The 57671-nt window shown below is 65.6% G+C and carries 50 protein-coding genes (1 of these 50 cut by a window edge); 35 read left to right on the top strand and 15 right to left on the bottom strand.

Annotated elements, in window-relative coordinates:
* Positions 1-172 precede the first annotated feature (172 nt).
* The 15 genes from ACVINW_RS34240 to ACVINW_RS34170 all read left to right on the top strand — a co-directional run bounded on the left by ACVINW_RS34240 (position 173) and on the right by ACVINW_RS34170 (position 15815).
* A complete protein-coding gene (locus tag ACVINW_RS34240; protein ID WP_456755354.1) occupies positions 173-1240 on the top strand; it encodes an ABC transporter ATP-binding protein in 1068 nt (355 codons plus the stop codon).
* Between the two features lie 78 nt (positions 1241-1318).
* Positions 1319-2638, top strand: coding sequence for an ABC transporter substrate-binding protein (locus ACVINW_RS34235; protein ID WP_456755353.1), 1320 nt, complete (start codon positions 1319-1321; stop codon positions 2636-2638).
* Between the two features lie 108 nt (positions 2639-2746).
* The gene (locus ACVINW_RS34230; protein ID WP_456755352.1) at positions 2747-3706 is read left to right on the top strand and encodes a carbohydrate ABC transporter permease; all 960 of its coding nucleotides are present in this window, start codon (positions 2747-2749) and stop codon (positions 3704-3706) included.
* Between the two features lie 66 nt (positions 3707-3772).
* Complete coding sequence (locus ACVINW_RS34225; protein ID WP_456755351.1) at positions 3773-4696, top strand: carbohydrate ABC transporter permease; 924 nt, start codon at positions 3773-3775, stop codon at positions 4694-4696.
* Positions 4697-4762: 66 nt separating this feature from the next.
* Positions 4763-5749: a D-erythronate dehydrogenase gene (gene denD / locus ACVINW_RS34220; protein ID WP_456755350.1), complete on the top strand. Its 987-nt coding sequence runs from the start codon at positions 4763-4765 to the stop codon at positions 5747-5749.
* A gap of 25 nt (positions 5750-5774) precedes the next feature.
* Entirely contained in the window at positions 5775-6731 is a 957-nt protein-coding gene (locus ACVINW_RS34215) for a sugar kinase (protein ID WP_456755349.1), read from the top strand.
* Entirely contained in the window at positions 6728-7378 is a 651-nt protein-coding gene (gene eda / locus ACVINW_RS34210; RefSeq protein ID WP_456755348.1) for a bifunctional 4-hydroxy-2-oxoglutarate aldolase/2-dehydro-3-deoxy-phosphogluconate aldolase, read from the top strand. The genes ACVINW_RS34215 and eda overlap by 4 nt, the downstream gene beginning before the upstream one ends.
* A 44-nt stretch (positions 7379-7422) precedes the next feature.
* A complete protein-coding gene (locus ACVINW_RS34205; RefSeq protein WP_456755347.1) occupies positions 7423-8595 on the top strand; it encodes an acetyl-CoA acetyltransferase in 1173 nt (390 codons plus the stop codon).
* 13 nt (positions 8596-8608) lie between these two features.
* Positions 8609-10177 carry a class I adenylate-forming enzyme family protein gene (locus tag ACVINW_RS34200; protein WP_456755346.1) on the top strand — a complete coding sequence of 523 codons (1569 nt, stop codon included), beginning with the start codon at positions 8609-8611 and terminating at the stop codon, positions 10175-10177.
* A 144-nt stretch (positions 10178-10321) separates the two neighbouring features.
* Positions 10322-10525: a hypothetical protein gene (locus ACVINW_RS34195; RefSeq protein ID WP_050627002.1), complete on the top strand. Its 204-nt coding sequence runs from the start codon at positions 10322-10324 to the stop codon at positions 10523-10525.
* 271 nt (positions 10526-10796) lie between these two features.
* Positions 10797-11996, top strand: coding sequence for a CaiB/BaiF CoA transferase family protein (locus ACVINW_RS34190; RefSeq protein WP_456755345.1), 1200 nt, complete (start codon positions 10797-10799; stop codon positions 11994-11996).
* Between the two features lie 10 nt (positions 11997-12006).
* Complete coding sequence (locus ACVINW_RS34185; RefSeq protein WP_456755344.1) at positions 12007-13173, top strand: acyl-CoA dehydrogenase family protein; 1167 nt, start codon at positions 12007-12009, stop codon at positions 13171-13173.
* Between the two features lie 148 nt (positions 13174-13321).
* Positions 13322-14458, top strand: a complete 1137-nt coding sequence (locus ACVINW_RS34180; protein ID WP_456755343.1) for a thiolase family protein — start codon at positions 13322-13324, stop codon at positions 14456-14458.
* On the top strand, positions 14455-14814 hold the full coding sequence (locus tag ACVINW_RS34175) for a Zn-ribbon domain-containing OB-fold protein (RefSeq protein ID WP_456755342.1): 360 nt from the start codon (positions 14455-14457) through the stop codon (positions 14812-14814). The genes ACVINW_RS34180 and ACVINW_RS34175 overlap by 4 nt, the downstream gene beginning before the upstream one ends.
* 473 nt (positions 14815-15287) lie before the next feature.
* Positions 15288-15815: a carboxymuconolactone decarboxylase family protein gene (locus tag ACVINW_RS34170; RefSeq protein ID WP_456755341.1), complete on the top strand. Its 528-nt coding sequence runs from the start codon at positions 15288-15290 to the stop codon at positions 15813-15815.
* A 182-nt stretch (positions 15816-15997) separates the two neighbouring features.
* Here ACVINW_RS34170 and glsA read toward each other — a convergent pair whose 3' ends face one another.
* Together glsA and ACVINW_RS34160 are read right to left on the bottom strand one after the other, a co-directional pair.
* Positions 15998-17857 (bottom strand): glutaminase A, encoded by a 1860-nt coding sequence (gene glsA, locus ACVINW_RS34165; RefSeq protein WP_456755340.1) that lies wholly within the window; start codon positions 17855-17857, stop codon positions 15998-16000.
* 282 nt (positions 17858-18139) lie between these two features.
* The gene (locus ACVINW_RS34160) at positions 18140-18361 is read right to left on the bottom strand and encodes an acetyl-CoA carboxylase biotin carboxyl carrier protein subunit (RefSeq protein ID WP_456755339.1); all 222 of its coding nucleotides are present in this window, start codon (positions 18359-18361) and stop codon (positions 18140-18142) included.
* Positions 18362-18490: 129 nt separating this feature from the next.
* Between ACVINW_RS34160 and ACVINW_RS34155 the strand changes: the two genes are divergently transcribed.
* Positions 18491-19465, top strand: a complete 975-nt coding sequence (locus ACVINW_RS34155; RefSeq protein ID WP_456755338.1) for an IclR family transcriptional regulator — start codon at positions 18491-18493, stop codon at positions 19463-19465.
* Entirely contained in the window at positions 19395-20954 is a 1560-nt protein-coding gene (locus tag ACVINW_RS34150) for an acyl-CoA carboxylase subunit beta (RefSeq protein WP_456755337.1), read from the top strand. Before ACVINW_RS34155 ends, ACVINW_RS34150 begins: the two co-directional genes overlap by 71 nt.
* 119 nt (positions 20955-21073) lie before the next feature.
* Here the strand turns inward: ACVINW_RS34150 and ACVINW_RS34145 are convergent, their stop codons facing one another.
* Entirely contained in the window at positions 21074-22237 is a 1164-nt protein-coding gene (locus ACVINW_RS34145; protein ID WP_456755336.1) for a patatin-like phospholipase family protein, read from the bottom strand.
* Positions 22238-22521: 284 nt separating this feature from the next.
* Here ACVINW_RS34145 and ACVINW_RS34140 point away from each other — a divergent pair, with 284 nt between their 5' ends.
* Positions 22522-23307: an acetoacetate decarboxylase gene (locus ACVINW_RS34140; RefSeq protein WP_456755335.1), complete on the top strand. Its 786-nt coding sequence runs from the start codon at positions 22522-22524 to the stop codon at positions 23305-23307.
* 47 nt (positions 23308-23354) lie between these two features.
* Here ACVINW_RS34140 and ACVINW_RS34135 read toward each other — a convergent pair whose 3' ends face one another.
* Both ACVINW_RS34135 and ACVINW_RS34130 read right to left on the bottom strand, forming a co-directional pair.
* On the bottom strand, positions 23355-24659 hold the full coding sequence (locus ACVINW_RS34135; RefSeq protein WP_456755334.1) for an MFS transporter: 1305 nt from the start codon (positions 24657-24659) through the stop codon (positions 23355-23357).
* A gap of 240 nt (positions 24660-24899) precedes the next feature.
* On the bottom strand, positions 24900-26096 hold the full coding sequence (locus ACVINW_RS34130) for an acetyl-CoA C-acyltransferase (protein WP_456755333.1): 1197 nt from the start codon (positions 26094-26096) through the stop codon (positions 24900-24902).
* Between the two features lie 452 nt (positions 26097-26548).
* On the opposite strand from ACVINW_RS34130, the gene ACVINW_RS34125 reads away from it, so the two are divergent.
* The gene (locus ACVINW_RS34125) at positions 26549-27808 is read left to right on the top strand and encodes an MFS transporter (protein WP_456755332.1); all 1260 of its coding nucleotides are present in this window, start codon (positions 26549-26551) and stop codon (positions 27806-27808) included.
* A gap of 111 nt (positions 27809-27919) precedes the next feature.
* Here the strand turns inward: ACVINW_RS34125 and ACVINW_RS34120 are convergent, their stop codons facing one another.
* The gene (locus tag ACVINW_RS34120) at positions 27920-30199 is read right to left on the bottom strand and encodes an FdhF/YdeP family oxidoreductase (protein ID WP_456755331.1); all 2280 of its coding nucleotides are present in this window, start codon (positions 30197-30199) and stop codon (positions 27920-27922) included.
* Positions 30200-30407: 208 nt separating this feature from the next.
* On the opposite strand from ACVINW_RS34120, the gene ACVINW_RS34115 reads away from it, so the two are divergent.
* Positions 30408-30803 carry a DUF5071 domain-containing protein gene (locus ACVINW_RS34115; protein WP_456755330.1) on the top strand — a complete coding sequence of 132 codons (396 nt, stop codon included), beginning with the start codon at positions 30408-30410 and terminating at the stop codon, positions 30801-30803.
* Between the two features lie 47 nt (positions 30804-30850).
* On the opposite strand, the gene ACVINW_RS34110 is transcribed toward ACVINW_RS34115, so the two are convergent.
* Positions 30851-31621, bottom strand: coding sequence for an enoyl-CoA hydratase (locus ACVINW_RS34110; RefSeq protein ID WP_456755329.1), 771 nt, complete (start codon positions 31619-31621; stop codon positions 30851-30853).
* A gap of 133 nt (positions 31622-31754) precedes the next feature.
* Between ACVINW_RS34110 and ACVINW_RS34105 the strand changes: the two genes are divergently transcribed.
* Both ACVINW_RS34105 and ACVINW_RS34100 read left to right on the top strand, forming a co-directional pair.
* On the top strand, positions 31755-32306 hold the full coding sequence (locus ACVINW_RS34105; RefSeq protein WP_456755328.1) for a PaaI family thioesterase: 552 nt from the start codon (positions 31755-31757) through the stop codon (positions 32304-32306).
* 60 nt (positions 32307-32366) lie between these two features.
* Positions 32367-32981 (top strand): TetR/AcrR family transcriptional regulator, encoded by a 615-nt coding sequence (locus ACVINW_RS34100; protein WP_456755327.1) that lies wholly within the window; start codon positions 32367-32369, stop codon positions 32979-32981.
* A 383-nt stretch (positions 32982-33364) separates the two neighbouring features.
* On the opposite strand, the gene ACVINW_RS34095 is transcribed toward ACVINW_RS34100, so the two are convergent.
* Entirely contained in the window at positions 33365-34279 is a 915-nt protein-coding gene (locus ACVINW_RS34095; RefSeq protein ID WP_456755326.1) for a LysR family transcriptional regulator, read from the bottom strand.
* 120 nt (positions 34280-34399) lie between these two features.
* Between ACVINW_RS34095 and ACVINW_RS34090 the strand changes: the two genes are divergently transcribed.
* The 9 genes from ACVINW_RS34090 (at position 34400) to ACVINW_RS34050 (ending at position 44408) form a co-directional block, all read left to right on the top strand.
* Entirely contained in the window at positions 34400-35896 is a 1497-nt protein-coding gene (locus tag ACVINW_RS34090; protein ID WP_456755325.1) for a CoA-acylating methylmalonate-semialdehyde dehydrogenase, read from the top strand.
* A gap of 128 nt (positions 35897-36024) precedes the next feature.
* Entirely contained in the window at positions 36025-37170 is a 1146-nt protein-coding gene (locus ACVINW_RS34085) for an isobutyryl-CoA dehydrogenase (protein WP_456755324.1), read from the top strand.
* Positions 37167-38246: an enoyl-CoA hydratase/isomerase family protein gene (locus ACVINW_RS34080; RefSeq protein ID WP_456755323.1), complete on the top strand. Its 1080-nt coding sequence runs from the start codon at positions 37167-37169 to the stop codon at positions 38244-38246. The genes ACVINW_RS34085 and ACVINW_RS34080 overlap by 4 nt, the downstream gene beginning before the upstream one ends.
* A gap of 25 nt (positions 38247-38271) precedes the next feature.
* Positions 38272-39159 carry a 3-hydroxyisobutyrate dehydrogenase gene (gene mmsB / locus ACVINW_RS34075; protein ID WP_456755322.1) on the top strand — a complete coding sequence of 296 codons (888 nt, stop codon included), beginning with the start codon at positions 38272-38274 and terminating at the stop codon, positions 39157-39159.
* 144 nt (positions 39160-39303) lie between these two features.
* Positions 39304-41028: an AMP-binding protein gene (locus tag ACVINW_RS34070; protein ID WP_456755321.1), complete on the top strand. Its 1725-nt coding sequence runs from the start codon at positions 39304-39306 to the stop codon at positions 41026-41028.
* A gap of 12 nt (positions 41029-41040) precedes the next feature.
* Positions 41041-41520 carry a MaoC family dehydratase gene (locus ACVINW_RS34065; protein WP_050418862.1) on the top strand — a complete coding sequence of 160 codons (480 nt, stop codon included), beginning with the start codon at positions 41041-41043 and terminating at the stop codon, positions 41518-41520.
* 141 nt (positions 41521-41661) lie between these two features.
* The gene (locus ACVINW_RS34060) at positions 41662-41808 is read left to right on the top strand and encodes a hypothetical protein (protein WP_249136630.1); all 147 of its coding nucleotides are present in this window, start codon (positions 41662-41664) and stop codon (positions 41806-41808) included.
* Positions 41809-42075: 267 nt separating this feature from the next.
* Complete coding sequence (locus ACVINW_RS34055; protein WP_456755320.1) at positions 42076-42993, top strand: SDR family NAD(P)-dependent oxidoreductase; 918 nt, start codon at positions 42076-42078, stop codon at positions 42991-42993.
* Positions 42994-43163: 170 nt separating this feature from the next.
* Positions 43164-44408: an NAD(P)/FAD-dependent oxidoreductase gene (locus ACVINW_RS34050; RefSeq protein WP_456756562.1), complete on the top strand. Its 1245-nt coding sequence runs from the start codon at positions 43164-43166 to the stop codon at positions 44406-44408.
* A 76-nt stretch (positions 44409-44484) separates the two neighbouring features.
* Here ACVINW_RS34050 and ACVINW_RS34045 read toward each other — a convergent pair whose 3' ends face one another.
* A complete protein-coding gene (locus tag ACVINW_RS34045; protein WP_456755319.1) occupies positions 44485-45702 on the bottom strand; it encodes an MFS transporter in 1218 nt (405 codons plus the stop codon).
* 93 nt (positions 45703-45795) lie between these two features.
* On the opposite strand from ACVINW_RS34045, the gene ACVINW_RS34040 reads away from it, so the two are divergent.
* Entirely contained in the window at positions 45796-46698 is a 903-nt protein-coding gene (locus tag ACVINW_RS34040; RefSeq protein ID WP_456755318.1) for a LysR family transcriptional regulator, read from the top strand.
* Positions 46699-46863: 165 nt separating this feature from the next.
* Here ACVINW_RS34040 and ACVINW_RS34035 read toward each other — a convergent pair whose 3' ends face one another.
* From ACVINW_RS34035 to ACVINW_RS34025, 3 genes are all read right to left on the bottom strand, one after another.
* Positions 46864-47943 (bottom strand): D-TA family PLP-dependent enzyme, encoded by a 1080-nt coding sequence (locus ACVINW_RS34035; RefSeq protein ID WP_456755317.1) that lies wholly within the window; start codon positions 47941-47943, stop codon positions 46864-46866.
* Between the two features lie 122 nt (positions 47944-48065).
* The gene (locus ACVINW_RS34030; RefSeq protein ID WP_456755316.1) at positions 48066-49883 is read right to left on the bottom strand and encodes an ABC-F family ATP-binding cassette domain-containing protein; all 1818 of its coding nucleotides are present in this window, start codon (positions 49881-49883) and stop codon (positions 48066-48068) included.
* Between the two features lie 2 nt (positions 49884-49885).
* Positions 49886-50383: a YaiI/YqxD family protein gene (locus ACVINW_RS34025; protein WP_456755315.1), complete on the bottom strand. Its 498-nt coding sequence runs from the start codon at positions 50381-50383 to the stop codon at positions 49886-49888.
* A gap of 136 nt (positions 50384-50519) precedes the next feature.
* On the opposite strand from ACVINW_RS34025, the gene ACVINW_RS34020 reads away from it, so the two are divergent.
* Complete coding sequence (locus ACVINW_RS34020; protein ID WP_456755314.1) at positions 50520-51320, top strand: hypothetical protein; 801 nt, start codon at positions 50520-50522, stop codon at positions 51318-51320.
* Positions 51321-51485: 165 nt separating this feature from the next.
* Here ACVINW_RS34020 and ACVINW_RS34015 read toward each other — a convergent pair whose 3' ends face one another.
* Entirely contained in the window at positions 51486-53858 is a 2373-nt protein-coding gene (locus ACVINW_RS34015; protein WP_456755313.1) for a xanthine dehydrogenase family protein molybdopterin-binding subunit, read from the bottom strand.
* Between the two features lie 223 nt (positions 53859-54081).
* Between ACVINW_RS34015 and ACVINW_RS34010 the strand changes: the two genes are divergently transcribed.
* Together ACVINW_RS34010 and ACVINW_RS34005 are read left to right on the top strand one after the other, a co-directional pair.
* Positions 54082-55125: a Ppx/GppA phosphatase family protein gene (locus ACVINW_RS34010; RefSeq protein ID WP_456755312.1), complete on the top strand. Its 1044-nt coding sequence runs from the start codon at positions 54082-54084 to the stop codon at positions 55123-55125.
* Positions 55126-55346: 221 nt separating this feature from the next.
* Positions 55347-56030 (top strand): RlmE family RNA methyltransferase, encoded by a 684-nt coding sequence (locus ACVINW_RS34005; protein WP_456755311.1) that lies wholly within the window; start codon positions 55347-55349, stop codon positions 56028-56030.
* Between the two features lie 12 nt (positions 56031-56042).
* Here ACVINW_RS34005 and ACVINW_RS34000 read toward each other — a convergent pair whose 3' ends face one another.
* Positions 56043-56816: a COG4705 family protein gene (locus ACVINW_RS34000; protein WP_456755310.1), complete on the bottom strand. Its 774-nt coding sequence runs from the start codon at positions 56814-56816 to the stop codon at positions 56043-56045.
* A gap of 316 nt (positions 56817-57132) precedes the next feature.
* Positions 57133-57671, bottom strand: the 3' portion of a protein-coding gene (locus ACVINW_RS33995; protein ID WP_456755309.1) for an MFS transporter. It continues 949 nt past the right edge of the window; only the last 539 of its 1488 coding nucleotides appear in the window; its start codon lies off the right edge, out of view; its stop codon occupies positions 57133-57135.

The following is a 57671-nucleotide window of genomic DNA, read 5'->3' as shown; positions in this document are numbered from 1 at the left end:
ACCGATATTGACAGCGCTACCAAGCGGTTGCTAATCGAACGATTGCCAAAACCGGATAAACTGCGGACAATAACGCCAGTCCAGCAGAGCCGCGCACCCAGCGTGGCCGGCACAGAACAGAGCGGTGGCGGCACTCGTCGTACGCCGTCGGGAGCTTGAGGGAGGGAAGTGGATGTCGTCGGTCCAGATTCGCGACGTGCGGAAATCGTTCGGCAATTTCGAGGTCCTGCACGGCGTGTCGATCCCGATCGAGGACGGCGAATTCGTCGTCCTGGTCGGCCCCTCCGGCTGCGGCAAGTCGACCCTGCTGCGCATGCTGGCGGGTCTTGAGAACATCACCTCAGGCACGATCTCGATCGGTGACCGCGTCGTCAACAATGTCCAGCCCAAAGAGCGCGACATTGCGATGGTGTTCCAGAACTACGCGCTCTATCCGCACATGACGGTCGCCGACAATATGGGCTTCTCGCTCAAGCTGCGCGGCGCCAAGCCCGAGGAGATCGCGACCGGCGTCAAGCGCGCCGCGGAAATCCTGGCGCTGACGCCGCTACTGGAGCGCTATCCACGCCAGCTCTCCGGCGGCCAGCGCCAGCGCGTCGCGATGGGCCGCGCCATCGTCCGCGATCCCCAGGTGTTCCTGTTCGACGAGCCGCTGTCCAACCTCGACGCCAAGCTGCGTGTTGCGATGCGCACCGAGATCAAGGAGCTGCACCAGCGGCTCAAGACCACGACGGTCTACGTCACCCACGACCAGATCGAGGCCATGACCATGGCCGACAAGATCGTCGTGATGCATGACGGCATCGTCGAGCAGATGGGCTCGCCGCTCGAGCTCTACGACACCCCGGCGAACCAGTTCGTGGCCGGTTTCATCGGCTCGCCCGCGATGAACTTCCTCAAGGGTAATGTGAAGGTGAACGGCGCCGCCTATTTCGAGGGACCGAACGGCGTCAAGCTGCCGCTGAAATCGGCGCCGGCCAATTCCGACGGCAAGCCCGCGGTCTATGGCGTGCGGCCGGAGCATTTCACCATCGCCGATGACGGCGCCGAAGCCGAGATCGTGGTGGTCGAGCCGACCGGCTCGGAGACCCAGGTGTTCGCCAAGCTCGGCGGCGAGCAGGTCGTCGCGGTGTTCCGCGAGCGCCATCTGTTCAATCCCGGCGACAAGGTTCGGCTCAAGCCGGACCCGGCGCTGGTCCATTTGTTCGACGATTCGACGGGGAAGCGACTGAACGGCTGACGGACTGATTTGATCCGAATGGCCGACCAACAGGCCAGATCAAAAACAATAAAAACACAGTCATTGGGAGGAAGGACGATGCACGATTTTACGCGCCGCTCGCTACTTCAGGGCGGCACCGCGCTGGCCGCAACCGGGATGCTGACCGGGCCGGCGCTGCTTGACTTTGCCAAGGCCTGGGCACAGAGCGCGCCCTGGAAGGCGGAGCCCGGCGCCAAGCTCACCGTGATGCGCTGGAAGCGATTCGTGCCCGCGGAAGACGATGCGTTCAACGCCATGGTCGTGGCCTTCAAGGCGGCCACCGGCACCGAGATGAACGTGTTCAGCGAGTCCTTTGAGGACGTGCAGCCGAAGGCCTCGGTTGCCGCCAACACCGGCTCGGGTCTCGACCTCGCCTGGGGCCTGCACACGCTGCCGCAGCTGTTCCCGACCAAGGTCCTCAAGATGAACGACGTTGCCGATTATCTCGGCAACAAATACGGCGGCTGGACCGAAGCCGCGGCCAAGACCTGCAAGCAGGGCAATGACTGGCTCGGCATTCCCGTCGCGACCATCGGCGGCTATCTGACCTATCGCAAATCGGCGGTCGAGAAGGCCGGCTTCAAGCAGGTGCCGGCCGACTTCCCCGCCTATCTCGAACTGTGCAAGGCGCTGAAGGCGAACAATACGCCGGCCGGCTTCGCGCTCGGCCATGCCACTGGCGACGCCAACGCCTGGGTGCACAACATCCTGTGGGGCTTCAATGCCTGGACCGTCGACAAGGACGACAAGGTCATCATCAACTCGCCGGAGACGATGAAGGCACTGGAATACGCCAAGGCGTTGTCGGAGACCTTCATTCCCGGCGTCGCGTCCTGGAACGACTCCTCCAACAACAAGGCGTTCCTGTCCGGCGAACTGTACCTGACCTCGAACGGCATCTCGATCTACGTCGCGGCCAAGGACGATCCGAGCAAGAAGGAGCTCGCCGACGATATCGACCACGCGCTGTGGCCGGTCGGCCCGATCGGCAAGCCGACCGAATTGCAGCTTGCGGTTCCGATCCTCGCCTTCAACTTCTGCAAATATCCGAATGCGGCGAAGGCGTTCATCGCCTTCATGCTGGAGAAGGAGAACTTCGAGAAGTGGCTGTCGGGCGCGCGGGGCTATCTGACCCACACGCTCAACGCTTACGACTCGGCTCCGGTGTGGACCGCCGACCCGAAGAATGCGGTGTTCGGCCAGGCCTCCAAGCGCGCGCTGCCGGCGTCCGGCATCGGCACGCCTGGCGAGAAGGCCGCGACCGCGATCGCCGACTTCATCGTGGTCGACATGTTCGCGAACTACTGCACCGGCGCCAAGGACGGCAAGACCGCGATGGCCGAAGCCGAGCGGCAGCTGAAGCGCATCTATCGCTGATGTGATCGGTGCGGGCGGCAGAGGACCGCCGTCCGCACCATCATTGGAATGCATCATTGGAAGTTTGCGTGGTCATGCTCAATCCGTTGAGCAATCGGGACATCGCCCATGGCTGACATTGCGCTCGCGCCGCGACGTGCGAAGACCGAAATCCGCGAAGCGTCCGCCTGGGACCAGCTCCGCCACAACAAGAACTGGCTCGGCTTCTGGTTCATGCTGCCGGCGATGGCGTTCCTGATCTTCTTCCTGGCCTATCCGCTGGGCCTCGGGGTCTGGCTGTCCTTCACCGACACCCGCATCGGCCGGGTCGGTCATTTCATCGGCACCGAAAACTATGAGTGGCTGTGGGACGATTCGATCTTCTGGCTGTCGGTGTTCAACACGCTACTCTACACCTCCATCGCCAGCGCCATCAAATTTGCGGTCGGGCTCTATCTCGCGCTGCTGCTCAACGAGCGCATGCCGTTCAAGGCGCTGCTGCGCGCCGCGGTGCTGATCCCCTTCATCGTGCCGACCGTGCTGTCGGCACTGGCGTTCTGGTGGATATTCGATTCCCAGTTCTCGATCATCTCCTGGTCGCTCAGGCACCTCGGCCTGATCACCCAGAACATCAACTTCCTCGGTGACACCACCTGGGCCCGGATCTGCGTGATCTTCGCCAATATCTGGCGCGGTGTGCCGTTTGTCGCGATCACGCTGCTGGCCGGCCTGCAAACCGTGCAGCCTTCGCTCTATGAAGCCGCGACGCTGGACGGCGCATCGCGCTGGCAGATGTTCCGTTTCATCACCTATCCGTTGCTGACGCCGATCATCGCGGTCGTGATGACGTTCTCGGTGCTGTTCACCTTCACCGATTTCCAGCTGATCTGGGCGATGACCCGCGGCGGGCCGGTCAACGCCACCCATCTGATGGCGACGCTGTCCTATCAGCGCGCGATCATCGCCGGGCAATTGGGCGAGGGCGCCGCGATCTCGAGCGCGATGATCCCGTTCCTGCTCGCCGCGATCATGGTGTCCTGGTTCGGCTTGCAGCGCCGGAAGTGGCAGCAGGGAGAGAGCAATGACTGATCTTTGCCGCCGCTGCTGCTTTTTTGCGCGAACGGGGCAGGCCCCGCGCGCGCCAGGGAGAGAGCAATGACTGATCTTCCTGCCCAGAAGGTCGACCTCAAGTCCATCCTGTCGACGCCGGCGCGCGCCGACAACAGCGAGGGCATGAGCTATTTGCAGTCGGTGCCGCGGCGGATCGTGACGCTGTACATTCCGCTGTCGATCATCGTCATCATCCTGCTGTTCCCGTTCTATTGGATGGGACTGACGGCGATCAAGCCGGACGACCAGCTGCTCGACCTCGACAAATACAATCCGTTCTGGACCTGGAATCCGACCTTCAAGCACATCCACAAGCTGCTGTTCGAGAGCTACTATCCGCACTGGCTCTGGAACACGATGTATGTCGCGGTCGGCGCCACCGTGCTGTCGATCATCGCGAGCGTGCTGGCGGCCTATGCCATCGTGCGACTGCGCTACAAGGGGGCCAATCTCGTCGGCGGGCTCATCTTCCTGGCCTATCTGGTGCCGCCGTCGATCCTGTTCATTCCGCTGGCGACCGTCGTGTTCCAGTACGGCCTGTTCGATTCGCCATTGGCGCTGATCCTGACCTATCCGACCATCCTGATCCCGTTCTCGACCTGGCTTCTGATGGGCTATTTCAAGACCATCCCGTTCGAGCTCGAGGAATGCGCGCTGATCGACGGTGCCAGCCGCTGGCAGATCCTGATCAAGATCGTGCTGCCGCTCGCCGTTCCCGGCCTGATCTCGGCCTTCATCTTCTGCTTTACGCTGTGCTGGAACGAGTTCATCTACGCGCTGACGTTCCTGCAATCGACCCCGAACAAGACGGTGCCGGTCGCCATCGTCAACGAATTCGTCGACGGCGACATCTATCGCTGGGGTTCCCTGATGGCAGGGGCGCTATGCGGCTCGCTGCCGCTGGTTATTCTTTACGCCTTCTTCGTTGAGCATTATGTCTCGGCGATGACGGGTGCCGTGAAGGAATGACGCGCAAGGCCCGCAGCTGAATTCGAACAACAAAGCCAACAAGACAAGAATAAGGAGAGCAGGGTCGTGCACATTCTGATTCTGGGCGCCGCCGGCATGGTCGGTCGCAAGCTGACCGAGCGTCTGTTGCGTGAGGGCCGTCTCGGCAAGCAGGACATCAGCAAGATGACCCTGCAGGACGTGGTCGCGCCGCAGAAGCCCGCGAATGCCGCGATCCCGGTCAATGTCATCGCGTCCGATTTCGCCGACGCCGGTGCCGCCGCGCCGCTGATCGTCGAGCGCCCCGACGTGATCTTCCATCTCGCCGCGATCGTGTCGGGTGAGGCCGAGGCCGAGTTCGACAAGGGTTACCGGATCAATCTCGATGGCACCCGCTATCTGGTCGAGGCGATCCGCGCCGTCGGCGGCGGCTACAAGCCGCGGCTGGTGTTCACGTCCTCGATTGCGGTGTTCGGCGCACCGTTCCCGGAGAAGATCGGCGACGAGTTCTTCCACACCCCGCTGACCAGCTACGGCACCCAGAAGTCGATCTGCGAGCTGCTGATCAACGACTACACCCGCAAGGGCCTGCTCGACGGGATCTCGATCCGCCTGCCGACCATTTGCGTGCGTCCGGGCAAGCCGAACAAGGCGGCGTCCGGCTTCTTCTCCAACATCATCCGCGAGCCATTGGCGGGCGAGGAGGCGGTGTTGCCGGTCTCCGAGGACGTGCGGCACTGGCACGCCTCGCCGAGATCGGCGGTCGGCTTCCTGATCCATGCCGGTACCATGGATCTCAACGCGATGGGCCCCCGGCGCAATCTCAGCATGCCCGGGATGTCCGTTACCGTCGGCGAGCAGATCGCCGCGCTGGAGCGCGTCGCCGGCAAGAACGTCACCGCGCGGATCAAGCGGGTGCCAGATCCGACCATCATCGGCATCGTCTCCGGCTGGCCGCGCGATTTCGCCACCGAGCGCGCGCTGCAGCTCGGCTTCACCACTGCCGAGAAGACATTCGACGACATCATCCGCATCCACATCGAGGACGAGCTCGGCGGCAAGTTCGCCGCCTAGCTCGCTCAGGCGCGCGGGCCTTGCCATGACGAGGGTTGCCAGCATCGGCGAATGCATGATCGAGCTGCGGGCGGCGCCGGGTGGGCAGCTCGGCGGGCTGTATTCGCGCTCCTATGGCGGCGACACGCTCAACACCGCGGTCTACCTGTCCCGGCTCGGCGTCCACATCGACTACATCACGGCGCTCGGCGACGATGCGCTCAGCGATGAGATGATCGCCGGCTGGGCGGCGGAAGGCATCGGCACCAAGCATGTCGCGCGATTGGCGGGCAAGCTGCCCGGCCTCTACATGATCCAGACCGACGACAAGGGCGAGCGGCGCTTCTTCCACTGGCGCGACAGCGCCGCCGCGCGCGAGCTGATGGACCTGCCCGAGACGGAGGATCTCCTGAACTCGCTCGCGACATACGACCTCGTCTATCTGTCGGCGATCACGCTCTCGATCCTGCGCGAGGAGGGGCGGGAGCGGTTGATAACAGCGCTGAAGCGTGCGCGGTTGCTCGGCACGCGCTTCGCGTTCGACACCAATTTTCGCGCCCGCGGTTGGCCGGACCTCGCGATCGCACGAAAGGTCTTCAGCAGCGCGTTCGAGGCGGCCGATATCGTGCTCGCTTCGACCGAAGACCTGGCGCCGCTCTATCCCGACGAGGACAACACCGCGTTGCTCGCCGGCATCTCGAGCCCCGAGGTGGTGCTGAAGCTTGTCGAGCCTGCCTGCATCGTGCGCTCCGCCGGCGGAACGCGCGAGGTGAAGGCCGAGCCGCTGATCAAGCCGGTGGTCGATACCACGGCCGCCGGCGACAGTTTTGCCGCGGCCTATCTCGCTGCACGGCTCGGCGGCGCCGAGCCCGAGGAGGCGGCGCGCGCCGGCCATCGCCTCGCCGGTGTCGTGGTGTGCTATCCCGGCGCCATCATTCCGCGTTACGCCATGCCGCCGAAGAAGGCGCCCCGTCCCCCACCATCCCGCAAGGCCTCGCAATGACAACGACATCGGAGCAGGACCGGATCGCCGAACTGATCCGCCAGGCCACCGTGATCCCGGTGCTGACCATCGAACGGCTGCAAGACGCGGTGCCGCTCGCCAGGGCGCTGGTCGCGGGCGGCGTGCGGACGCTCGAGGTGACGCTGCGCACGGCGGTTGCGGTCGACGCCGCCAAGGCGATCATCGCCGAGGTGCCCGATGCGGTGGTCGGGATCGGCACCATCCTCAATGCCGACGATCTGGCGCGCGCCGAGGCGCTCGGCGCCAAATTCGGCATCAGCCCGGGCGCAACGCCCGAGCTGTTGAAGGCGGTGGCTGCCAGCGGCCTGCCTTTCGCGCCGGGAATCGCGACGGCGTCCGAGCTGATGCAGGCGCTGGCGCACGGCTTCGACGTCGTCAAATTCTTCCCCGCCGAACAGGCCGGCGGTATCAAGGCACTGCGGGCGCTGGCCGGTCCATTCCCCAACGTCAGGGTCTGCCCGACCGGCGGGATCGGCGAGGCCAATGCCGCCACCTGGCTTGCGGAGCCGAATGTGCTGGCAGTCGGCGGCTCCTGGCTCTGCCCGGCGGCCGATATCCGCGCCGGCAACTGGGCAGGCATAACCGCCATGTGCGCCAAGGCGATGAAAACGCTGAAAGCTAGCTGAAGATACGCTACATAACTCCCGAACAGGAACAGGGAGAGACGGCCATGACAGCAGCCAGCATCGTGGGTTGGGCGCACACGCCATTCGGAAAGTTCGACGCGGAGACCGTCGAGGGGCTCGTCGTCAAGGTCGCCAATGAGGCGCTGGCTGACGCCGGTATCGCCGCATCCGACGTCGACGAGATCATGCTCGGCCATTTCAACGCCGGCTTCTCGCCGCAGGACTTCACGGCCTCGCTGGTGCTACAGGCCAATCCGGCGCTGCGCTTCAAGCCGACCACCCGGGTCGAGAACGCCTGCGCCACCGGCTCGGCCGCCGTGCATCAGGGCATCCGCGCCATCGAGGCGGGTGCTGCGAAGATCGTGCTGGTGGTCGGCGTCGAGCAGATGACCAGGACGCCGGGTCCGGAGATCGGCAAGAACCTCTTGAAGGCGTCGTATCTGCCGGAGGACGGCGACACGGTCGGCGGTTTTGCCGGCGTGTTCGGCAAGATCGCGCAGGCCTATTTCCAGAAATACGGCGACCAGTCGGATGCGCTGGCGATGATCGCCGCCAAGAACCACAAGAACGGCGTCGCCAATCCCTATGCGCAGATGCGCAAGGATTTCGGCTTCGAGTTCTGCCGCGCTGAGAGCGAGAAGAACCCGTTCGTTGCCGGTCCGCTGAAGCGCACCGATTGCTCGCTGGTGTCGGACGGCGCCGCGGCGCTGGTGCTGACCGATGCCGAGACCGCGAAATCCATGGGCAAGGCGGTCAACATCCGCGCCACCGCGCATGCGCAGGACTTCCTGCCGATGTCGAAGCGCGACATCCTGCAGTTCGAAGGCTGCACCACCGCCTGGCAGCGCGCGCTGCAGAAGGCCGGCCTGCAGCTCTCCGATCTCTCCTTTGTCGAGACCCATGACTGCTTCACGGTTGCCGAGCTGATCGAGTACGAGGCGATGGGCCTGACGCCGAAGGGGCAGGGCGCACGTGCGATCATGGAAGGCTGGACCCAGAAGGACGGCAGGCTGCCGGTCAATCCGTCCGGCGGCCTCAAGGCCAAGGGCCATCCGATCGGCGCCACCGGCGTCTCGATGCACGTGATGAGCGCGATGCAGCTCGCAGGCCAGGCGCCCGAGGGCATGCAGCTCAAGAACCCGCAGATCGGCGGCATCTTCAACATGGGTGGTGCTGCGGTCGCCAACTACGTCTCGATCCTCGAGCCGGCCAAGTAGTCTGAACAGTAGCTTGAACATTGCCGAATGGCTGGCAGCGACGGCGCGGGCGCGTCCCGATGCGCCGGCGCTGCTGACCGGCTTCGACCTCGACGCCGACTACGCAACCTTCGCCCGCCGCGCCGCCTCGATCGGGGCGGCGCTGGCGCGCGATCACGGCGTCGTTGCCGGCGACCGCATCGCGCTGTTTGCGACGAACTGCACCCAATACCTCGAATGCCTCTACGGCATCTGGTGGATCGGCGCCGCGGCGATCCCGATCAACGCCAAGCTGCACGGCCGCGAAGCGGCCTGGATCTGCGGCAATGGCGGCGCCAAGCTCGCCTTCGTCTCCGACGACACGATCGGCGCGCTGACCGAAGCGAAGGACGATTGCCCCGCCGGCATGACCATGCTGTCGGTCGACAGCGACGCCTACAAGATGATGCGGAGCGGTGAGGGCGCGCCTGCGCCGCTGCCGCGCGAGACCAACGATCTTGCCTGGCTGTTCTACACCTCAGGCACCACAGGCCGTCCCAAGGGCGTGATGCTCAGCCACGGTAATCTGCTTGCGATGTCGCTGTGCTATCTCGCCGATGTCGATCCGGCGACGCCGCACGATGCTTCGCTCTACGCCGCGCCGATCTCGCATGGCGCCGGCCTCTACAATTTCCCGCATGTCCGGATGGGCGGCCGCCACGTCGTTCCGGAGTCCGGCGGCTTCGATCCGGACGAGGTGCTCAATCTCGCCCGCCAACTCGACAACGTCGTGATGTTTGCCGCGCCCACCATGGTACGCCGGCTGGTCGATGCCGCGAAGCGGCGCGGCGAGACCGGCGAGGGGCTGCGCACCATCGTCTATGGCGGCGGGCCGATGTACACGGCCGACATCCTGGACGCGATGGCGACGATGGGCCAGCGCTTCGTGCAGATCTACGGCCAGGGCGAGTCGCCGATGACCATCACGGCGCTGTCGCGTGATTGGCACCATCAGAGCGATCATCCGCGCTATCTGGAGCGGCTGGCATCGGTCGGCACGGCGCAGAGCGTCGTCACCGTGCGCATCACCGGCAAGGACGGCCGGCCGTTGCCCGCAGGCGAGACCGGCGAGATCGAGGTCAAGGGCGCAACCGTGATGCTCGGCTACTGGAACAATCCGAAGGCCAATGCCGAGACGCTGAAGGACGGCTGGCTGCGCACCGGCGATGTCGGCCGGCTCGATGCCGATGGCTTCCTGACGCTGTCGGATCGCTCCAAGGACGTCATCATCTCAGGCGGTACCAACATCTATCCGCGCGAGGTCGAGGAAGCGCTGCTGACCCATCCCGATGTCAGCGAGGTCTCGGCCATCGGTGTACCGGATCCGGAATGGGGCGAGATCGTCGTCGCCTGCGTCGTGCTCGAGAACGGCGCCACGGCCGACGACGGCCGGCTCGACGCGCATTGTCTGGCCTCGATCGCCCGCTTCAAGCGGCCGAAGCGCTATGTCTATCTCGATGCCCTGCCGAAGAACAACTACGGCAAGGTGCTGAAAACCGCGCTGCGGGAGATGATGGCCAAGGGCATCAGCTCCAAAGGCGTGGACTCCAAAAGCTTGGGCTAAAACGCAATCAGGCCGGGTTGAATCGAAAACATCGAAAACAACCCCATGCACAGGAGGGATTGGGGTCACCGGGGCGGTTAAAGGATAGGCCACAGCCTCCCGTCGCGCTAAGCTGGCAGCGGCTTCTCACCGGGAGAACGGACCATGGGAATCGAGACGTCGTTGTCGCTGTCGGAAGTGAACGATCGCATCGCGATCCTCCGGGACAATATCAGGCAGCTGATCGAGCAGGCCGCGGGCGCAGCCGGCGCCGAGGTCGAGGAGCGCATCGCCGAGCGGCTCGAGCAGCAGAATGCGGAACTGGAAAAGCTCCTGAAGGCGCGCGAGGTGATGACGGGTGGCCGGTGATGGCCAGTAGGGTGGGCAAAGGCGCTTGCGCCGTGCCCACCATCTACGCTGTGCTCGTGGTGGGGGGCACGCTTCCGCCTTCGCTTTTCGAGCTACGGTGGACAAGCCGCTTGGCCCACCCCACTGGCTCTGATGGAACGCCAGCGTTCCGCTTCGCGGAAACCGCCGGCCGCCACCGCGCATACGCCCATACGCTCGGCGCAGCTTGATCTCCGAGAAAACCTCCCGTTACTAGGCTTCAATCCACAACAGCCGGGGAGCGAGCAGCACGATGGGACCATTGCAGGGTATCAAGGTCGTCGACATGACGACCGTGCTGATGGGACCCTACGCCACGCAGATGCTCGGTGATTACGGCGCCGACGTCATCAAGGTGGAATCGCCCGATGGCGACGTGACGCGGCAGATCGGTCCGACCCGGCATCCCGGCATGGGACCGGTGTTCCTCAACACCAACCGCACCAAGCGCTCGATCTGCCTCGACCTGAAGAAGCCGGCCGGGCGCGAGGCCGTGCTGCGGCTGATCGCGAAGGCCGATGTGCTGGTCTACAATGTGCGCCCGCAGGCGATGGCGCGGCTGCAACTCGGCTACGACGTCGTCGCCAAGATCAATCCGCGGCTGATCTATGCCGGCGTGTTCGGCTTCGGCCAGGAAGGACCGTATGCCGCCAAGCCCGCCTATGACGATCTGATCCAGGGCGCCACCGCATTGCCGGCGCTGATGGCGCAGACCTCGGACGGCGTGCCGCGCTACGTGCCGAATGCGCTGGTCGATCGCATCGTCGGCCTCACCGCGGTCGGCGCGATCTGCGCGAGCCTGGTGCATCGCGACCGCACCGGGCAGGGCCAGCGCGTCGACATCCCGATGTTCGAGACCATGGCGGGTTTCGTCATGGGCGACCACATGGGCGGGCTGACCTACGATCCGCCGCTCGACAAGGGCGGCTATGCGCGTCACCTCTCGCCGGATCGGCGGCCGTACAAGACCCAGGACGGCTACATCTGCGTGATCGTCTACAACGACAAGCAGTGGGAGAACTTCTTCAAGGCGACCGGGCGGGACGATCTGCGCAGCGATCCGAAATTCGCGACCTTCGCCGGCCGTGCCACCAACATCGATGTCGTCTATGCCGAGCTCGCGCGTATCCTGCTCACCAAGACGACCGCCGAGTGGAACGAGATCCTCGAGAAGGCCGATGTGCCCGTGATGCCGATGCACGATCTCGAGAGCCTGTTGCAGGATCCGCATATGGTCGCGACCGGCGTCTTCCCCGTGGTCGATCACCCGACCGAAGGGCGGATCCGCAGCATGACGCCGTCGGCACGCTGGTCGGAGACCAGGGTCGAGCCGAGCCGGCTGGCGCCGCGGCTCGGCGAGCACAGTGAAGCGATCTTGCGCGAGGCCGGTTTCTCGACCGAGGAGATCGCGGCGATGCTGCGCGACGGTGTCGCCAAAGCGGTGCAGGCATAGGAGACGACAGATGGATTTCGCACTCTCCGCCAACCAGGAATCGATCCGCGACGCGGTGGCAAAAATCTGCTCGCGCTTCGACGAAGCCTACTGGCTGAAGAAGGACAAGGAGGGCGGCTATCCCGTCGATTTCCACCGCGCGCTGGCCGATGCCGGCTGGCTCGGCATCTGCATCCCGGAGGAATATGGCGGCTCAGGCTTAGGCATCACCGATGCCGCGATCATGATGCGCACGATCTCCGAATCCGGCGCCGGCATGTCCGGCGCCTCCGCCGTGCACATGAACGTGTTCGGGCTCAATCCGGTGGTGGTGTTCGGCACCAAGGAGCAGTGCCAGCGCATGCTGCCGCCGATCATCGACGGCCGCGACAAATCCTGCTTCGCGGTCACCGAGCCCAACACCGGCCTCAACACCACGCAGCTCAAGACCCGCGCGGTGCGCCAGGGCGACAAATACATCGTCAACGGCCAGAAGGTGTGGATCTCGACCGCGCAGGTCGCCAACAAGATCCTGCTGCTGGCGCGCACCACGCCGCTCGAGGAGGTGCGCAGCCCGACCCACGGCTTGAGCCTGTTCTACACCGATTTCGACCGCAAGCGCGTCACCGTGCATGAGATCGAGAAGATGGGCCGCAAGCCGGTCGACTCCAACGAGCTGTTCTTCGAGAATTTTGAAATTCCGGTCGAGGACCGGATCGGCGAGGAGGGGCGCGGCTTCGAATACATCCTGCACGGCATGAACCCGGAGCGTATCCTGATCGCGGCGGAAGCCGTCGGGCTCGGTCAGATCGCGCTGAAGCGGGCGTCGGACTATGCCAAGGGGCGCATCGTGTTCAACCGTCCGATCGGCATGAACCAGGCGATCCAGCATCCGCTGGCGAAGTGCTGGATGGAGCTCGAGGCCGCCTGGCTGATGGTGCTGCGCGCCGGCTGGCAGTACGACCAGAACCTGCCGTGCGGACCGGCCGCAAACGCGGCCAAATATCTTGCGGCGGAAGCCGGCTTCCACGCCTGCGAGCAGGCGGTGATGACCCATGGCGGCTTCGGCTACGCCAAGGAATATCACGTCGAGCGCTATTTGCGGGAATCGCTGATCCCGCGCATCGCCCCGATCAGCCCGCAACTCATCCTCAGCTTCATCGGCGAGAAGGTGCTTGGCCTTCCGAAGTCGTATTGATGATGAGCGACGGGTCTCTGCACTTGTCATTCCGGGGCGCGCCGCTTGGCGCGAGCCCGGAATCCATCGGGCGACATACAGTGCGGCGAAATGGATTCCGGGCTCGCGCTCCGCGCGCCCCGGAATGACGAGGGGAGGGAGTAGCACTATGAGCTTCGTCACCGGCGTCGGTCTCACATCCTACGGCAAGCATGAGGGCCTGTCCTCGCTCGACCTGATGAGCAAGGCGGCCGAGCTTGCGATCTCGGATGCCGGGCTGAAGCGCGCCGACATCGACGGCATCCTGTGCGGCTACTCCACGGTCTCGCCGCACATCATGCTGGCGACCGTGTTCGCCGAGCACTTCGGCATTCGGCCGTCCTACGCCCACGCCGTGCAGGTCGGCGGCGCCACTGGGCTTGCGATGACGATGCTTGCGCATCATCTGGTCGATGCCGGTGTGGCAAAGCACGTGCTGGTGGTCGGTGGCGAGAACCGGTTGACCGGGCAGAGCCGCGACGCCTCGATCCAGGCGCTGGCCCAGGTCGGGCATCCCGACTACGAGGTGACGCTGGGGCCGACGATCCCGGCCTATTACGGCCTGGTCGCGACGCGCTATATGCATGAATACGGCGTGACGCAGGAGGACCTTGCGGAGTTTGCCGTGCTGATGCGCAAGCACGCGGTGACGCATCCCGGCGCCCAATTCCACGAGCCGATCACGGTCGCCGACGTGATGGCCTCGAAGCCGGTGGCGATGCCGCTGAAACTGCTCGACTGCTGCCCGGTGTCAGACGGCGGTGCGGCATGCGTGATCAGCCGGGAGCCGACCGGTGACCAACGTGTTCGCATCCGCGGCTGCGCCCAGGCGCATACCCATCAGCATGTCACGGCCGCGCCCGCGTTGAGCGAGCTCGGCGCCGAGATTTCGATCGCCAAGGCCAAGCAGGCGTCGGGCATCGCGATCTCGGACGTGCGTTACGCCGCGGTCTACGACAGCTTCACGATCACGCTCGCGATGCTGCTGGAAGATCTCGGCCTCGCCGGGCGGGGGGAGGCGGCGGCGCGGGTGCGCGCCGGATATTTCAACGGGGACGGCGAGATGCCGCTCAACACCCATGGCGGCCTGCTCAGCTATGGCCATTGCGGCGTCGGCGGCGCGATGGCGCATCTGGTCGAGACCCATCTGCAGATGACCGGCCGCGCCGAGAACCGTCAGGTGCGCGACGCCTCGGTCGCGCTGCTGCACGGCGACGGCGGCGTGCTGTCGTCGCATGTCAGCATGTTCCTGGAGCGCGTGCGATGAGCGGACCGATCGCCGACTGGACCAAGGGCGCGGAAGCCATTGGGTATCAGACCTGCAACGCCTGCGCCGCGCGGCAATATTTCCGCCGCGGCTTCTGCGCGGCGTGCGGCTCGACCGATCTCGCCGAGCATCGCGCGAGCGGGACGGGGACGGTGTATGCGACCTCGCTGGTCTGCCGCGCCGCGACGCCCGAGACGCGGGCGCATGTGCCCTACAACATCGTGTTGGTCGATGCCGACGAGGGCTTTCGCATGATGGCCCATGGCGACAGCGATCTCGCCATCGGCGACAAGGTTTCGGCGCGCTTCACGCAATTTGCGGGACGGCTGGTTCCGTATTTCGCAAAGGCAAAATGAGGGGCCGAACGATCAGGTCAGTACGCGAGATCAGGCTGAACCAGATCACTCGTGCCCCTCGAGTTGCGGATACTATGTTTGGGCATGATCTTTCGGAAAACCGCTACACACTTTTCCGGATCATGCCTTAGCGCCAATAAAAGACAAAGCTGGCGATGACGAGCATCGCCGTCACCGCCAGCATTTGCGCAAGCGCTTCCGAGGCCGCCCTCTTGGTGGCTTCCTTCATGCGTTTCCCCTAGACTTGGGCGTGACTCATCGTTGCGTGGATGACACGCAAGACGGCCAGATTTTCTACTCGGAACACCCCGCGTCGAGCATTCGCTTTGATGAGTCCCCACTCAGCGAATATCGACTGTGGCAGGGTTGTCTTTGAATGCGGCGGCAATTTGACTCGGGCGTGTTGCTCCTGCGACGGCCGGCAGATACTGTTTCGAACCCGACAGAAACGACAGCAAGATCAAGGTTAGGAAATGGCCCGTATCGACTACTCCGATCCCGCGAAGGCAAGCCCGCGCACCCGCGAGATCCTCGACAAGAACCGCAACGCCAACATCTTCCGCATGATGGCGCATTCGCCGAGCTATTTCGAGCAGTACTGCCGGCTCGGCGGTGCGATCCGCCACAAGGGCGAGCTCGATCCGGTCGTGCGCGAGCTTGCGATCACGCGCACCGGCATCCTCTGCGAGGCGCCCTACGAGATCGTCGCGCACAAGCGCATCGGCAAGAATGTCGGCGTCACCGACGAGCAGAACGCCGCGCTGGAGAACTGGCAGCAGGCTGCCTGCTTCAACGAGGTGCAGCGCGCGGCGCTCACCTTCACCGACGAGATCGTCAAGCTGAAGAAGCCGACGGACGCGACCTTCAAGGCGATCGCGGCGCTGCTGACGCCCGCCGCGCTGATCGAGCTGCAACTCTCGGTCGGCTTCTACATCATGACCTCGAAGTTTCTCGAGACCTTCGAGATCGACATGCAGCCGGTGACGGAAGTGGTGAGCTGACGTCTTTGCCTCTCCCCGCGCGCGGGGAGAGGCCGGATCGCATGCAGCGAAGCGAAATGCGATCCGGGTGAGGGGGAGTCTCCCGCGAATTCGACTTGAGGTTTTTGCTGCGGAAGCCGCCCCTCACCCTTCCCCTCTCCCCGTAAGAACGGCGCAAGAACGGGGAGAGGGGAAACAGACACCTACCCCGACGTCAGCAGATCCACCTTGGCATTCGCCACGATCAGCCGCTCGGCGAGGATCTGCGCGAGGTTGCGCATGATGCGCTCGCCGGCGCGCGGGTGGTGCTCGCGGAAGCGCTCGAAGTCGGTGATCGCCACCTCATAGGCGGTCGCCGACATGTCGGCGAGCACGTCAGCCGAGCGGTTCGGCTCCAGCAGCGCCATCTCGCCGAACGCCATGCCGGCGGTCAGCGTCGCCAGCCGGATGCCGTCGGGCAGGGTGACGTGGACGACGCCGCTGCGCAGGAAGAACAGCGAGGTCGCCTCGCTGCCCGCGGCGATGATCTTCTCATTCGGCTGGTAGGTCCTGACCGTGCAGCGCGCGGCAAGATCGGCGATCTCGGCCTCGCTCAATCCGGCGAGCAGCGGCTGCTCGGACAGCTCGGTCGTCTCAAAGAAATCGATCGAGCCGCCATAGCGATAGACGATCTGGTCTTCCGCCCATTCGATCGCGGTGTCGAGCAGATAGAAATCCCTGATGTTGCCGAGCCGCTTGGTCCACTCGCTGATCGTGGCCCATTCGCGCGAGGTCCGCTTGATGCCGGACAGGATCACGGTGACGCCGAGCTCGGCCAGCTCCTGGAAAGCCTCGGAGACCAGCCGGGCGCCGGCGCGGGTCGTCGCGGTGACGCGGCGCAGGTCGAAGATCACGAACTCCGGTCGCGGGCTGCCGGCCAAGCGGCGCGACACATAGTCGACATTGGACAGCGACAGCGTGCCGACCAATTCGATGACGCGGACCTCCTGGAAATGCCTGGCCAGGATCTCCTGCTCCTGCGGCCGGCGCAGGCGGCGCGACGGATTCTTGCCGATATTGTAGTCGGCGATGATGCTGTGGCGGGCGTCGTCGCTGCGGTTGAGCATATGCAGGTCGTAATGCGCCGACAGCGTCTCGCACACCTTGATGCCGCGTACGCTGTTGCCGTGCTTGTCGAGCTTCGGCGAGTAGCTGCCGAGCCCGAGCCGGGCCGGCAGCGCCGCCAGGATGCCGCCGCCGACCCCGCTTTTGGCGGGGATGCCGACCCGGTAGATCCACTCGCCGGCAAAGTCGTACATGCCCGACGAGGTCATCACCGACAGTGTGCGCGCGATCGCGTAGGGCGTCACCACTTGCTCGCCCGTGAGCGGATTGATGCCGCGGTTGGCCAGCGTCGCCGCCATCACGGCGGTGTCGCGCGCGGTGACGAGGATGGCGCATTGCCGGAAATACACGTCGAGCACCGCAGGCACGTTCTCGGTGATCACGCTGTTGGTGCGCAGGAGATAGCCGATCGCCCGGTTGCGGTCGCCGGTCGCGCTCTCGGAGGCGTAGACCGCCTCGTCGACATCGAGCTCGCGGCCGGCGAAGCGGCCGAGCGCCTCGCGGATATAGTCGAATGCGCCATCGCGCTTGTCGGCATGGAGCAGGCCGGAGCAGGCGATCGCGCCGGCATTGACCATCGCGTTGAACGGGTGGTTGTCGGCATTGAGCCGGATCGAGTTGAAGGGATCGCCGGATGGTTCGACGCCGATCACGCTCTCCACCCGCTCGGCACCCAGCGTGTCCAGCGCCAAGGCGAACACGAATGGCTTTGACATCGACTGGATGGTGAAGGGCACCCTGGTGTCGCCGACCTCGTAGACATGGCCGTCGAGCGTCGCCAGGCTGATGCCGAAATGGGCAGGGTCGGCCTTGCCGAGTTCTGGGATGTAGTCGGCGACCGCGCCGGCGCCCTCCGGGAAGAAGTCTGCGTAACAAGTGTGCAGAAACCGGAGCAGCGGCGGCTGCGAGCGGGCCCAGTTGACGGTGCTGGCGGTGACGGGAGGAGGCGATTGTTTCATCGCCTCCTGTTGTGCAACGCAATCTGGGCGCGCGCAACTGAGCGCCCGTCGTCGTCAGCCGTGCATGGAGCCGAGCGGGCGCGAGCCGATAGCTGCCGGTTTTCGAACAGATGTTCACAAAACGAGCGATTGCTCGGCAAATGTATCGCCATGCGAAACTTTCTAACTGCGAATGTTTCGAGAGCGAAATAGCATGCGGAGCCGTGACGCTCCCAAAGGAGCCGCCGTCCATCACACGACATCTGGGAATTTGGTCCGCGCCGAGTGGCGTGCCGGTAGCGCTCAGGTCTCGACGATCGCGACAGCCTGGCCTTCGGCAATGACATCGTCGATCCTGACCAGAATAGACTTGATTTTGCCTGCTGCGGTCGATGTGACCGGTATCTCCATCTTCATCGCTTCGACGAACGCGATCTCGTCGCCATCGCCGATGCTGTTGCCGGCCTCGACGGGAAGCGCGCAAACACGCCCGGCTACTTCGGTCACGACCTTGATCTCTGGCATTCCAGTCTCCGATACCGTCTTGCGGAAATTTCATCCGGCGAACGGCTTTTTGTTGTGGCGGCAGATTGCCTGAGGTAGCTTGTTCTGCAAGTGGAATTTTATTCCGCATGACGGAATGGAGCCAAGCAAATGGGACGGCGCTCGGAACGGCTTAGCAGGCAGGGAATGCTCGCCAGCGAGACTGGCGATGACGATGTCATCCAGGTGGTGTCGCGCGCCTTCGATGTGTTGCGGTGCTTCGAAGGACACGAAGCCCGGCTCGGCAATCTCGAAATCTCGAACCGCTGCGGCCTGCCGCGTTCGACGGTGTCGCGATTGACGCACACGCTGACGCGGATGGGACAGCTGGTCTATCTGCCGCGCGACCAGAAATACCGGATCGGCCCGAGCGCGGTCGCGATGAGCACCACGATGATGAAGGGCTTGCAGCTGCGCAATCTGATCCGGCTGCGCCTGCAGGATGTCGCCGATCAATTGCCCGGCACCGTGGGCTTCGTGATCCCCGACCGCTTTCATCTGGTCTATCTGGAGTTCGCCCGCGCGGCGAACGCGCTCGGCCTGCATGAAGCCACCGGCAGCCGGATTTCGATGGCGACCACCGCCGCCGGCCATGCCTATACCGCAGCGCTCGATCCCGCGATCGGCGACGCGCTGATCGCGGAGATGGAAGGCGAATTGCCCGAGAGCGCCAAGATGCTGACGCCGCGCATCGCCGCCAACCGCCGTCATTTGCAGGAGCATGGCTACGTCGTCGCCTGCGGCCTGTGGAGCCCGCACATCAACGGCGTCGCAGTGCCGCTGTGGTCGCCGCAGTACCAGACCTATGTGGTCACCACGATCGGCCTGCTCTCGGCGATGTATGACGAGGCGCGGCTGCACCGCGAGGTCGCGCCGCAGATGGTCGAGCTCGCCGCCGCGCTCGGCAGCCTGCTCGAAGGCGCCGACGGCGACATCTTCAGCAACCGGATCGAGCGCAAGTCGCTTCCGGTGGCCAGCCATAACAACAATAAAATCATCAAGACGGGAGCAGTGAATGAACTGGAAGCCGGAACTCGACGACCTCGCCCGGCGCGAAGCGTTCGCGCGGGAGATGGGAGGCGTTGACAAGGTCAAGCGGCAACGCGACCAGGGCCGGCTCACGGTTCGTGAGCGCATCGACAAGCTGATCGACCGGAACAGCTTTCACGAGATCGGTGCCATCTCCGGCATCGCCGAATACGACGAGAACAACGAACTCAAGCAACTGACGCCGGCGAACTGCGTGTTCGGCCGCGCCAGGGTCGACGGCCGCACCGTGGTCGTGGTCGGCGACGATTTCACCGTGCGCGGCGGCTCGGCGGATGCATCGATCTCCGCCAAGCCGTTGATGGCGGAGGAGATGGCGCACGACTTCCGACTGCCGATCATCCGGGTGATCGAAGGCTCCGGCGGCGGCGGCTCGGTGAAGACGATCGAGACCAAGGGCGCGGCCAATCTGCCCGGCGGCGTCGGCGGCACGCGCTGGTACTGGTACACGACCGCCAACATGGCGCGGGTGCCGGTGGTCGGGCTCGGGCTCGGCTCGGTCGCGGGCCTGGGCGCCGCGCGGCTCGCGGCCACGCACTACTCTGTCATGACCAAGAGCTCGGCGATGTTCGTCGCCGGTCCGCCGGTGGTGAAGCGGCTTGGTCAGGATCTGACCAAGCAGGAGCTCGGCGGCGCCGACATCCAGACCCGCGCCGGGGCGATCGACCAGGCCGTCGAGACGGAAGAAGAGGCGTTCGACTATGCGCGGCGTTTCCTGTCCTATCTGCCGTCGTCGGTCTACGATGTGCCGCCGACCATTCCCTGCACCGACGATCCCGAACGCGCCGAAGAATCGCTTCTGAAGGCGGTGCCGCGCAATCGCCGGCAGGTCTACAAGATGCGGCCGATCATCGAGGCCGTCGTCGACAAGGGCTCGTTCTTCGAGGTCGCCGCCAATTTCGGCCGGCCGGTCATCACGGGCCTTGCGCGGATCGAGGGCCGGGCGGTGCTGGTGCTCGCCAGCGATCCCTTCCATTATGGCGGCTCGTGGACCGCGGATGCCTGCCAGAAGGTGGTGCGCTGGGTCGACTTCGCCGAGACCTTCCATCTGCCGGTGGTCTACCTGATGGATTGCCCGGGCTTCATGATCGGGCTCGAGGCCGAGAAATCGGCGACCATCCGCCACGGCGTGCGGGCGATGGCGGCCGTCAACCAGAGCACGGTGCCATGGTGCACGATCATCATCCGCAACGCCTTCGGCGTCGCCGGCGTGGTGCATCAGCCGGCCAACCGCTTCTCGATGCGCTACGCCTGGCCGTCGGCCTATTGGGGCTCGCTGCCGCTCGAGGGCGGCATCGAGGCGGCCTATCGCGCCGAGATCGACGCGGCCGCCGATCCCGCCGCCAAGCTGCGCGAGATCGAGGACCGCCTCAACAAGCTGCGCTCGCCGTTCCGCTCGGCCGAGAAGTTCTGGGTCGAGGAGGTGATCGACCCGCGCAGGACGCGCTCGCTGCTCTGCGAGTTCGCGCGCCTCGCCGAGCCGATCCGCACCGCCGGGCCGCCGCGCAACATGTCGACGCGGCCGTAGGCCGATTTCCCAATCGTCATTGCGAGCGCAGCGAAGCAATCCATTCGTCCACACGCGTTGACGGATGGATTGCTTCGTCGCTTCGCTTCTCGCAATGACGGAGGATGGACGGCGCGCCGCTATTCCGCTTCCCGATGCACGTCGTGGATCACGATGCCCATGCCGTTCTCGGGCATCTTGATCCAGTCGCGGCGCTTCAGCGAGCGCTTGGTGTCCTCGTGGCCGCTCGCCCAGTGCTCGCGCATCGAGGTGCCGGAGAATTCGTGGTCCTTGGCGTCGCCCTCATAGGCCTTCTGCTGGTAGATCAGCTGCAGCAGCGTGATCCCCGGCAGCCGGCTGTTCGCCTTCTTGAGCTGGCGCTCCTCTTCCGACAGATGATCGTCGGGGATCTTCCCGAGCGCATTGTGCAGGGCGGTGCGCAGATTGTAGGTCTTGCGATAGACGTCGGTGTTGTAGCGGGTGCGCGACGAATACATGATGTCCTTGTGCCGGGCCATCACGTCCTGGATGTCGCGCGGCAGCGCGCCGCGCGCCGAGAACAGGTCGACCTGGAACACCAGCGAATTCATGTTGTCTTCCTGGTCGAGCAGATGCTGCAGCGGCGTGTTGGAAACGATGCCGCCGTCCCAGAAATGGTCGGTGCCGACCTTCACCATCGGCAGCGCCGGCGGCAGCGCGCCGCTCGCCATGATGTGCTCGGGGATGATCTCGTCATGGGCATTGTCGAAATAGATGAAGTTGCCGGAGAGCACGTTCACGGCGCCGACCGCGAAGCGCATCTTCTTGGAATTGATCCGGTCGAAATCGACCAGCTCCAACAGTGACTCACGCAGCGGCGTGGTGTCGTAATAGCTGGTGGCGGTGCGCGCGCCGGCCGGGCTGAGCCACGGATTGGTCTGATGCGGGGTGAAGAAGCCGGGCTGCCCCAGCGTCGTCGTCAGCCATGAGCTGGTGAAGTTGCGCGCCTTGCGGAAGATGTCGCCGTCCGGCGTGTAGTGCCAGATCTTGCGGCTGGTGATGCGATCCCAGAAGGTGTGCAGCCGCTCCAGCCGCCTCGAAGGCGGATTGCCGGCGATGATCGCCGAGTTGATCGCGCCGATCGAGACGCCGCAGACCCAGTCGGGCTCGATGTTGGATTCATGCAGCGCCTGGTAGACGCCGGCCTGATAGGCCCCGAGCGCGCCGCCGCCCTGCAGGACCAGGGCGACGCGATCGCATCCCTCGGGACGCCAGCTGGGCGTGGCGTGCTCGATATCGTCAGGATGAGGGGTGCGCGCGTCCATCTCAGACACTCCAAAATTTTCGGCGAGGATTCAGGGTGCCGATGACGCCGTGATGACAATTGCGGCGCCCGCGCGTGGCGCCTCCGGCATGGCTTGCCTGCATGGTTAGCATTGGCCTCCCGCAGCGTAACGCAGGTCACGCAGGCGTCACCGAGATTACGCAGCAGCCGTAACCGAGGTCACGCAGGCGTAACCGAGGTCATGCACCTGACGGAAATCCCTCACATCGCTGTCAATCTCGGCCGCTAGCGTCCGCGCAAACGTTGCCAACAGGGGTTATTGCGATGCGCAGGGAAGATCTGTTCAAGCTTCCGTCGATGCCGGCCGCCGGTCCGAGCTATCCCGCCGGTCCGTACCGCTTCATCGATCGCGAATTCCTGGTCATCACCTATGAAACCGAGCCGGAGCTGGTCCGCGCCGCACTGCCTGAGCCGCTGGACCCGGTCGAGCAGGCCATCGTGCACTACGAGTGGATCAAGATGCCCGACAGCTCCGGCTTCGGCAGCTACACCGAGTCCGGTCTCGTGATCCCCGCGCGACTGCACGGCGAGGACGTCAACTTCGTGTGCCAGATGTATCTCGACGATGATCCGCCGATCGCCGCCGGCCGCGAGATCTGGGGCTTTCCGAAGAAGTACGCCCACCCCAAGCTCGAGATCGTCAAGGACACGCTGACCGGCACGCTGGAATACGCCGGCCAGCTCGTCGCGATGGGCACGATGGGCTACAAGCACGAGAGCATGGCGGGCAATGGCGACGCCACCCGCGCCACGCTGTCGAAGACGCAAGTCAATCTGAAGATGATCCCCGGCGTCGACGGTCATCTCGAGATCTGCCAGCTGGTGGCGATCAACCTCACCGACATCAACGTCAAGGGCTCGTGGATCGGATCGGGCCGGCTGCATCTGGTGCCGCATGTCAATGCGCCGGTCGCGGACTTCCCGGTCAAGCGCGTCGTCGGTGCGCATCATTACATCGCCGACCTGACGCTGCCGTTCGGCCGCGTCGTGCACGATTACAACAAGGAAGCCGCCGAGGCGGCGACGCCGACCGGCCTTGCGGCGGAGTAGGGCTAGCACCGGCATGGACGCCGGCCTGGCCGTGGCGGGCGGCGGCCTCAGGCCGCTGCCGGCCTCGGCTCAGCCACCGGCTTCGGTTGCGGTCGCGCGATCGCGAGCGTGATCAGCGCAGCGAAGACGCACAGCGCGCCGGCGATGAAGAACGCCGGCAGGTAGCTCTGATAGATCGTGCGCGACAGGCCGGCGCCGAACGCGGCCGCGCCGGCGCCGAGCTGATGGCCGGCAAAGATCCAGCCGAACACCAGATTGGCGCGCTCGGCGCCGAAGCGCTGCGCGGTGAGGCGCACCGTCGGCGGCACGGTCGCGATCCAATCGAGGCCGTAGAACATCGCAAACAGCGACAGGCCGTAGAAAGTGAAGTCGGAGTACGGCAGATACAGCAGCGACAGGCCGCGCAGCCCGTAATACCAGAACAACAGATAGCGATTGTCGTAGCGATCCGACAGCCAGCCCGAGATGATGGTGCCGAAGAAATCGAAGATGCCCATCGCAGCGAGCAGGCTCGCGGCCTGCACTTGCGGGATGCCGAAGTCGAGGCACATCGGGATCAGATGGACCTGGACCAGGCCGTTGGTCGAGGCGCCGCAGACGAAAAAGGTCGCGAACAGGATCCAGAACACCGACGATTTCGATGAATCGCGCAGGGTGCCGAGCGCGGCCGCCATGATCGGCGCATTGGCGGGCGGCGGCGCAGGAACGGGCGCGGTGCCCGCATCGCCGAACGGGCGCAGGCCGACGTCGCTCGGGCGGTCGCGCATCAGCATCAGCACGGCAAAGGCGGCGATGCCGAGCATGACGCAGACGAATCCGAGTGCGACGCGCCAGCCATAACGCTCGGTGATCGCAGCGAGCAGCGGCAGGAAGGCGAGCTGGCCCGTCGCAACGCTCGCGGTGAGCATGCCGATCACGAGGCCGCGTCGTGCCACGAACCAGCGGGTGGCAATGGTCGCACCGAGCACCAGCGCAGTCATGCCGGTGCCGATCCCGATCACGACGCCCCACAGCGCGATCAGCTGCCAGACCTGCGTCATCGCGAGCGACGCGACAAGGCCTGACACCACGATCAGTTGCGCCGCCAGCGTCACGTTGCGCAGGCCGTAACGGTTCATCAGCGCCGCGGCGAACGGCGCCATCAGCCCGAACAGGATGAAGCGGATCGACAGCGCCGAGGAGATCTCGGCCGTGGACCAGCCGAATTCCTTCTGCAGGGGAACGATGAAGACGCCGGGCGCGCCGACCGTGCCGGCGGAGATCAGTGCGGCCAGGAAGGTGACGGCAACCATCACCCAGCCGTAATGGATGTTGCGGCGGACGAGGGCGGAAGCAAGCCAGTTCGAGATCATTGGGTTCCGGATCAATTGCGGTGAAAGCTTTGCATGACGCACAATATGGCACGGGCTAGCCATGTCTAAAACGACATAGTTCCCTCGTTTTCGGACTCAGGGCGCGGAGCTACCGTGTCATGAGCGCCTTGTCCCGAGTTTCGTCATTGCGAGGAGCGAAGCGACGAAGCAATCCATGCTTCAGCGTATGCTGAGCAATGGATTGCTTCGCTTTGCTCGCAATGACGAGAACGCTACCGCTCAGTGCGTCACCCGCTCGATCGCGATGGCGGTGGCTTCGCCGCCGCCGATGCACAACGCGGCGACGCCGCGCTTCAGATTCTGCGCTTCCAGCGCGTGCAGCAGCGTCACGATCAGCCGCGCGCCGGTGGCGCCGATGGGATGGCCGAGCGCGCAGGCGCCGCCGTTGATGTTGAGCCGGTCACGCGGAATTCCGAGGTCGCGCTGCGCCGCCATCGCGACCACCGCGAACGCCTCGTTGATCTCGAACAAATCGACATCGCCGACGTTCCAGCCGACCTTGTCGAGCAGTTTTCGGATCGCCGGGATCGGCGCGGTGGTGAACCATTGCGGCTCCTGGCTGTGGGTGGCATGGCCCTTGATCTCGGCCAGCACCGGCAGTCCGTCGCGATCGGCCAGTGAGCGCTTCGCCAGGATCAGCGCCGCGGCGCCGTCGGCGTTGGCCGAGGAGGCGGCCGGCGTGATGGTGCCGCTTGCGCGGAACGCCGGCTTCAGGCCGGGGATCTTGGCCGGATCGACCTTCAGCGGATGCTCGTCATTGGCGACGATGCGGGGACCCGCCTTCTCGGCGAGCGTGATCGGCGCGATCTCGGCCTTGAAGGCACCGCTCTCGACCGCCTTGCGGGCGCGGCTCAGCGTCTCCATCGCGAACGCATCCTGGTCGGCGCGGGTGAATTGATAGGCCTCCGCGGTGGCCTCGCCGAAATCGCCCATCGAGCGGCCGGTCTCGTAGGCGTCCTCGAGCCCGTCCATCATCATGTGATCGATGATGCGGTCGTGCCCGGCGCGATAGCCGCCGCGCGCCTTCTGCAACAGATACGGCGCGTTGCTCATGCTCTCCATGCCGCCGGACAGCACGATCTCGGCCGAGCCGGCCGTGATGATGTCGTGGGCCAGCATGGTCGCCTTCATGCCGGAGCCGCAGACCTTGTTCACGGTGGTGGCGCCGGTCGCATCCGGCAGCCCGGCGCCGCGCGCAGCCTGGCGGGCGGGGGCCTGGCCCTGGCCGGCGGGCAGCACATTGCCCATGAACACCTCGTCGATCCGCTCCGGCGCCAGTTTGGCGCGCTCCAGCGCCGCGCCGATCACATGCGCGCCGAGCTTGTGGGCCGCGAGCGGCGCGAGCTCGCCCATGAAGCGGCCGAGCGGGCTGCGGGCGGCGGAGAGGATGACGACGGGATCGGTGCTGGTTGCCATGGCGGGATTTCCTTCAATGCCGGCGATTTTTGATTGAATTACATACATCATATGATGCGATGCAAAAAATGCAACTGCGGCTCTCATGACAAAATGTCGTATTCGGATGAGTTGGGAGCGGTGCGCAGTCCACCTCAATCATGCTGTCGTCCCGGCGACCGGGCCCATAGCCACCGCATTTCATTGTGGACGAGATTGTGGCCCGGCGTCGCGCAGCAATTGCCATTTGGGGTAATGGTGGCGGCGTTGGGCGAAGTCGGAGGTGGGCAGTGCAGCACGCTGCTGCCGATCCCGCCGCGCATGGCCGCATGCGGCGGCTTCGATTGACACCGACTCCGTCGGCGCTAGGCTGCCGGAACAGCAATATTTCCCAATAGAATCAAGATCTGGAATCGAGACCCCAGAAGAACCAAGAAAAGGGCAGGACACGCCGTGACACGCGTCATCGCGTCGTGAGCGGGACCACGCGGACTTCCGCGCTCGCGCCATTCCGCATCCGCAGCTATCGCTTCCAATGGCCGTCCGACCTGCTCACCTCGTGGGCGTTCGAGGTCGAGACGCTGGTGCTCGGCTGGTACGTCATGGTCGAGACCGGCTCGGTGCTGCTCCTGACGGTGCTCGCCTCGTTGCAATATGTCGGCACGCTGGTGGCCCCGGTGGTCGGCATGATCGGCGACCGCATGGGGCATCGCGATCTGCTCGCCGTGATGCGCTTTGCCTATACCGTGCTGGCCGGGACCCTCATGACGCTGGCGCTGACAGGGCATCTGGCGCCTTTGAACGTCATGATCATCGTCGCGATCATGGGCCTGATCCGCCCGTCGGACCTCGGCGTGCGCGGCGCGCTGCTCGCCGATATCATGCCGCCGGAGCAATTGGTCGGCGCCATCAGCCTGGCGCGCACCACGCAGGACTCGGCGCGGATCGCGGGAGCGCTGACCGGCGCCGGATTGTTCGCGGCGCTCGGCATCGGCTATGTCTATGTCGGGATCGCCAGCTTCTATTTCATCGCTGCCATCCTGATGCTCTGCATGAGCCGTCCGAAGTCGCACGGCACCGTGGACCATGCGGCGATCGACCTGCCGGGATCGAAACTGCTGCGCGACCTCAAGGAGGGCATCGTCTATGCCTGGAGCGGCCCGGGCATGCGCGCCGCGCTCTGCGTCGCTTTCCTCGCCAATCTCACCGCGTTTCCGCTGACCAACGGTCTGCTGCCTTATGTGGCACGCGACATCTTCCACACCGACCAGACCGGGCTCGGCTATCTCTCGGCGAGCTTTGCGGTGGGATCGCTGATCGGCTCGATCACGCTCAGCATGGCCGGCGGCGTGCGCATCGCGCGGCTTCTGATCGGCGCGACGCTCGCCTGGTACGCGATGCTGCTGGTGTTCGTCGAGCTCCGGACCATGCCGGTGGCGATGGCCTGTCTGCTGCTGGCCGGCATCGCGCAGAGCATGTCGATGATCTCGGCCGCCGTGATGCTGATGCGCAATGCCAGCGCGCATCTGCGCGGCCGGGTGATGGGCGTGCGGATGATGGTGATCTACGGCCTGCCGCTCGGCCTGCTCGCGGCCGGCAGCCTGATCGACCTGATCGGCTACACCGCGACCGGCACGCTGCTCGCCGCCGCCGGCTTCATCGCGATGCTCGCGATCGCGCTGCACTGGCGGGCCGATTTGTGGCCGGTCCATGCGCCGGCGAACGCGCGGTGAGACCGTCGTAGCCCGGATGGAGCGCAGCGCAATCCGGGAAGCCGTATCCGCGGATGACGGCCCCCGGATTTCGCTTGCGCTCCATCCGGGCTACGAAGGCCGCTGCGCACTCTACGCCGCCCGAGCCGCTCGCCGAACATGCACCGGCACCGACTTGTACGACGGCGTGCCGCTTTCCTTGTCCTGATAGTCGAGCGGCACCAGGCCGTTGGCTTCGGGATAGTAGGCGGCGACCGAGCCGCGGGCGATGTCGTAGGCGATTGCGGTCAGGGTGAGGCGGCGCGGCTCACCCGAGGGCAGCGCGGTCTCGATCTCGACCAGGTCGCCATGGGCAAGTCCGCGTTCGGCGAGATCGGCCGCGTTGCTGAACAGCACGTCGCGCCGCCCGAACACGCCGCGATAGCGGTCGTTCAGCCCGTAGATCGTGGTGTTGTACTGATCGTGGCTGCGGATGGTGGCGAGCTTGAGCACGGTCTTGTCCGTCAGGACGGGGTCTTCCTCGAGGCCCTTGAAGATCAGGAATTCGGCCTTGCCCGACGGCGTGGTCCATTTGCGCTCGGTCGGCGGCAGCGGCAGGCGGAAGCCGCCGGGAATCCGGATCCGAGCGTTGTAATCCTTGAAGTCGGGGAAGACGCCCTCGATGGCGTCGCGGATGCGGTCATAATCGGCGATCAGCTCGGTCCACGGCACCTTGCTCGCCGGCAAGGTCGCCATCGCCATGCCGGCAACGATCGCCGATTCCGACAGCAGATTTTCCGAGGCCGGGGTGAGCTTGCCGCGCGAGGCGTGCACCATCGACATGGAATCCTCGACGGTGACGACCTGCGGCCCCGAGGCCTGGATGTCCTGCTCGGTGCGGCCCAGCACCGGCAGGATGATCGACTGCTTTCCGGTCAGAAGATGCGAGCGGTTCAGCTTGGTCCCGAGATGCACGGCAAGCTCGAGCTTGCGCATCGCGGCCGTGCAGCGTTCGGGGTCGGGCAGCGCAATGGCAAAATTGCCGCCGAGGCAGATCAGCACCTTCGAGCGTCCGTCGTCGATCGCCTCCATCGCGGCGACCGCATCGTGGCCGTGATGCCGCGGCGGCCTGAAGCCGAAGGTGCGCTCGATGCCCTCGAACATCTGGATGTTGGGCTTCTCGGTGATCCCCACGGTGCGGTTGCCCTGCACGTTGGAGTGGCCGCGCAGCGGGCAGATGCCGGCGCCGGGCTTGCCGTAATTGCCCTTCAACAGCAGCAGGTTTGCGATCTGCTGCACATTGTCGGTGCCGCGCATGTGCTGGGTGATGCCCATGCCGTAGGTGACGATGGTGGCGTTGGATTTTGCGTACGCGGCGGCGACCTCGCCGAGCTGGGCGCGGCTGAAACCGGAGACGGTCTCGATCTTGTCCCACGGCGTGGCGCGCAGGTCGGCGGCGAACGCGTCAAAGCCATTGGTGTGCTCGGCGATGAAGGCGTGGTCGAGCACGTCGTGGCTCGAATCGTCCTTCTCGATCAGCGCCTTCATGATGCCCTTCAGCACCGCAGCGTCGGCGCCGACCTTGGGCTGGTAATAGGTCGAGGCGATCCGCGTCGAGCCGAGCGTCGCCATCTCGATCGGGTCCTGCGGATCGGCGAAGCGCTCCAGCGCGCGTTCGCGCAAGGGATTGAACACGATGATCGGCACGCCGCGGCGCGACACCTCCCACAAGGTGCCCATCATGCGCGGATGGTTGGTGCCGGGATTGTGCCCCATCGCGATGATCAGCTCGCAATGGTCGAAATCGTCCAGCGACACCGTGCCCTTGCCGATGCCGATCGATTGCGGCAGCCCGACGCTGGTCGCCTCGTGGCACATGTTCGAGCAGTCGGGGAAATTGTTGCTGCCGTATTCGCGCGCGAAGATCTGGAACAGGAACGCGGCCTCGTTCGAGGCGCGGCCGGAGGTGTAGAACTCGGCCATGTTAGGATCGGGCAGGCTGCGCAGGCTCTCGCCGATCCGCGCGAAGGCGTTATCCCATGTGATCGGCTGGTAGGTGTCGCTTGCGGCATCGTAGGCGAGGGGCTCGGTCAGCCGGCCTTCGTTCTCCAGATGGAAGTCGCTCCAGCCGAGCAGCTCGGTAACGGTGTGGGCGGCAAAGAATTCCGGCGTGACGCGCTTGCTGGTCGCCTCCCAAGTCACGGCCTTCGCGCCGTTCTCGCAGAACTGGAACGTGGAGGTGTGCTCCTTGTCCGGCCAGGCGCAGCCGGGACAATCGAAGCCGTCGGGCTTGTTGGTGCGGAGCAGCGTGATCGGCGCCTCGACCAGATCCATCTGGTCGCGCACCGCGATCGCGGTGGCCTTGAGGGCGCCCCAGCCGCCGGCCGGAGCATCATAGGGTCGGATACCGGGAACGTCGCGCTTCTGGACCATATGTCCTCCTGCAACTCTTGAGTGGTGCCCCCGTGCGTCTGTCCCGAAAGTGATTGTCTTGTTGACAGCAAGCGCCGCGATCCGCGAGACCGGTGTGCTGCGATCGACGTTCTCGATCTGGAACACCTGGCTCATAATTGAGCCTAGACTAGTGGGCTAGGGTTCGCGGTCAACAGTCTGTTAGGTTGTCTGTGGCGGTTTACCAGGAATGGACGGGCAAACGATGCGGTCGGATTTGGCGGCGCTTCTACCAAGAGACAAAATGGACACCGGGAGAGCCAAGGCTATCACTGCTTTGAGCCACGCCGAGGTCGAGCCGATCCTTCCGGCTCTCCTTGAATGGATGCAGGACATCAACTGGCCGGTGGCTCAGGTGCTGCAACCGTTTCTGGCGGGCATCGGTGAGCCGCTTGCTCCTCACGTTCGCAGCGTCCTAAAGACGGATGACGACGTCTGGAAAAGGTGGGTCCTGCTCCACATCGTTGCGGCGTCTCCGGAATTGCTGGCAATGCTGGGGGACGATATCGAGCGCCTCGCCACCTATCCGACACCCGGTGAGCGAGCGGAAGAGCTCGATATTGTCGCCAAGGGATTGCTGGTTTGACGGAGAGCGCGAGGCCGGAGTTCGCCGCGCTTCGAACCGCAAAAAATCTACCGCTTCCGATTCAGAAACCCCTGCAACAGCCGCTGCGGCTCGCCGGTCTGGAAGGATTTTCCGAACACGCCGACGCTGAGGTTGACCGACTCGGTCAGCGGCAGCTCTTCCCATTGGCGCAAGAGGTCCTTCTGGATGCGTAGCGCTTCGGGGCCGCATTCGAGCAGCGCCTTCACCGTGTGCTCGACGGCATCGTCGAGGCCGCCGGGCTTTGCCACGGTGTCGACGAGACCCCAGGCGAGCGCGGTCGGGGCGTCGATGTTCTCCGCGGTCATCATCAGCCAGCGGGCGCGGCCCCAGCCGATCAGGCGTGGCAGCAGCGCCGCATGGATCACCGAGGGGATGCCGACGCGCACCTCGGGCATTCCGAACATTGCATCATGCGCGGCGACCCGGACGTCGCAGGCGGCCGCGACCTCGAGGCCGCCGCCGAGGCACCAGCCGGGCAGGCGGGCGATCACCGGCGCCGGGAATTTGCGCACGGCCTCGCAGAGATCGCGCAGGCGGCTGATGAAGGCTTCGGCGGATGTCTGGTCGAGTGTCGCCATTTCCTTGATGTCGGCGCCGCCGATCATGCTGCGCTCGCTTTCGCCGGCGAGGATCACCGCGCGGATGGTCGGATCGGCGGCGAGGTGCTCAAAGCCTTCGCGCACGCCGTTGGTGACGGCTGAACTGACGATGTTCAGCTTGCCGGCGTTGCAGATCGTGAGGCGGACGACGCCTCTGTCGTCGCGGGCGATGCCGCACTGGGGATTGAGCATGTCCATGGAAATTGTCCCGGCGCAGGAATTGACCGCGCCATGTCCCGGACAAAGCAGGCCTCTGTCAAGCATCGGCGCGGCGGTTGCGCCGGCGGACGTGGACATATAGAATTATCTTCATCATATAAATGGAGCCGTCATGACCGCCGCCGAGATCACTGATCTTCATTCGTCCGAACTGACGCGCACGCGCGTGGTGGAATGGCAGGCGCCCGGGCCGGTGGCGAAAGCGGCGCTGCCGATGTCCGGGATCGCGGCGATGCGGGCGATCCGCGACGGCGCGTTGCCGCCGCCGCCGATGGCCAAACTGATCGGCTTCAGGATGGCCGCGGTCGAGGAGGGGCGCATCGTGATGGAACTCGAGCCGCATGAGAGCCTGGAGAACACCATCGGCCTGCTGCACGGCGCGACCGCCGCCGCGTTGCTCGATACCGCGATGGGCTGTGCGATCTCGACCCTGCTGCCGGCGGGGCAGACCTCGGTGACCCTCGACCTCAAGCTGACTTATCTGCGCCCGCTCTCGGCGCGCTCCGGGACCATCGCGGCCGAGGGCAAGGTGATCAAGCTCGGCCGCCAGACCAGCTACGCCGAGGGCTTCGTCCGCGACGGCAGGGGCAATCTTGCAGTGCACGCGACCGCGACGTTTTCCATGCTCGGTGGGGAACCCCAGACACCGAATAAGACGAAATAGATGCAGCGTCGCGGCTGCAAATCTGCTATTATATGATTAGAAACATTCCATGAGAGCGGCATGCGCTATTCGAAAGAGCACAAGCAGGAGACCCACGCGCGGATCGTGAAACGGGCCGCGACGCGGCTGCGCGAGAAGGGCGCCCACGGCATCGGCGTCGCGGACCTGATGAAGGACGCCGGCCTGACCCATGGCGGCTTCTACGCTCATTTCGATTCGCGCGAGGCGCTGGTGATCGAGGCCTTCAACTACGCCATGGACCGCGCCAACGAGCGTTGGCGCAAGGTGACCGCAGAGGTGCCGCCGGAGAAGCGGCTGGCGACCATCGTCGACGGCTATCTGTCGACTGTTCATCGCGACGAGCCGGGCCAGGGCTGCGCGGTGCCGGCGCTCGGCGCCGAGATCGCCCGCGAGAGCCCGAAGACCCGCAAGGCCTTTGCCCTCAAGCTCGACCAGATGATCGACATGATCACCGACCAGATCCAGGACGTGCCGCGCAAGGCCGCGCGCAAGCAGGCGATGGGTGTGCTCGCGACCATGCTGGGCACCATCGTGATGTCGCGGATCGCGGGCAATGGCGAAATGTCCGACGAGATCCTGAGCGCAGGCCGCGAGGCCGTGCTGGGACGGGCCACGCCAGCGAAGGCGCCGACGAAGAAGGCCAAGGTGAACTGACGCTTCGAGCGGCGTGCGCCGGACGTTGTCCGTTGTCCTGAGAGGATGTGAAGCTTTGTCCATCCACCGTTGTCGTCGCCCGGCTCGCCGCCTCCGCTAAAGCTTCGGCGTGCCAGGCATCTGTGGCCTCGTCGAAGCTTTGGCGGTGACGGGACCGGGCGACCCAGTACGCCGCGGCCTATCGGCTCAAGCACGGCCGTCTCTGGAATACTGGATCACCCGCATGCGCGAGTGATGACACTGAGCAAGGGGAGTAAGCCAATTCCGTCATCCTGAGGAGCGCGCAGCGCGTCTCGAAGGATGCACGGCCCGGCTGGTGGCCGTCGACCCTTCGAGACGGCCGCTTCGCGGCCTCCTCAGGGTGACGGGTCTGACTTGCCGCCTCACGTCCCGCCAAACAGCGTGCGTTCGGCCTCCACGGTCTCGTAGATATAGTCGGCAACCGCGCGGATGCGGGCGAGGTCCTTGCTGTCGGCGTGCATCAAGAGCCAGAAGGTGCGCGAGATCCGCACCTCGTCCGGCAGCACCGCCTGCAATTCGGGGTGGGCTGATGCCATGAAGTGCGGCAGCACGGCGATGCCGAAGCCGGCGATGGTGGCGTTGAGCTGCGCGATCAGATTGGCGCTGCGGAATTTCGCCGAGATTTTTGGCGAGACCTGCGGCAGATAATCCAGCTCCGGCGTGAACAGCAACTCCTCGATGTAGCCGACGAAGCGGTGCTGCGGCAGGTCGGCGCGTGCAGCAATGGCCGGTGCCTGCGCGAGATAGGCGGGTGCGGCATAAAGCCCAAGCGCGTAGTCCAGGAGCTTGCGGCCGACGATGCGGCCTTCCTTCGGCATGGTCAGGCTGATCGCGATGTCGGCCTCGCGCTTGGAGAGCGAGAACAGCCGCGCGGTGGCGACGAGTTGCAGGTCGAGATCGGGATACCGCTCGGTGAACTTGACCAGCCGCGAGGCCAAAAAATGACTGCCGAAGCCGTCGGGCGCGCCGATCCGCACCGTGCCGGTGAGATGTGCGCGCGAGCCGCCGACCGCCTCCTGGTTGGCGACGATGGTGGATTCCATCGCCTCGGCGCTGTCGGCGACGCGCTGGCCGGCCTCGGTCAGCAGATAGCCGGTCTTGCGGCGATCAAACAGTTTTGCGGAGAGGTGGCCTTCCAGCCGGTCGACACGGCGGATCACTGTGGCATGATCGACGCCGAGCTGCTTGGCGGCAGCCGAAACTGACCCGCCGCGCACGATGGCAAGCACGAAACGGAAGTCGTCCCAGTCGATTGTGCCGCCGCCTTGATCCAGCATTTCCGCACATCTATGGTGCAATTTATCGGACTTGAATCCTATAAAATGCAGGGTCAATAGGGTTTGTAAAGCGATCTCGCCGCGCGGAGCGGCGATTCACGTCTCCAAGGGAGGATATTCATGCGCTCGATCGGACATTTCATCGGTGGCAAGGAGGTCAAGGGCACATCGGGCCGTACGGCCGACGTCTTCGAGCCGATGACCGGCGAGGTTCAGGCCAAGGTGGCGCTGGCCACCAAGGCCGAGGTCCGCGCCGCGGTCGAGAACGCCAAGGCGGCGCAACCGGAGTGGGCCGCGACCAATCCGCAGCGCCGCGCCCGCGTCATGATGAAGTTTGTCGAGCTGGTGCAGCGCGACTACGACAAGCTCGCCGAATTGCTGGCGCGCGAGCACGGCAAGACGGTTCCCGACGCCAAGGGCGACATCCAGCGCGGCCTCGAAGTCGCCGAGTTCGCCTGCGGCATCCCGCATCTGATGAAGGGCGAGTACACCGAGGGCGCCGGCCCCGGCATCGACATCTATTCGATGCGCCAACCCCTGGGGGTGGTCGCCGGCATCACGCCGTTCAACTTCCCGGCGATGATCCCGATGTGGAAGTTCGCGCCCGCGATCGCCTGCGGCAATGCCTTCATCCTCAAGCCCTCGGAGCGCGATCCCGGCGTGCCGATGAAGCTCGCCGAACTGATGATCGAGGCGGGCCTGCCGGCCGGCATCCTCAACGTCGTCAACGGCGACAAGGAAGCGGTCGACGCCATCCTCGACGATCCCGACATCAAGGCGATCGGCTTCGTCGGCTCGACGCCCATCGCACAGTATATCTATGAACGCGCCGCGCAGACCGGCAAGCGCTGCCAGTGCTTCGGCGGCGCCAAGAACCACGCCATCATCATGCCCGACGCGGACATGGATCAGACAGTCGACGCCCTGATCGGCGCCGGCTACGGCTCGGCCGGCGAGCGCTGCATGGCGGTGTCGGTTGCCGTCCCGGTCGGCAAGACCACCGCCGACCGCCTGATGGAAAAGCTGATCCCGCGCGTCGAGTCGCTCAAGATCGGCACCTCGGTCGATCCGTCGGCCGATTACGGCCCGCTGGTGACCCGCGAGGCGGTCGAGAAGGTCAAGAGCTACATCGACATCGGCATCAAGGAAGGCGCCAAGCTCGCGGTCGACGGCCGCGGCTTCAAGATGCAGGGCTACGAGAACGGCTTCTATCTCGGCGGTTCGCTGTTCGACAACGTCACCAAGGACATGCGGATCTACAAGGAAGAGATTTTTGGTCCGGTGCTGTCGGTGGTGCGCGCTCACGACTACCACGAAGCGCTGGCGTTGCCGTCGGAGCACGACTACGGCAACGGCGTCGCGATCTTCACCCGCGACGGGGATACCGCGCGCGACTTCGCGGCCAAGGTCAATGTCGGCATGGTCGGCGTCAACGTGCCGATCCCGGTGCCGATCGCCTATTACACCTTCGGCGGCTGGAAGAAGTCGGGCTTCGGCGACCTCAACCAGCACGGTCCCGACTCGATCCGCTTCTACACCAAGACCAAGACGGTGACCTCGCGTTGGCCGTCCGGCGTCAAGGACGGTGCGGAGTTCTCGATCCCGACGATGAAGTGATGGTGTAGCCCAGGCCATCATTGCGAGCGCAGCGAAGCAATCCATCCATCCCCGCGTGGAAGAATGGATTGCTTCGTCGCTTCGCTCCTCGCAATGACGACCGATAGCCTTCAAGGGTAGACCGCGCCATGCAGTTCGCTCTCAACGAGGACCAGATCGCGGTTCGCGACATGGCGCGGGCGTTTGCGGCGTCGAGGATCGCGCCGCACGCGCTCGAATGGGACGAGACAAAGCATTTTCCAGTCGACGTGATGCGCGAGGCCGCCGGCCTCGGCATCGGCGGCATCTACATCAGGGACGATGTCGGCGGCTCGGCGATGACGCGCTTCGACGCCGCGCTGATCTTCGAGGCCTTGGCGACGGGCTGCCCGACGACCTCGGCCTTCATTTCGATCCACAACATGGCGTCCTGGATGATCGATGCCTATGGCAACGACACCCAGCGCCAGCAATGGCTGCCGAAGCTCTGCACCATGGAGCTGATCGCCAGCTACTGCCTGACCGAGCCGGGCGCCGGCTCGGACGCCGCGGCGCTGCGCACCCGCGCGGTGCGCGACGGCGATCACTACGTGCTCAACGGCCAGAAGCAGTTCATCTCCGGCGCGGGGAGCACCGACCTTCTGGTGGCGATGGTGCGGACCGGTGGCGACGGTCCCGGCGGCGTCTCGACGATCGTGATCGACGGCAAGACGCCGGGCGTCTCGTTCGGCAATAACGAACGCAAGATGGGCTGGAACGCGCAGCCGACCCGCGCCGTGATATTCGAGAACGCGCGCGTGCCGGTCGCAAACCGGCTCGGCGAGGAAGGCATCGGCTTCAAGATCGCGATGGCCGGCCTCGACGGCGGCCGTCTCAATATCGCGGCGTGCTCCCTCGGCGGCGCGCAGGCGGCGCTCGACAAGGCGCTGGCCTACATGAAGGACCGCAAGGCATTTGGAAAGCGGCTCGACGAATTCCAGGCGCTGCAATTCAAGATTGCCGACATGGCGACCGAGCTGGAAGCCGCGCGTACCTTCCTGTGGCGCGCGGCAGCGGCGCTCGACCGCAAGGATCCCGACGCCTCGATGCTGTGCGCGATGGCCAAGCGCTTCGGCACCGATGTCGGCTTCGAGGTCGCCAACCAGGCGCTGCAACTGCACGGCGGTTACGGCTACCTCAGCGAATACGGCATCGAGAAGATCGTGCGCGACCTGCGCGTGCACCAGATCCTCGAAGGCACCAATGAAATCATGCGGCTGATCGTGTCGCGCAAATTGATCGAGGGTGCGCGATGAATGATGTGGTTGCGGAAGGCGATCTGATCGCGCGCAGGGAAGGGGCGGCCGGCATCATCCGGCTCAACCGGCCGAAGGCGATCAATGCCGTGACCCTGGAGATGTTCCACGACATCGACAAGGCGCTCGACGCGTTCGAGGCCGATCCCGATGTCGCCGTTATCGTGCTGGAAGGGGCCGGCGAGCGCGGCCTGTGTGCCGGCGGCGATATCCGCGCGCTCTGGGAGAGCTCAAAGGTCAAGGGCGACCTCGGCAAGATCCTGTGGCGCGACGAGTACATCCTCAACGCCCGGATCAAGACATTCCCGAAACCCTATGTTGCCTTCATGGACGGCATCGTGATGGGCGGCGGGGTGGGGCTGTCGGCGCACAGCCGCCACCGTGTCGTGACCGAACGGACAAAACTCGCGATGCCCGAAGTCGGCCTCGGCTTCTTCCCCGATGTCGGCGGCACCTATCTCTTGTCGCGTTCGCCGGGCGAGATCGGCACCTATTTCGGTCTCACCGGCACCACCATGAACGGTCCGGACGCAATTTACGCCAAATTCGCCGACGCCGTGGTGCCGAGCGCAAAGCTGCCCGCGCTGCGCGAGGCGCTGACCAAGGTCGCTCCGGGTACGAACTCGGATGCGATCGACCGGCTGATCGCCGGCTTTGCGACTAGCGAGAAGGCAGGTCCGGTGGCCGCGCTCCAGGAAAAGATCGACCGCTGGTTCGCGCATGGACGGATGGAGGACATCGTTGCGGCGCTGAACGCCAATGGCTCCGAACTGGCGCAGTCGACCTTGAAGACGCTCGGCGAAAAATCGCCGCGCGGCATGGTGGTGACGCTGAAGCTGCTGCGGCTGGCGCGGGCGACCGAGACGCTGGAGGAGTGCCTGGTGCGCGAATATCGCGCGGCGCTCGAAGTGTTCGCCAGCGACGATTTCCGCGAGGGCGTGCGCGCCGCCGTGATCGACAAGGACCGCAATCCGAAATGGCAGCCCAGCCGGATCGAGGACGTGACGCCGGGGATGCTGGCGCCGTACTTCGCCGAGATCGGCGCCGACGAACTGAAATTTCCAGACAGCAAATAGAAACGTCGCAAGCGGAGGACTTCCCATGGCAAACGTCGCATTCATCGGGCTCGGCAATATGGGCGGGCCGATGGCGGCCAATCTGGTCAAGGCCGGCCACAAGGTGACCGCGTTCGATCTGGTCGCCGCATCGCGCGATCAGGCCAAAAGCGATGGCGCCGCGATCGCCGAGAGCGGCGTGGCTGCAGTGAAGGGCGCCGACGTCGTCATCACCATGCTGCCGGCCGGCAAGCATGTGCTCGGCGTCTGGAGCGAAGTGCTGCCCGCGATGGCCAAGGGCGCGCTGATCATCGACTGCTCGACCATCGACGTCGAGAGCGCCAAGCAGGCGCATGCGCTCGCCGCCAAGTACGGCATGGCTTCAGTCGATGCGCCGGTCTCCGGCGGCACCGGCGGCGCCAAGGGCGCGACCTTGACCTTCATGTGCGGCGGCGAGGTGAAGGCGTTCGCGGCGGCGCAGCCGATGCTGGCCAATATGGGCAAGAAGATCGTGCATTGCGGTGCCGGCGGCGCGGGGCAGGCGGCCAAGATCTGCAACAACATGATCCTCGGCATTTCCATGATCGCGGTCGGCGAGGCCTTCGTGCTGGCCGAAAAGCTCGGCCTGTCGCACCAGGCATTGTTCGACGTCGCCTCGACCTCGTCAGGGCAATGCTGGTCGCTGACCACCTACTGCCCGGTTCCCGGTCCGGTGCCGACTTCGCCGGCCAACAACGACTACAGGCCGGGCTTCGCCTCCAATTTGATGGTGAAGGACCTGACGCTGGCCCAGGATGCCGCCAATGCTGCCGGCGCGGTGACGCCGCTCGGCAAGCATGCGCAGGAGCTCTACAAGACCTTCGACGCGTCGGGCCATGGCGGGGTCGACTTTTCCGGAATTATCCAGCACGTTCGCAGCCTCGCTGGGAAATAGCTGCTTCTCGCGTAGCCCGGATCGAGCGCAGCGAAATCCGGGAGCAGCTTTATCAACCGGCGCGACCGCCCCGGATTGCGCTCCGCTCCATCCGGGCTACGGTTGAAGGTGACGCTGGTTGCCAATCAACGGGCTCGGAAGAAGATGACCACATTTCAGGACGCACGCGCCTTTCTGCTCAAGCACCGCACCGACTACGACGCAGCGGTGAAGGGATTTCGCTGGCCGGATCCGGTGCCGTTCAACTGGGCGCTGGACTGGTTCGACGCCGAGCTGGCGCGCAATGTCGAGAGCCGCGACCGCGCGGCGCTGTGGATCGTCGATGCGGCCAGCGGCAGCGAGAGCAGGCTCTCCTTCGCTGAGCTGTCGCGCCGTTCCAACCAGGTGGCAAATTTCCTGCGCGCGCAGGGGCTGAAGCGCGGTGATCATCTGTTGCTGCTGCTCGGCAATGTGGTGCCGCTGTGGGAGACCATGCTGGCGGCGATGAAGCTCGGCGTCGTCGTGATCCCCGCGACCACGCTGCTCACCGCCGACGAATTGCGCGACCGGCTGGATCGCGGCAAGGCGAAGGCGGTGGTCGCGACGCAGGATCAGGTCGCGAAATTCGTGGGCCTTGGCAGCGACAAGCTGGTCCGCATCGTGGTCGGCGCGACGCAGGCCAATGAGGGCTGGCTGCCGTTCGAGGATGCAGCGAAGGCACCCGAAGCCTTCACGCCCGATGGCCCGACCAAGGCCGACGATCCGATGCTGCTCTATTTCACCTCGGGCACCACGGCAAAGCCAAAACTGGTGCGGCACAGCCAGCGCAGCTATCCGGTCGGCCATCTCTCGACCATGTACTGGATCGGGCTGCAGCCCGGCGACGTCCATCTCAACATTTCTTCGCCGGGCTGGGCCAAGCATGCCTGGAGTTGCTTCTTCGCGCCGTGGAATGCCGGCGCCACGATCTTCATCGCCAACCAGCCGCGCTTCGAGGCGAAAGGACTGCTCGCGATCATCGGCCGCTGCGGCGTCACCACGCTGTGCGCGCCTCCGACGGTGTGGCGGATGTTCATCCAGGAAGATTTGGCAAGCTTCAAGGTCTCGCTGCGCGAGGTCTGCGGCGCCGGCGAGCCGCTCAACCCCGAGATCATCGACCAGGTCAAATCGGCCTGGGGGCTGACGATCCGCGACGGCTATGGCCAGACCGAGACCACGGCGCTGGCCGGCAATTCGCCGGGACAGAAGGTGAAGGTCGGCTCGATGGGCCGGCCGCTGCCGGGCTATCGCGTGCAGGTGACCGACAATGACGGTCACCCCGCCAAGGAGGGCGAGGTGACCTTGCTGCTCGGCGCCGACCGGCCGGCGGGCCTGATGCAGGGCTATCAGGGCGACGACGGCAGGCTGCTCGGCACCGACGGCGAGATCTATCGCAGCGGTGACGTCGTGTTCACCGATGACGAGGGCTATCTCACCTTCGTCGGCCGCACCGACGACGTGTTCAAATCCTCCGACTACCGCATCTCGCCGTTCGAGCTGGAGAGCGTGCTGCTGGAGCATGACGCCGTGGCCGAAGCCGCCGTGGTGCCGAGCCCGGACCCGATCCGGCTCGCGGTCCCCAAGGCCTATGTGCTGCTGGTGTCCGGTGTGGAGCGCTCGCCGGAGACGGCGCTGTCGATCTTCAAGCATTTGCACACGCGGCTCGCACCGTTTAAACGCATCCGCAAGATCGAGCTGGTCGCCGAACTTCCCAAGACGATTTCCGGCAAAATCCGTCGCGTGCAGTTGCGCCGGCTCGAACATGACGATGTCAGAAGCGATGCGTTGCGCGGAATAGAGTTCCGCGAGGAAGAATTTCCGGAGCTGCAGAAGGTGCGGACCTCCGGTTAGCGGAGGTTAGCAATGAACGAAGTCTGGAAGAAGCCGCCAGTGTCGCTGGAAACCTACCAGGGCATGGTCGGCAAGGAGATCGGCGTCTCCTCGTGGCACCTGCTGGACCAGGGCCGCATCGATACCTATGCCGACGTGATCGAGGATCACCAGTTCATCCATGTCGATCCCGAGCGCGCCAAGAAGGAGACCGCGTTCGGCACCACGATCGCCCATGGCTTCCTGACGATGTCGCTGCTGTCGATCATGTCCTACGAGGTGATGCCGGTGCTCGAAGGCACCGCGATGGGCGTCAATTACGGTTTCGACAAGCTGCGCTTCATCTCGCCGGTGCGGTCGGGCAAGCGCGTGCGCGGCCGTTTCGTGCTGGCGGAAGCCACGCTGCGCAAGCCGAAGGAGCTGCTGTCGCGCACCAATGTCACGGTCGAGATCGAGGGCGAGGACAAGCCCGCCCTGGTCGCCGACTGGCTCGGCCTGATCTATTTCAGCTGATTGATTGCTGAGTAACTCCACCTTTCCTGCACGCGGGAGAGGTGGAGCGAGTTGATCTGATCCAAGTCGCGCATTGACGGCTGTGTTCCCCGATGTCCATGATGCTCGCTTGAGGCGGTGCGGCCCCGGGGAGTGGCAGCCATGGTGCAGAACTTCGTCGCCGGACTTGTCGTGGTCGGTTTGCTGGTGATTGGCTTGATCAGCCACGCCCAGGAACATCACGAGTGCTGGAACGGGCACCTGATCAAGAGCCTGAAACCCTGCGGGTCGATGACCCCTGACGTCTAGTGCGCCGCGCGGCCGTGCCGGCTTCTCCTAGCTGGGCTTGACCCGGCGATCCATCGCTGCTCAAAAGTCCCCAACCTTTTCATGCCGCTCGGGCAGGCTCCCTCTCTCCTCGTGGGAGAGGGTGGCGAAATCGAGCGGAGCGAGATGAAGCCGGGTGAGGGGTCTCCCTCCGCGCGCGCATCCCGTGGAGAGAACCCCTCATCCGGCGCGCTGCGCGCGCCACCTTCTCCCACAAGGGGAGAAGGGAAGTAAGCAGGACGGACAAGCATGGCAATCAGGTTTGACGGACGCGTCGCTATCGTCACCGGCGCGGGCAACGGTCTTGGGCGGGCGCATGCGCTGGGGCTTGCCAGCCGCGGCGCCAAGGTCGTGGTCAACGATTTCGGCGGCGCGCGCGACGGCACCGGCGGCTCGCTGTCGCCGGCCGAGGCCGTGGTCGAGGAGATCCGCAAGGCCGGCGGCACCGCGATGGCCGATGGCGCCGACGTCTCGAACTTCGAGCAGGTCACCGCGATGGTCGAGCGCGCCACCAATGAATGGGGCAGCGTCGATCTGCTCTGTGCCAATGCCGGCATCCTGCGCGACAAGTCGTTTGCCAAGATGGAGGTCGCCGACTGGGCCAAGGTGCTCGACGTGCATCTCACCGGCACCTTCTACTGCTGCAAGGCGGTGTGGGCCGGCATGCGCGAGCGCAACTACGGCCGCATCGTGCTGACCACCTCGTCGTCCGGCCTGTTCGGCAATTTCGGCCAGGGCAACTACGGCGCGGCGAAGGCCGGCATGGTCGGCCTGATGAACGTGCTCGCCGAAGAGGGCCGCAAGAACAACATCAAGGTCAACACCATCTCGCCGACCGCGGCGACCCGCATGACCGAGGAGCTGCTGCCGCCGCAGGCGCTGCAACTGATGAAGCCGGAGGCGATCACGCCGGCGGTCGAATTCCTGCTCTCGGAGGACGCGCCGACCCGCACCATCATGGGCGCCGGTGCCGGCTCGTTCGCGGTCATCCGGGTGCTGGAGACCGAAGGCGTCAACCTGCCGCAGTCGGAATGGACGCCCGACGGCGTTGCCGCGCACTTCGCTGACATCAGCGACATGTCGACCGCGAAAGCGTTGCAGGGCGCCTTCGAGCAGACGCAGAAATACGTCGCCCAGGCCGCCGCGCGGGCTGGGATCAAGCTGTAGGTCGAGTCGTTCCGGGGCGATGCGAAGCATCGAACCCTCAGGTGCGCAATTGCGCACCGAGAACTTCGAGATTCCCCGGTGCACAATTGTGCACCTGAGGTCTGGTGCTAACGCACCATCCCGGAATGACACCTTTTGTTGTGGCGCCGAGCTGGGCCTACACTCACAGCATGCCATCACCCCCCGCCAGTCATGTCGCCGTCATCGGAGCCGGACCTGCCGGCCTGATGGCGGCGGAAACTCTTGCGGCCGGCGGTGCAAAGGTGACCGTCTACGACGCGATGCCGTCGGCCGGCCGCAAGTTGCTGATGGCCGGCCGCGGCGGGCTCAATCTCACCCATAGCGAGCCGCTACCGGATTTCCTCAATCGCTATCGCGAGGCGATGCCGCGCCTGAAGGCTGCGGTCGAGGCGTTTCCGCCGGATGCGTTGCGCGACTGGAGCGAGGCGTTGGGCCAGCCGACGTTTGTCGGCAGCAGCGGCCGCGTGTTTCCCGAGGCGTTCAAGGCATCGCCTTTGCTGCGCGCCTGGTTGCGGCGGCTCGATGCCGCGGGGGTGGCATTCGCATTCCGGCATCGCTGGATCGGATGGGATGCGAAGGGCGCACCGCTGTTTAAGGCGCCGGATGGCCCGCATGCGATCAAGGCCGATGCGACCGTCCTCGCGCTCGGCGGCGCGAGCTGGCCGCGGCTCGGTTCGGACGGTGCGTGGGCGGAGTTCGTTGCGGCGAAGGGCGTTGCCGTGGCGCCGATGCGACCGGCCAATTCCGGCTTCACCGTCGCGTGGTCGAACATCTTCCGCGACCGGTTTGAGGGGCAGCCGCTCAAGGGTGTCGCTCTCACGATCGGTCCGCATACGGTCCGCGGCGAGGCGATCATCACCCAGACCGGCATCGAGGGCGGCGCGATCTATGCACTGTCGGCCGAGTTGCGCGAGGCGGTGCTGGGTATCGGGCAGGCGACGCTGACGATCGCGCTGCGGCCGGACCTCGACGCCGCCGCGCTGACCACCCGCCTGTGCGGGACGCGCGGCAAGCAATCGCTCGCGAATTTCCTGCGCAAGGCGGCGCAAGTCTCGCCTGTTGGCATCGGCCTGATGCAGGAGGCGGCGATTGCGTCCGGCCGGCCGCTGACATCGTTCTCGCCGGCAGAGCTCGCGCAGCTGATCAACGCGCTTCCGGTGCAACTCACCGGCATCGCGCCGATCGATCGCGCGATCTCGAGCGCGGGCGGGATCGCGTTCAGCGAGCTCGACGCGCATTTCATGCTGCGGCGGTTGCCCGGTGTCTTCGCCGCCGGCGAGATGCTTGACTGGGAGGCACCGACCGGCGGCTACCTGTTGCAGGCGTCGTTCGCGACCGGCGTGGCCGCCGGGAAGGGCGCGTTGAATTGGTTGAAGTTGATGGGTGGAGCGTAGCGATACCCATCGACTTGGTCCGCGTAACGAAATGATGGGTATCGCTCCGCTCCACCCATCCTTGGGATCGGACAATTCATTCTGACCCCACCTTCGTCGCGATGTCGGTGACGAACCCGAGCACGCCGAACGCCGCGGCGACCGCGCAGACCGCTGTCCAGCCGCCAAAGCTCCACGCCGCCGATGCCGCGGCGGCGCCGACCGCGCCGCCGATGAAGAACAGTGCCACGAACAGGCCGTTGATCCGGCCGCGCGCCTCGGGCCGCAGCAAATTGACGGCGCGCCGGCCAAGCGTCTGGTCGGTCGTGATGCCGAAATCGAGCAGGATGGCGCCGACGCCCAGCAACGAGAGAGCCGCGATCCGCGACTCGATCATGCCCGCCCAGGCGCACAGGATGACCGCACCGACGATGAGAAGGTGCGAGACGATCAGCAGCGGCCGTGCAAAGCCCCGGTCGCCCCATCGCCCGGCGATCGGGGTCGCGGCCGCCCCGGCGACGCCGATCAGGGCGAACAGCGCGATCCCCCTGGCGTCGAGCTTGAACGGCGCCTCCGGCAGCCGCAGCGCGATCGCGGCCCAGAACGCGGTGAAGGACGCCATCACCAGCGCCGCGGTCCAAGACCGCACGCGCAGCACCGGCTCTTCGCGCAGCAGCCTTGGAAACGAACGCAGCAGCGCGCCGTAGCTGACCTTCGCCGCCGGCTGCAGCGTCGGCAGCGTACGCGCCAGCGCGCAGGCGAGCGCCGTCATCAGCACGGCCGATGTGAAATAGTAGCCGCGCCAGTTCCAGCTGTCCGCGATCAGGCTCGCCGCCGGCCGCGACAGCAGGATGCCGATCATCAGGCCGCTCATGACGTCGCCGATCGCTTGTCCTCGCCGTTCCGGCGGCACCATCGAGGCCACCAGCGGCACCACCATCTGGATCGCGGCGCAGGAGGCGCCGAGAATGAAGGTGGCGGCCAGCAGCATCAGCGGCGTCGGCGCCAGCGCGGTGCCGATCGCGGCGACGATGGCGCAGGCCAGCGTGCGCAGGATCAGCCGCCTGTTCTCGACCAGATCGACCAGCGGCACCAGCAACAGCAGCCCGAGCGCGTAGCCGAGCAGGGTCAGCGTCGAGATCAGGCCGGCCTCCAGCGGGGTCATGCCGAGCGAGCGGCCGATCAGGCCAACCAGGATCTGCGGCGCAAACAGGTTGGTGACGACGGTGCCGGTGGTGATGGCGCCGATCCAGATCAGCGGACGCACGGAGGTCGTGCGCGCCGGGGAGAGTTTGGAGGCTTCGGAAATGGTCATGGGACCTCGCAGGGACGTGGCGAGGCCCCCTTTAGGGGATCGGCCTAATATGCTACAATTCAAATAAGCTAATGAAGAATATGCGAGATTGTTATGAACACGCATGACCTCGTGGCGTTCGTCGCCGTGGTGGAGACCGGATCGATCGTCGCGGCGTCGTCACGGTTGAACCTCACCCAGCCCGGCGTGACGCGGCGGATCCAGAATCTCGAGGAGATGCTGGGCGCGCAGCTGCTCGACCGGTTGTCGAAGCCGCTGAAGCCGACGGCCGCCGGCATCGAGGCCTACGAGCAGGGTCGCCGCCTGCTGCGGATGCTCGACGATCTCAAGTCAGGCGTCGCCAATGACGGCGTGGTGCGCGGCGAGTTCAGGCTTGGGCTGACGCCGTATTTGTCGGAGGCGGGACTGGCCGGCCCGCTCGACGCGGTGCGCGCGGAATTTCCCGCGCTCGCGGTGCGCGTCGTGGCGGGCCTGTCGCCGCACCAGATCGACGCGGTGTCGCGCAACGAGCTGGATGCCGCGGCGATCTGCATTCCCGATGGTGCCGTGCCGCCGTCGGACCTCGCCGCTGACGATCTCGGCGCGCAGCCGGTCATCTTCGTCGTCGCGCGCGACATCAAGCTGCCGAAATCCGCCGACCTCGAATGGCTGTCGCGCATGGGATGGGTGATGAACCAGGACGGCTGCGGCTTCCGTCAGACGCTGAAGCGTCAGTTCGAAGCCGCGCATCTGCCGTTCAACGTCGCGGTCGAGGCGCTCGACAGCGAGCTCCGGCTGTCGCTGGTCGCGCGCGGGCTCGGCATCGGCGTCGTGACGCCGGTCGCGCTGAAGCGGAGCGCGCTGCGCAGCCGGCTTAAGGTGGTCAGGATCGAGGGGTTCAAGGCCGCGGTCCGGGCCTGGGTCGTGCATCGTCCGCCCGCCGGCCGCCTGGCGCGGCCGATCGAGGTGTTTCGCGCGGCGCTGGACCAGGAGCTGCAAGCGCTGATCCGGGGGTAGATTCGGATGGGTGGAGCGCAGCCCGCCGTCGCACTTCGAGGCCTCCGCTGCGCTACGGCACCTCCAGCGACAACGGCTTCGCCGTTGCGCGGGTGTGACGGCTTCGAGAGAGCGTCATCCTGAGGTGCGAGCGGAGCGAGCCTCGAAGGATGCGCGGGCGATCAGTCAGCGCAGCTTGCCCCTTGCGGTCACCGGCAACGCGCCGATGATCTGGTCGCCGCGCACCATCACGACCTCGTCCATCATGTTGACGACGACGCAGACGTGATTGGGCACGATGCGCACGACGTCGCCGACGTCAGGCCGGGTGTTGCTGCGGGAGAGGTCGAGGAAGCCGTGCTCCTCGGCGAAGCGCGCGATCTTGGCCTCGGGATGTTCCAGGATCAGGCCGTGGCCCTCGAGCCCGCCGGTGTCCGAGGTCAGCGTCTTGGAGCCGGCATCGAGGATGCCGCGCTCGGGGCCGGCGCGGCTGACCACGGTGGAATAGATATGCAGCGCGCAATCGTCCCAGCTCGCGACGCCGGCCGCGACCTGCATGCGGTCGTTGTAAATGTAAGTGCCGAAGCGATGCTCGGTGCCGCCTTTCAGCCTGCCGAGATTCTTCAGGTTCGGCGTGCCGCCGGTGGACACGATTGTTGCATCGAGGCCGTGGGCGCGCACGCCGGCCAGCGCCTCGTCGTAGAATGTCTGCGCATCGGCCCAGCCGGTCTCGGTCGGGTACAGCATGAAGCCCGCGAAAGTCAGACCCTTGGAGGCCGCGATCTCGCGCGCCAGCGAGATCGCCTCACGCGGGGTCTCGACGCCGGCGCGCTTGCGGCCGGTGTCGCATTCGACCACGACCGAGAGCGGACGCCCCGAGGCGGCTGCGGCCTTCGGCAGGTCGGCGACCACGACGGAATTATCCGCCGCGACGGTGACGTTGGCCTTGGCTTGCAGCGCGCCGAGCCGCGCCATCTTCTCGTCGCCGAGCAGATTGTAGCTGATCAGGATGTTATCGATGCCGCTATCCGCCATGATCTCGGCTTCGCCGAGCTTCTGGCAGGTGATCCCCTTGGCGCCGGCCTTGATCTGGAGCTGCGCCAGCATCGGGTTCTTGTGGGTCTTGATATGCGGCCGGTTGGCGACACCGGCCTCGTCGCAGGCTTTCTGGATGCGCGCGATGTTGCGCTCGACCCGGTCCATGTCGATCACGGCGCAGGGCGTGCCGTAGTCCTTGGCGATCTTGGCGGCGAGGGGCGTGGTCATGGGCTACTCCATTCAGTTTTCGTCATTGCGAGCGAAGCGAAGCAATCCATCGGGCCGCATATGCGGAAGGATGGATTGCTTCGTCGCTCCGCTCCTCGCAATGACGACTGGGGACATTGCGCTTACGCCTGTTCGATCTCTTCGCGCAGCACTTCGAGCTCGAGCCAGCGGTCTTCGGCGGCGGCGAGCTCTTGCTGCGCCTTGGCGATCGCGGCCGACGCGGTGTCGAATGTCTTGCGATCCTTCGCATAAAGATCGGGATCGTCGAGCAGCTTCTGCTGCTTGGCAATCTCGGCATGCAGCCTGTCGATCGTCTTCGGCAGCGTCTCCAGCGCGTGCTTCTCGTTGAAGCTCAGCCGGCGCCGTGGCGCGGCTTCAGGGGCCGCGGCCCTCGCTTCCTTCTTCTCGTCTGTCGGGGCGTCCGCCTTTACTGTCTCGCGCTTCACGTCGGCGCCGCGCTGCGCCAGCATGTCGGAATAGCCGCCGGCATATTCGATCCAGCGTCCCTGGCCTTCGGGCACCACCACCGACGTCACCACGCGGTCGAGGAAGTCGCGGTCGTGGCTGATCAGGATCACCGTGCCTTCGTAGTCGCCGAGCATGTCCTCGAGCACATCGAGGGTTTCGAGATCGAGGTCGTTGGTCGGCTCGTCCAGGATCAGGAGGTTCGACGGCTTGGCCAATGCGCGGGCCAGCATCAGCCGGCCGCGCTCGCCGCCGGACAGCGCCTCCAGCGGCGTGCCGCGCTGCTCCTGCGCGAACAGGAAGTCTTTCATGTAGCCGATCACGTGCTTCGACTTGTCACCGACCATCACATGATCGCCGCGGCCGCCGGTCAGCGCCTCGGCCAAGGTCAGCTTCGGATCGAGGCTCTCGCGATGCTGATCGAGCGTCGCCATCTCGATATTGGCGCCCAGCCGCACCGAGCCGGAATCCGGCGGATCGTTGCCGATCAGAAGATGCACCAGCGTGGTCTTGCCGGCGCCGTTCGGACCGACGATGCCGACGCGGTCGCCGCGCTGGATCCTGGTCGAGAAGCCGTCGACGATCTTGCGCTCGCCGAAGGCCTTGGCGATGTTCTTGGCCTCGATCACCAGGCGGCCGGATTTGTCGGCCTCGGCGGCGGCGAGCGTGGCGTTGCCGGTGGCGCCGCGATAATTGCGGCGCTGGTCGCGCAGCGCATGCAGGTTGCCGAGCCGCTTGACGTTGCGCTTGCGGCGGCCGGAGACGCCGTAGCGCAGCCAGTGTTCTTCATTGACGATTTTGCGGTCGAGCTTGTGCTGCTCGCGCTCTTCCTCCGCCAGCACCTCGTCGCGCCATTCCTCGAAGGCGCCGAAGCCGCGCTCGATCTGCCGGATCCGGCCGCGGTCGAGCCAGGCGGTCGAGCGCGACAGATTGGTGAGGAAGCGGCGGTCGTGGCTGATCAGCACCAGCGCACAGCGCCGGCTCTCCAATTCGCCCTCGAGCCATTCGATGGTCGGCAGGTCGAGATGGTTGGTCGGCTCGTCCAGCAGCAAAATATCGGGCGAGGGCGCCAGCACCCGTGCCAGCGCGGCGCGGCGCGCCTCGCCGCCGGAGACATGCGCCGGGTCTTCCTCGCCGCTGAGACCAAGCTGTTCGAGCAGGTAGCGCGCCTGGTAGTGGTCGTCGCCGGGACCAAGCCCGGCCTCGACATAGGCCAGCGTCGTCTTGTGCTCCCCGAAATCAGGCTCCTGCGGCAGATAGCGGATGGTGGCGCCGGGCTGCACGAAGCGGCTGCCGGCATCGGGCTCGACCAGCCCGGCCGCGATCCGCAGCAGCGTCGATTTGCCGGAGCCGTTGCGGCCGATCAGGCAGACGCGCTCGCCCGCGGAGACCGACAGCTCGACGCCCGACAGCAGCGGCGTGCCGCCGAAGGTCAGGCTGATGTCCTTGAGCTGGATGAGAGGAGGCGGAGCCATCGCTAACCCCCGTTCGCCGACGCCTGCTCGGCGCGGCGGCGCTGGATGCGGCGGATGGTCTGGTCGAGCGCCGACAGGAATGTCGAGCGGTCGCGCGGCGAGTAGGATTTCGGCCCGCCGGTGATCTCGCCCGACGAACGCAGATCGGTCATCAGATTGCGCATCGCCAAGGTCATGCCGATCGACTGTTCCGTGAACGGTTTTCCATTTGGCGCGATCACATCGGCGCCGGCCTTGACGCAGCGGCTCGCCAGCGGAATGTCCGCGGTGATCACGACATCGCCCGCATGCGCGCGTTCCGCGATCCAGTCGTCGGCAGCGTCCATGCCCGAACCGGCGGCGATGCGCTCGATCAGCGGATCCTGCGGCACGCGGACGAAATTGCCGGCGACCACGCTGACCGGCACGCCGAGCCGGATCGCGACGCGATAGATCTCGTCCTTCACCGGACAGGCGTCGGCATCGACATAAATGCGGGTGGGAGCAGGGGTTTCAGTCATCGATTCAAGAGTTGGAGAGCGCGGCCTGCGTGTACTCCATCGGGCGGAAAATTGCGAGCAGAACGAGAGACTTGTCTCGGTCGCCCGGTTCGACTACGATTGCCCGAGAAAAACCACCGAAATAAGGGGAAACCCGATGGATTCGAAGGCTTCGCTGACCTACCGCGTCGAGGCGCACAACACGTCAAAGCTCTCGGAGAATAAGATCCACGACGACACGGTTGCGAAAAAATTCGGCTTTTCCGGCGGGCTGGTGCCCGGCGTCGACGTGATGGCCTACATGATGCACCTGCCGGTCGAGAGATGGGGCCGCGATTTCCTCGAACGCGGCCTGATCGAGGCGCGCTTCGTCAAGCCGGTCTATGACGGCGAGATCGCCGAATTGACCGGCCGGGAGACCGGCAACGGGCTCACGATCGAGCTCCATAGCCGCGCCGAGCTCTGCGCCACCGGCACCGCATCGCTGCCGGCGTCAGCGCCGAAATTTGCGCTCGACGATTATAAGCAGGTCGCCGCGGTCGCCGAACGCAAGCCGGTCAGCGCGTCGTCCTATGAAGAGGGCAAATGGCTCGGCACCATCCCACGCGACTGGTCCGGCGATGCCGCGAAGGACTATCTTGCCGATATCAGGGAGACCGACCCGATCTATCTGCGCGAAGGCCTCGGCCATCCCGGCCTGTTGCCGCGGGTGATGAACAAGGTACTGGTCGACAATGCGATCCTCGGGCCGTGGATCCATGTCGGCACAAGGATGCAGCTGCTCTCAGCCGGCAAGATCGGCGACGAGCTGACGGCGCGCGCCAAGGTGATCGGCAATTACGACAAGAAGGGCCATCGCTTCGTCGAGCTCGACGCGCTGGTGCTCGGCAACGGCGTGCCGCTGGCGCATTGCTGGCACATCGCGATCACCCAGCCGCGCGAGCAGGCCGCGGCGTAGCAGGAAGGGGCAAGGCCCCTCCGCACCAACGGTGTCATACCCCGCGCAGGCGGGGTATCCAGTACGCCGCGGCCTCTCGGCTCAACAGCTGCTGTCTCCGGAATACTGGACCACCCGCCTTCGCGGGTGGTGACAGCGGAGGATAGTGGCGACAGCAACGCGCCCTTACGCCGCCTTCGCCTTGGCGTCCTGGATCGCGCGCCAGACCCGCTCCGGCGTCAGCGGCATGTTGATGTGCTTGATGCCGTACTCCGACAGCGCGTCGACCACCGCGTTGACGATGCAGACCAGGCTGCCGGCGCAGCCGGCTTCGCCGCAGCCCTTGGTGCCGAGCGGATTGGATTTCGCCGGCGAGGGGTGATCGCCGACCTGCATCGACGGCACGTCGCCGGCGCGCGGCAGCGCGTAGTCCATGAACGAGCCGGTGATCGGCTGGCCGGAGGCGTCGTAGCTGACTTCCTCCATCAGCGCCTGGCCGATGCCTTGCGCGACGCCGCCATGCAATTGGCCGGCGACGATCATCGGATTGACCACGACGCCGAAATCGTTGACCGCGGAGTAGCGCACGATCCGCGTCACCCCAGTCTCGGGATCGATCTCGACCTCCGCGACATGGCAGCCGTTCGGGAAGGTCGACGCGGTCTCTTTGGTGGCGTGATCGACGTCGAGCGTGTCCGGCGTGCCCTCGGGCATCTTGCCGGCGCGCATCCGCTCGGCGAGCTCCATGATGCCGATCGAGCGGTCGGTGCCGGCGATGGTGAAGCGGCCGGCGCCGAATTCGATGTCGGCCTCGGAGGCCTCCAGGATGTGCGCGGCGGCCTTCTTGCCCTTCTCGACCACGAGTGCCGCGGCCTCGACGATCGCCTGTCCGGTCGCGGTGATCGAGCGCGAGCCGCCGGTGCCGTTGCCGAACCGCACGAGATCGCTGTCGCCCTGTTCGAGCGTGATCTTCTCGAAGGGCACGCCGAGCTGGTCGGACAGCACCTGCGCGAACGGCGTGGCGTGGCCCTGGCCGTAATCGAGCGTGCCGGTGGTGAGCTTCACCGAACCGTCGGGCTCGAAGGTGATCTTGCCGAGCTCGCCGGACGGCGGCGCGGTGACCTCGAGATACGAGCCCACCGCGATGCCGCGCAGTCTGCCGCTCTTCCTGCTCTCCTTCTTGCGCTTGGCGAAATTCTCGTAATCGGAGATCTCCAGCGCCTTCTGGAACACGCCGGCGAAGTCGCCGCTGTCATAGGTGACGCCGGAGGCGGCTGGGAACGGCAGTTGCGAGGGCTTGATGAAATTGCGCTTGCGCAAGGTGAAGCGGTTGATGCCCATCTCGTCGGCAGCGGCGTCGATCAGCCGCTCCATGTAGTAATTGGCCTCGGGCCGGCCGGCGCCGCGATAGGCGCCCATCAGCGTGGTGTTGGTCAAGACCGTCTTGATGTCGACGCCGAGCAGCGGCGTGCGGTAGACGCTGGCGAGGTTCTTGCCGGTGTTGAGCGACAGCGGGCCCGGCGCGACGCCGGTGATGTAGGCGCCGAGATTGCCGTAGCCGGAGAGCCGCACCGCGAGGAACTTGCCGTCGGCGTCGAGCGCGAGCTCGGCATGGATCAGCTGCGCGCGGCCCTGGCTGTCGGACAGGAAGCTGGTGGAGCGCTCGTCGAGCCACTTCACCGGGCGACCCAGCTCGCGCGCGGCATGCGCGATGCAGGTGTATTCGGGATAGTTGAGGTTCTTCATCCCGAACGAGCCGCCGACATTGCCGGTGAGGATGCGGACCTTGTCGGCGGGCACGTTGAGCAGGCGGGCCAGGATCGCCTTGTTGCCGGAGACGCCCTGGGTCGGCACCTGCAACGTGAAGCGTTCGGTCTTCTTGTCGTAATGCGCGAGTGCGACGCGCGGCTCCATCGAGACCACGGCGACGCGGGTGTTGACGATGTCGAGTTTTGTGACGTGCGCGGCGGCGGCGAACGCGGCTTCGATCTTGGCCGTGTCGCCATAGTGGTAGTCGAGCGCGACGTTGTTGGGGATGTCGTCATAGAGCTGCGGCGCGCCGGATTTAGCGGCTTCGGCCGCATCGGTCACCGCCGGCAGCGGCTCGATATCGACCTCGACAGCCTCGGCCGCGTCACGCGCCTGCGCGGCGGTCTCGGCCACCACGAAGGCCACGGGATCGCCGACGAAGCGCACCTTGTCGGTCGCCAGCGCCGGGCGGTTGGTTTGCTTGAGCGGAGAGCCGTCGCGGTTCTTCAGCGGCAGGCCGCAGGTGAAGGGGTTGTAGCCGGCGGCCGCGAGGTCGGCGCCGGTCCACACCCCGAGCACGCCCGGCATCGCCCTGGCGGCCTCGGTGGCGATCCCCTTGATGATCCCATGGGCATGGGAGGAGCGGACCATCCAGCAAATGGCCTGGCCGGGCAGGGAGAAATCGTCGGTGTATTTGCCCTTGCCGCGCACCAGGGTGTCGTCCTCCTTTCGTCGAACAGGCTGTCCGACACCGTATTTTTGCAGTGCGATAGCGTTTTCGAGGGAGGCTGGCGGCGTATGATCTTGCATCGAAAATGACCTGAAATGCCCGGATTTGGTGGCGTTTGGGGGCGCAGACGGGATAACGCACACCCCCCTTAACGACAACGCCCGATTGGGCATGGAGCCAATGTGAACGGAGTTTGCGCAGGGCTTTGACGCTGCTAAAGTTTCCGTGAACGACAATTATTCGGCGGGCCCACGGATTGCTCCCGGTGGATTGCTCCGGGGGTCCTGCGGAAAGACAGTTTTGATGAACGACCATGTGCGGCTTTGCGACGGCCCCCCGGCCGGCGAAGCCCCGTCAGGGTTGGTTGCGGCCGCCGCGGATAATGGCGTCTACGCCGCGCTCGATCTTGGCACCAACAATTGCCGGCTCCTGATTGCCTGTCCCACTGGCGACGGGTTCCGCGTGGTCGACTCGTTCTCGCGGATCATCCGGCTTGGCGAGGGTATCGCTGCGACCGGCTCGATCAGCGAGGCGGCGATCGAGCGGGCGATTGCCGCGCTCGCCATCTGCAGCGACAAGATCCGCTACCGCAAGGCGCGCCGGCTGCGGCTGATCGCCACCGAGGCCTGCCGCGCCGCCGGCAATGCCGAGAGTTTTCGCGCGCGCGTCGCGGCCGCGACGGGCATCGAGCTCGAGGTGATCGATCGCGAGACCGAGGCGACGCTGGCCGTGATCGGATGCTCGCCGCTGCTCGACCCGAAGGGGCGGGGCGCTATCCTGTTCGACATCGGCGGCGGCTCGACCGAGCTGGTGCGGATCGAGCGCGATCCCAACGCGCCCGATGCGCCGCCGCGCATCAAGGCGTGGATGTCGATCCCGCTCGGGGTCGTCACGCTGGCCGAACATTTCGGCGGCAGGAACGTGACCCGCGATCTCTACGCGCAGATGATCGACGAGGTCGCCCGCCACGTCGCGCCGTTCGCGGCCGAGCACGGCCGGGACCTGCGCGACATGCACATGCTCGGCACCTCGGGCACCGTGACCACGCTCGCCGGCGTCTTCCTCAATCTGTCGCGCTACGATCGCCGCCGCATCGACGGCATCTGGATGGAGGATGCCGACGTCACCGCCACGATCCAGAAATTGCTCGGCATGAGCTATGAGGCGCGCGTCAGCAACAGCTGCATCAGCGTCGAGCGGGCCGACCTGGTGCTCGCCGGCTGCGCGATCCTCGATGCGATCCGCAACGCGTTCCCGATGCCGCGGCTCCGCGTCGCCGATCGCGGCCTGCGCGAGGGCATGCTGGTCGAGATGATGCGCGAGGACGGCGCGCTGCGGGCGTGCTAGGGCTTCTCTTGCCTCGCCCCGCTTGCGGGGAGAGGCCTAGGCCGCCTACGGCGGCCGTCCCCTAAGTGGACGCCGAAGCGAAGCTTCGGCTACGTTGCATGTCAATGCAATCCGGGTGAGGGGGACTCTCCACGAGCGCATCTCTCACCTTCATTGCGGAAGCAGCCCCTCACCCCAACCCTCTCCCCGCAAGAGCGGGGCGAGGGAGAAGAGAAAATGAAATGGCGAAAGACACCACCGGGCGGCTGCACGTCACGGTCAAGAGCGGCGGCAAGCGCAAATTGTCGTCAAAACTCTGGCTGGAGCGCCAGCTTAACGATCCCTATGTCGCCAAGGCCAAGGCGATGGGCTATCGCTCGCGCGCGGCCTTCAAGCTGCTCGAGATCGACGACAAATATCGCCTGCTCAAGCCCGGCATGACGGTGGTCGACCTCGGCGCCGCGCCCGGCGGCTGGAGCCAGATCGCGGCGAAACGCACCGGCGCCGCCGACGGCAAGGGCAAGGTGGTCGCGATCGATCTGCTGGAGATGGGCGAGATCCCCGGCGTCACCTTCGCGCAGCTCGATTTCCTCGACCATGACGCGCCCGAGAAGCTGATCGCGATGATGGGCGGCCGCGCCGATTTCGTGATGTCCGACATGGCGGCCAACACCACCGGCCATCGCAAGACCGATCAGCTCCGCATCATCGGCCTGGTCGAGACCGCGGCGCATTTCGCCGGCGAGGTGCTCAACCCCGGCGGCACGTTCCTGGCAAAAGTGTTTCAGAGCGGCGCCGACGCCGAGCTGGTGGCGCAGCTGAAGCGCGATTTCGCCACCGTCCGCCACGTCAAGCCGGCGGCCAGCCGTCAGGATTCGTCCGAGCGCTACGTGCTGGCGACCGGGTTTCGCGCCGCGAGACGTTGACCTGTCCCCTGGTCACGCCGCCGTGCTGGCCGGCGCCGGGTGCGATCCGGCGCGCTGCGGCAGCACCAGCACACAGACGATGATGAAGATCGCGAGAACCGCGGAGGCGATCGGGCGGCTCAGCGCGAGGCCGCCGTCGCTGACCGGCTTGTCGAGGAAGTCGCCGACCGTGGCGCCGAGCGGCCGCGACAGGATGAAGGCCAGCCAGAACAGCGTCACCCGCGAGATCGCGGTCCAGTAATAGGCTGCCGCGATCGCGGCCAGCGCGACGCCGAACACCAGTGCGCCGCCCTCGTAGCCGAGCCCGGTGGAATCGGCGATCCAGTCGCCGAGCGCGGTGCCGAGCGTCTGCGAGAACGTGATCGCGGTCCAGTACAGCGCCTCGATCCGCGGCGTGCTCACGGTGTTGACCGAGATCGAGCCGAGCGACCAGTACCAGAGGCCGAGCGTGAGCAGCAGCAGGCAGAGCAGCAGCGTCGATCCGCCGGCATAGCCGATGCCGAGCGAGCGATCGGCGAAATCGGCCATGGTGGTGCCGAACGTCGTCGACGCGACGATCGTGGCCCAGTACAGCATCGGCTGAAACGCCTTTGCGGCGATCTGCGCCGCGACCAGCGCCACGAGTACGAACAGGAACAGCATCGTCCCCGCCAGGTAACCCCAGTTCAGCGTCATCGTGACGGTATCGCCGCCGGTCTCGCCGAGCGTGGTCGCGGCGATCTTGATGATCCAGAACACCAGCGTGACTTCGGGAACCTTGCTCTTGGTGTATTCGATTGAGTTCATCGGGCGCGCTCCTGAGGGACCACGCGGCACTACCCCGCAAAGCCGGCATGGTTTCGACGGCCCGTTCAACAATGCTTGAGCGAGGCCGGCTGGAGTCTTGCGAATGCGAAGTGGTGGCGACCGGGTTTCGCAGGCAACAGCCGTCATCGATAGGAACGTCGTGACCGTCACCCTGGGGAGCGCGAAGCGCATCTCGAAGGGTGCGCGGCCCGGCTGTTGGCCGTGCATCCTTCGAGACGGCGCTACGCGGCTCCTCAGGATGACGGTGATAGATCGAGCGCGCACCTCGTCATTGCAATGACGGAGCTAACCGTCCTCACCCCAGCCGCTGATCCCTGGCGTTCTGGGTGTCCTCGGTCGCGGCCTTGACTGCGTCGGCGGCGGCGCGCTTCTCGGCGCCCTTGCGGCTCGAGATATCGATCGCCTTGCGGCCGGCGATCTCGTTGCCGGCGTCGGCCGGCATCTGCCAGAAGAACCAGGCCGAGGCCGCCGAGATCAGCGACACCACGATGAAGGCCGGCGCGAACACGTCGGCGGACAGCTCGGTCGCGTGGTGCAGCGCCAGCGTGGTCTCGACCGAGAACGCGCCGACCGCGACGCCGGCGGACACCGCGAGCTGCTGGTTGACACTGACCAGCGTCGTGGCCCGGCTCATCTGCGGCGCCTCGACTTCTGCATAAGCGACGGTGTTGATCGCGGTGAATTGCAGCGAGCGGAAGAAGCCGCCGACCACCAGGATGGTGAAGATCAGCATCAGCGGCGTCGAGATCGTGAACAGGGCGCAGGCGGCGAGGAAGGCCGAACTCACCACCGCGTTGACCGTCATCATGTTGCGGAAGCCGAAGGCCTTGATGA

The organism is Bradyrhizobium sp. USDA 4461, from assembly GCF_054055655.1.
Note: the sequence above shows the minus strand (reverse complement) of the source record. Positions and strands in the feature narration are given on the sequence as shown.

Excerpts from the sequence above, each read along its gene's own strand:
- ACVINW_RS34100 (WP_456755327.1), top strand. The coding sequence starts at position 32,367 with ATGCGCTATTCGAAAGAGCACAAGCAGGAGACCCACGCGCGGATCGTG.
- ACVINW_RS34190 (WP_456755345.1), top strand. The coding sequence starts at position 10,797 with ATGGGACCATTGCAGGGTATCAAGGTCGTCGACATGACGACCGTGCTG.
- ACVINW_RS34025 (WP_456755315.1), bottom strand. The coding sequence starts at position 50,383 with ATGACTGAAACCCCTGCTCCCACCCGCATTTATGTCGATGCCGACGCC.
- ACVINW_RS34135 (WP_456755334.1), bottom strand. The coding sequence starts at position 24,659 with ATGATCTCGAACTGGCTTGCTTCCGCCCTCGTCCGCCGCAACATCCAT.
- ACVINW_RS34205 (WP_456755347.1), top strand. The coding sequence starts at position 7,423 with ATGACAGCAGCCAGCATCGTGGGTTGGGCGCACACGCCATTCGGAAAG.
- ACVINW_RS34140 (WP_456755335.1), top strand. The coding sequence starts at position 22,522 with ATGCGCAGGGAAGATCTGTTCAAGCTTCCGTCGATGCCGGCCGCCGGT.
- ACVINW_RS34180 (WP_456755343.1), top strand. The coding sequence starts at position 13,322 with ATGAGCTTCGTCACCGGCGTCGGTCTCACATCCTACGGCAAGCATGAG.
- ACVINW_RS34240 (WP_456755354.1), top strand. The coding sequence starts at position 173 with ATGTCGTCGGTCCAGATTCGCGACGTGCGGAAATCGTTCGGCAATTTC.
- ACVINW_RS34000 (WP_456755310.1), bottom strand. The coding sequence starts at position 56,816 with ATGAACTCAATCGAATACACCAAGAGCAAGGTTCCCGAAGTCACGCTG.
- ACVINW_RS34015 (WP_456755313.1), bottom strand. The coding sequence starts at position 53,858 with ATGCAAGATCATACGCCGCCAGCCTCCCTCGAAAACGCTATCGCACTG.
- ACVINW_RS34050 (WP_456756562.1), top strand. The coding sequence starts at position 43,164 with ATGCCATCACCCCCCGCCAGTCATGTCGCCGTCATCGGAGCCGGACCT.
- ACVINW_RS34060 (WP_249136630.1), top strand. The coding sequence starts at position 41,662 with ATGGTGCAGAACTTCGTCGCCGGACTTGTCGTGGTCGGTTTGCTGGTG.
- ACVINW_RS34010 (WP_456755312.1), top strand. The coding sequence starts at position 54,082 with ATGAACGACCATGTGCGGCTTTGCGACGGCCCCCCGGCCGGCGAAGCC.
- ACVINW_RS34045 (WP_456755319.1), bottom strand. The coding sequence starts at position 45,702 with ATGACCATTTCCGAAGCCTCCAAACTCTCCCCGGCGCGCACGACCTCC.
- ACVINW_RS34150 (WP_456755337.1), top strand. The coding sequence starts at position 19,395 with ATGAACTGGAAGCCGGAACTCGACGACCTCGCCCGGCGCGAAGCGTTC.
- ACVINW_RS34115 (WP_456755330.1), top strand. The coding sequence starts at position 30,408 with ATGGACGGGCAAACGATGCGGTCGGATTTGGCGGCGCTTCTACCAAGA.
- ACVINW_RS34080 (WP_456755323.1), top strand. The coding sequence starts at position 37,167 with ATGAATGATGTGGTTGCGGAAGGCGATCTGATCGCGCGCAGGGAAGGG.
- ACVINW_RS34095 (WP_456755326.1), bottom strand. The coding sequence starts at position 34,279 with ATGCTGGATCAAGGCGGCGGCACAATCGACTGGGACGACTTCCGTTTC.
- ACVINW_RS34160 (WP_456755339.1), bottom strand. The coding sequence starts at position 18,361 with ATGCCAGAGATCAAGGTCGTGACCGAAGTAGCCGGGCGTGTTTGCGCG.
- ACVINW_RS34030 (WP_456755316.1), bottom strand. The coding sequence starts at position 49,883 with ATGGCTCCGCCTCCTCTCATCCAGCTCAAGGACATCAGCCTGACCTTC.
- ACVINW_RS34145 (WP_456755336.1), bottom strand. The coding sequence starts at position 22,237 with ATGGACGCGCGCACCCCTCATCCTGACGATATCGAGCACGCCACGCCC.
- ACVINW_RS34175 (WP_456755342.1), top strand. The coding sequence starts at position 14,455 with ATGAGCGGACCGATCGCCGACTGGACCAAGGGCGCGGAAGCCATTGGG.
- ACVINW_RS34155 (WP_456755338.1), top strand. The coding sequence starts at position 18,491 with ATGGGACGGCGCTCGGAACGGCTTAGCAGGCAGGGAATGCTCGCCAGC.
- ACVINW_RS34215 (WP_456755349.1), top strand. The coding sequence starts at position 5,775 with ATGACGAGGGTTGCCAGCATCGGCGAATGCATGATCGAGCTGCGGGCG.
- ACVINW_RS34090 (WP_456755325.1), top strand. The coding sequence starts at position 34,400 with ATGCGCTCGATCGGACATTTCATCGGTGGCAAGGAGGTCAAGGGCACA.
- ACVINW_RS34120 (WP_456755331.1), bottom strand. The coding sequence starts at position 30,199 with ATGGTCCAGAAGCGCGACGTTCCCGGTATCCGACCCTATGATGCTCCG.
- ACVINW_RS34105 (WP_456755328.1), top strand. The coding sequence starts at position 31,755 with ATGACCGCCGCCGAGATCACTGATCTTCATTCGTCCGAACTGACGCGC.
- ACVINW_RS34035 (WP_456755317.1), bottom strand. The coding sequence starts at position 47,943 with ATGACCACGCCCCTCGCCGCCAAGATCGCCAAGGACTACGGCACGCCC.
- ACVINW_RS34070 (WP_456755321.1), top strand. The coding sequence starts at position 39,304 with ATGACCACATTTCAGGACGCACGCGCCTTTCTGCTCAAGCACCGCACC.
- ACVINW_RS34170 (WP_456755341.1), top strand. The coding sequence starts at position 15,288 with ATGGCCCGTATCGACTACTCCGATCCCGCGAAGGCAAGCCCGCGCACC.
- ACVINW_RS34005 (WP_456755311.1), top strand. The coding sequence starts at position 55,347 with ATGGCGAAAGACACCACCGGGCGGCTGCACGTCACGGTCAAGAGCGGC.
- glsA (WP_456755340.1), bottom strand. The coding sequence starts at position 17,857 with ATGAAACAATCGCCTCCTCCCGTCACCGCCAGCACCGTCAACTGGGCC.
- ACVINW_RS34225 (WP_456755351.1), top strand. The coding sequence starts at position 3,773 with ATGACTGATCTTCCTGCCCAGAAGGTCGACCTCAAGTCCATCCTGTCG.
- ACVINW_RS34085 (WP_456755324.1), top strand. The coding sequence starts at position 36,025 with ATGCAGTTCGCTCTCAACGAGGACCAGATCGCGGTTCGCGACATGGCG.
- mmsB (WP_456755322.1), top strand. The coding sequence starts at position 38,272 with ATGGCAAACGTCGCATTCATCGGGCTCGGCAATATGGGCGGGCCGATG.
- ACVINW_RS34195 (WP_050627002.1), top strand. The coding sequence starts at position 10,322 with ATGGGAATCGAGACGTCGTTGTCGCTGTCGGAAGTGAACGATCGCATC.
- ACVINW_RS34040 (WP_456755318.1), top strand. The coding sequence starts at position 45,796 with ATGAACACGCATGACCTCGTGGCGTTCGTCGCCGTGGTGGAGACCGGA.
- ACVINW_RS34230 (WP_456755352.1), top strand. The coding sequence starts at position 2,747 with ATGGCTGACATTGCGCTCGCGCCGCGACGTGCGAAGACCGAAATCCGC.
- ACVINW_RS34055 (WP_456755320.1), top strand. The coding sequence starts at position 42,076 with ATGGCAATCAGGTTTGACGGACGCGTCGCTATCGTCACCGGCGCGGGC.
- ACVINW_RS34110 (WP_456755329.1), bottom strand. The coding sequence starts at position 31,621 with ATGGACATGCTCAATCCCCAGTGCGGCATCGCCCGCGACGACAGAGGC.
- ACVINW_RS34130 (WP_456755333.1), bottom strand. The coding sequence starts at position 26,096 with ATGGCAACCAGCACCGATCCCGTCGTCATCCTCTCCGCCGCCCGCAGC.
- ACVINW_RS34235 (WP_456755353.1), top strand. The coding sequence starts at position 1,319 with ATGCACGATTTTACGCGCCGCTCGCTACTTCAGGGCGGCACCGCGCTG.
- ACVINW_RS34185 (WP_456755344.1), top strand. The coding sequence starts at position 12,007 with ATGGATTTCGCACTCTCCGCCAACCAGGAATCGATCCGCGACGCGGTG.
- ACVINW_RS34020 (WP_456755314.1), top strand. The coding sequence starts at position 50,520 with ATGGATTCGAAGGCTTCGCTGACCTACCGCGTCGAGGCGCACAACACG.
- eda (WP_456755348.1), top strand. The coding sequence starts at position 6,728 with ATGACAACGACATCGGAGCAGGACCGGATCGCCGAACTGATCCGCCAG.
- ACVINW_RS34065 (WP_050418862.1), top strand. The coding sequence starts at position 41,041 with ATGAACGAAGTCTGGAAGAAGCCGCCAGTGTCGCTGGAAACCTACCAG.